Raw genomic sequence first — 57,671 nt, 5'->3', positions numbered from 1 at the left:
TAGAAGAAGTGAAAGTTCACTTTAAAAATATGGTGTTCGACACCATCATCCCTCGAAATGTAAGGCTATCTGAAGCACCGAGTTTCGGGATGCCTGCAATTGCTTTCGATGCTGATGGAAAAGGAGCTGTCGCTTATTTAAATTTGGCCAGTGAAATCGCACAGAAAAATGGCCTTCAAAAAGTAAATTCATAACATGGCTGATCAAAAACCTACCCGGAAAAAATCTGCCCTAGGAAGAGGGCTAGGCGCTTTATTGGAAGACAGCCCTGCCAAGAATAGTACAAAAACAGAAGAAATTCTTCCTGAAGTAGTTAAAACTGGAATCTTCGAAATTAAACTAGAAGAAATCCAGGTTAACCCATATCAACCAAGGACTCATTTTGATAAAGATGCTTTGGCAGAACTTGCTGAATCCATCAAAGTTCAAGGGATCATTCAGCCTATCACCGTCAGAAAACTGGATCAGAATGAATATCAGTTGATATCTGGTGAAAGAAGATTCCAAGCTTCCAAAATTGCAGGGCTGGAGAAAATTCCTGCGTACGTAAGGACTGCTAATGACCAGCAAATGCTGGAAATGGCATTGATTGAGAACATTCAGAGGGAAAACCTGAATGCATTGGAAATTGCCCATTCTTATCAGCGCCTTTTGGCAGAGTGTGATTTGAAGCAAGAACAGCTCGGGGACAGAGTCGGTAAAAACAGAACCACTGTCAACAATTACCTAAGACTCCTCAAATTACCTCCTACAATCCAAGCCGCGATCAGAGATCAACAGATCTCCATGGGGCATGCCAGAGCTTTGATCAACATCGAAGATGTAGAAAAACAGTTGGCTATCTTCAAAAAGGCTGTTGAGGAAGAACTAAGCGTAAGGAAAGTAGAAGCTTTGGTAAAAGCGTTGAATGAGGGTAAACCAGAGAAAAAATCTGAACCAAATCTGGATCCTGTTCGGAAATATGAAATGAACAAAATCCAGCAGAGACTGGCTTCTCATTTTGGAACCAAAGTCAACCTTAAAGCGAACGATAAAAATAAGGGTGAGATTAAAATCCCTTTCACATCAGCTTCAGATCTAAATAGGATTCTTGAAATCCTTGAAATCATTTAATCTTGAAACCAACAAAACAACATTTCTTAGCGAAAAGCAAAGCCCCATGGATTTCCTTGGGACTTTTGTTTTTTGGTTTATTGCTGTTTCAACCGGTTTTAGCTCAAAATGAGGCAGAGGTAAAGACTGAAAAGATTAAAAAGAAGGAAGAAAAGCCTGATTATTCTTCTCTTCCTAAGGATCCGAGGAAAGCAACGCTCCTCTCAGCCATTTTGCCAGGCGCAGGACAAGTTTATAATGGCAAAGCATGGAAAGTACCTATCCTCTACGCAGGATTCATTACAGACATTTATTTCATTGGATTCAACAATAAGCGATACCAAGTTTTCAGAGAAGCTTTATTCGCTTATGACGATGGTGACACGAATGCTTTTCCCAACTTAAATAGAGAAGCTCTGGTGAGGAATGTAGACTATTGGAGGAGTAATAGAGATCTCACTATCCTATTAATGGCAGGGATTTATGCATTAAATATTATTGATGCCAATGTTGATGCACATCTATCTGGTTTTGATATCTCAGAAGACTTAGCTTTGGGCTTTGAACCAAATTTCGGTTCATTTTCTGCCCAAAATCAACAGATGGGACTAACTTTAAAATTAAAATTCAAATAATGAACATATTACTATTGGGCTATGGAAAAATGGGCCATCTGATCGGACAGATCGCTGAATCAAGAGGACATAGCCTTGCAGGAAAAATTAATATCGACAACAGATCAGAGTTGGATCAACTAGACGCATCCCAAATCGATGCTGCGATTGAATTTAGCCAACCTGAAGCTGCTGTTGAAAACATCAAATGGTGCCTTGAAAACGGAATCCCTATTTTATCCGGCACGACTGGCTGGCTAGAAAAAAAGCCTGAACTAGATGTCCTAACTGCAGAAAAAAACGGAGCTTTCTTTTATGCTTCCAATTATAGCATCGGGGTTAATATCTTTTTCAAAGTCAATGAGTTTTTAGCCAAACTCATGAATGAGACAACCGGGTACACTGCAAGCATCGAAGAAATTCACCATACTGCAAAGAAAGATGCACCATCAGGCACCGCTATCACTTTGGCGGAAGGAATTATTGACAATAAAGCTGATTTTAAAGATTGGTATTTGACCGGAGAAATGGACGGAAGCGAACAATCACTTCCAATCACCTCTAAAAGAATTGATCCGGCCCCTGGTACTCATATCATTAGATATCAATCTGAAATAGACGATATTGAAATCTCCCATACAGCCCATAGCAGACAGGGGTTTGCCCTTGGCGCAGTTTTGGTGGCGGAATGGATCCAAGGCAAAAAAGGAGTCCTTTCCATGAATGATTTCCTTTCTTTTTGAACCTTAAACTCATGAGTAAGACAAAACAAAAAAAATCGGCAGCACGGGAGTGGATTGACGCATTGGTATTTGCGGTTGTTGCGGCAAGTTTGATCCGATGGTTGCTTTTAGAGCCCTTTACTATTCCAACTGCCTCCATGGAAAAAACCCTTCTAGTGGGTGATTTCCTTTTCGTAAGTAAAATGCATTACGGAACCAGGATTCCTAAAACTCCACTCCAGGTACCATTGACTCATCAAAAAGTGTGGGGGACAGAAATACCATCTTATTCTGATGCAATACAGCTTCCTTATTATAGACTTCCTGGTTTTTCGGATGTTGAAAGAAACGATGTGGTAGTATTTAATTATCCGGTTGAATTTCAGTATCCAAACGACCTGAAAACGAATTATATCAAAAGGGCTGTTGGTGTACCAGGTGATGTAATTGAAATTAAAGATGGGAATCTCTCAATCTCTGGTCAACCAGCTTTGAAACCTGAGGAAATGCAGTACTCTTATGACGTCTTGACCAACCGTCCTTTAAACCTTGACTTTTTCAAAGACTACGGAATTGGACAGGAGGATTATTTTGCATTCTCTGACGGATCAGGTTATTGGGTTTTTGCGACGGATGAAATCATAGCACGGCTTGAGGCTTCTCCAGTGGTAACCAAAGTTGCCAAGAGAATCATGCCTCCAGGTGGAGAAGATCGAATTTTCCCAGAAGCTTATGCCTCCAAATGGAATAGAGACCAATATGGACCACTAACTGTCCCAGGTGAAGGTTGGACAATCGAAATGACTCCAGATAATGTAGATCGCTACGGCTTTACAATCCTTCATTATGAAGGTCATGATCAAGTAGAAGTAAAAGGTCAAGAGCTTTTTATAGCTGGACAAAAAGTAGACAGTTATACTTTCCAACAAGATTATTATTTCATGATGGGAGACAATAGACATGATTCTTTGGACTCACGCTATTGGGGCTTTGTCCCAGAAGATCACATTGTAGGAAAAGCGTGGTTCTTATGGCTTTCCCTTGACAAGTACGAATCGATGTTTAGCAAAATAAGATGGAGCAGAATTTTCAAAGGAATTAATTAAATAAAACAAAAGGCTGTCAAAATGATGTGCCTTTTGTTTTTACCAGACAATTGGATCTATCCCTTTCGAGCTCAAATACTCATTGGCTTTTGAAAAATGTCTGCAACCTAAAAAACCCCTATGAGCCGAAAGAGGACTTGGATGAGGAGCTTTTAAAATCAAATGCTTATTCGAATCTATCAGATCCGCTTTCTTTTGAGCATATGCACCCCAAAGCAAAAACACAACATCTTCTCTCTCTTGGCTAATACTGCGAATCACAGAATCAGTGAATTCTTCCCAACCTTTTTTCTGATGTGAGCCGGCCTGATGCGCTCTCACTGTCAATGTGGCGTTTAGCAAAAACACACCCTGCTTTGCCCATCTGCTCAAGTCCCCATTTGGAGGCATATCCTTCCCCAGATCTGCTTTAATTTCTTTGAAAATATTCATTAAACTTGGCGGAAAGGGAACTCCAGGTTTTACAGAAAATGACAATCCGTGTGCTTGGCCATCGCCATGATATGGGTCTTGTCCCAAAATCACAACTTTAACCTGATCAACAGGACAGTAATCAAAAGCATTGAAAATATCTTTACCTGGAGGAAAAACTTTTCCTTTGGAATATTCGTCCTTCACAAAGGCTACTAAATTTTGAAAATAAGGCTGGTCGAAAGTTGTACCTAAAATCTCTTTCCAACTTTCTTCAATTTTGACATCCATTTATATTATATTGATATTCAAAGAATTCGTTGTATATTTGCTAACTTTTAAGATGATATCATGGTAACAGCTATCACCAACGGGATAGAAGTAAGCGTAGAAGTAACTTATCAGGCTGAGTTCTCGAGCCCTTTACAGCACCATTACGTTTTTACCTACAAAGTAACCATTCAAAACAAAAGTACTCATACTGTTCAACTTTTAAGAAGAAAATGGGTGATATCCGATGCCGCTGAAACCACTAAAATCGTAGAGGGTGATGGCGTAGTTGGGCAACAGCCAATTTTGGAACCTGGACAATCTCACAGTTATGTTTCTGGTTGCAATTTGAAATCTGGTATGGGTAAAATGAGAGGCTCATATAGCATGCAAAAGCTATTTGATGGCAAAAATATAGAGGTTACCGTCCCAGAATTTCAGATGATTGCCAATATTTTTCATAATTAATCTTGGGTTCAAAATCTCACCCCTTCTTTTCCTATCTAAATCACTGGCTTCTCAAACAAGATCGCCATTCATTACAAAGTCCAAAAGTCTTTCAACTATTTGAGGGTCTAAAGGCATTTTCAGAGGTTAAAAAAGAACAAGATCTTGATATAGAGGATATCCGAATTAATTTCCTTCATGACAATCGTGAAATAGAAATATTGGATTTGGGCGCTGGATCAAAGAAAGTCCCCGGAATGCATCGAAAAATCTCAAGGGTAACCAAGTATTCTACTTCATCTAGAAAATTCAATCAACTGTACCAATACTTCGCTAGTTTAACTCCCACTAACACAATTCTTGAATTAGGAACTTGCATGGGGCTAAATGCTCGATACTTGAGCAAAGTCTGCAAAGGGAAGGTTTATACTTTTGAGGGATCAAAGGAGCTGGCTAAGGTTGCATTTGAGAAGGATTTACCAGAAAACATCACCCCTATAATTGGCCCCATTGAAACTAATCTTCCGGATTTTTTAGAAGAAATTTCGCCAATTGACTTTGCATTGATCGATGCAAACCATACCTATGAGGGGACAGTCAATTATTTTCAAAACCTGGTAAAACACACCCATTCCAAAAGCATAATAGCTGTAGGCGATATACATTGGTCAAAAGGTATGGAAAAAGCTTGGAAGGAAATCAAAGAGCACACCCTAGTAAAGTTGACTTTAGATTTTTATGAATGCGGAATCGTATTCTTTGACTACCCAGCTGAAAAATCACATTTCATCTTAGACTATTAAAGGGCTAACTCAAAGAACAATTCGGTTCCTTTCCTGGCAGGAATTGAATTGATACATGGCTCTAACTTTTTTATAATAAAATGCTCTGAAAAAAGCTTTTTGTATTCTATTATTTCTCCACCAAAAGGAGGGCCTTCCCTTTGGAATTCGATCCCAAATAAAACACCTACCAATCTCCCTTTTGAAGAAAGTAGAGTTTTCATTTTTTTACAATATTCTTCTCTCCTATTTGGAGAAAGAGCACAAAAGAAAGTTTGCTCCAAAACAAGATCATAAGAACCATCATGCTCAAAAAAGTCTTCATGCAAAATATTACCCTCAGGAAAGTCCGGGTAGCTTTCCCTAAACTTTGTTAAAGGGTATTCACTGAAATCTAAAATATGAGTGTTTTTATAGCCCTGAGCGAAAGCATAGGCCGCCTCATAGGCATTTCCCGCACCTGGTATCAAGATTGAAAGATCTTTGTCCCCAATTTGGTCTAAATATTGCACTATCGGAGTTGATGGATAACCAATGTCCCAGCCAGTATAGCCTTGCTCATATCTTCTGGTCCAATATTTTTCATCAAAGTCAAACATCATAAAGCCCTATTGATTAAGAAATGAACTCCAATTTTGAAAAAGATTCCGAACCAAAAAAAGATCAGGGAAAGAATATCATCATTATCGTCCTTGTCCTTTTGGTGATCATCAGTGGTATCAAGCTCTATACTGACTATGTAGACAGGACCAAGAAAACTGAGGAAATTCTTTTACTTTCTACCGAAAACAATGAGCTAAATCAGAGGTTGGATTCTGTTGCCTACCAATTGAACCTAAGAATTCAAGAAATTGAAAAATTGGGCGGAGACATTGAGTCACTTGAGCAAGTAAGAGATCAATTGATCGCTGAAAGAAACTCTGCAAAACAAAGAAGCGCCTCTGAAATCGCAGCTTTGAACCAAAAGATCAACAGCTATTCTGGGTTGATAGAGCAAAAAGACCAAGAAATATTAGAATTGAGGGCGATGAATCAGCAGTTGTATGCAGAAAACCAGGACCTGAAATCAACCCAGGCTCAGATTGAGGAAGAAGTAGCTCAGCTAAATCTTCAAAAAGAAGACCTTCAGGAAAAAGTAAATGTAGCTTCCATGCTTAAAGCTGAGAACATTGAAATATCAGCGATCAATTCTAGAGGAAAAGAAAGAGTAGAAACCACCAAGGATTTCCGTAACAGACAAATTGAACGAATTAAGGTAAGTTTCAACCTTGCTGACAACAAAGTCGCAGAAAAAGGTCCTAGAAACGTATATGTTCAAATCCTTGCTCCAAGCACTCAACCAATATTTGATGTAGCGAAAGGCTCGGGAACATTTATGGTAGATGGCGCAGAGCTATTTTATACTGTAAAGCAGGATATTATTTTTGACAACTCTGGAGAAACCCTGACTTTTTTCTATGAAAAAGGGTCGGACTATGTTTCAGGAGAGCATGAAGTAAGGATCTTTGTAGACAATTACCAAGTGGGTACTCAATCCTTCAGCGTCAAATAACATTAAGAAATCTTATATTTGAAGCCTCTTCTATTTAGGAGAGGCTTTTTTGATTACAGAACAGTTTCAGTATAGCAAACCATTTGGATAACAGAAGTTTTTCCCCTACTTTTGCGGTCTGTTTATTCAAATTCCTTAAACACATTAAAAAAATGTTCCAAAGAAATTACGAGACGGTATTCATTTTAACTCCCGTTTTGTCTGATGTTCAGATGAAGGATACTGTCGACAAGTTTGTAAACTTGTTAAAAGAAGAGGGGGCAGATGTAATCAATGTGGAAAACTGGGGTCTGAAGAAAATGGCATATGCTATTGACAAGAAGACGACAGGTTTCTATGTATTGGTGGAGTTCAAGGCTGATCCTACTATCATCAAGAAGTTTGAATTAGAATTCAGACGTGATGAAAAAGTAATGAGATTCTTGACTACTGTATTGGACAAGCACGCAATTGCTTATGCCGATAGAAGAAGAAAAGGAGAGTTTAACAAAAAAGCTGAAGCTAAGGAGGAGCAAGCCTAATGACACTATTTAATGAGCCAATCAACAGAGGCGAAATCAAGAAAAAATATTGCCGATTCAAGAAGCACGGCATCAAGTACATTGACTACAAGGATCCTAATTTCTTGTTGAAGTTTGTCAATGAGCAAGGTAAAATCCTTCCTAGAAGACTTACTGGAAACTCCGCTAAGTATCAGCGTAAAGTTGCTCAGGCTGTGAAAAAAGCAAGACATTTGGCTTTGTTGCCATTCGTAACAGATGGTTTGAAATAATTCGGCCTTTTCGTCCAATCAAAAAAGATCATTACAAATGGAAATCATATTAAAAACAGACATCAAAGGTCTTGGCTATAAAAATGATTTGGTAGAAGTAAAGCCTGGATACGGCAGAAACTACTTGATCCCTCAAGGCTACGCAGTACTTGCTACTAGCTCTAACAAAAAGATTCTTGCTGAAAACATCAAGCAAGCTGCTCACAAAGCAGAGAAAATCAAAACTGAAGCTGAAAACATCGCAGCTAAACTTGCTACTCTAACTTTGGAAATCAAAGCTAAGATCGGTGAGTCTGGTAAAATCTTCGGTAAAGTAACTACTCTTCAAATCTCTGATGCTCTTGCAGCTGAAGGAGTAGAAATCGACAGAAAGAAAATCTCTATCAACACTCCTGTAGACGGAGCTGGAGAATTCTCTGCAGAAGTAGATCTACACAGAGAAGTAAAAACTGACGTTAAATTCGTAGTTGTAGCTGAATAAGCTATACTCTGAATCTAAATACAAAAGCTCGCCAATTGGCGAGCTTTTTTTTATTAACTAAGGGCTATCACTTTTTCTAAATCCTCAACAAGCTTCTTGGAGACGGATCTTGCACTTTTTTCCCTCGCAGCTTGAAATACAGCTAATGTTTCTTGACCTTTTTGAACCAATCCTTCTGGATTTTGATCGTTTTTAAAACTAAACCAACACCAAGAAAGCTCAGCACCTAAAGAACCTTCGACTTTTAACTTCTCCAGTTTTGTCACCGCTTCAAATACGGTTTTTTCCATTTTTTCCAATTGCATATTAAATAAAGGCTAGTTGTTTTCGTGATTTTCAAACAAAACAAGATATTTATTTTCTAATTATCAATAGATTAGATAAATTTTTAACACAATCGTAATTTTAAAACGATTTCATTAATATTTTTTCATCATTTAAACATGGTAAGGCTTCAATTATGAAATAAAAGCTTAAATAGGTCGGGAATATTTTTCTCTCTGTATTTCAATCGCTTTCATTGTTTCACGAAAAACTTCCCGCTTCAATTTGGAAAAAATAAAAGGTAATTCTACCTTTGTGTCACTTTAACGGAAGCGCAAGAGTTTCCAAGTAAATACTGACCTATGGTGTAACTGGCAACACGTCTGATTTTGGTTCAGAAGAGTCTAGGTTCGAGCCCTAGTAGGTCAACGAAAAGCCCTAATTCGAAAGATTTAGGGCTTTTTCTTTTTAAAGGATATTGAATCCAGCTTTTATAAAAGTTTGGAACTATCTCCTGTTAGCAATGAAAAAATCATTCATGACTTTTTGATCTCCTGGAAAATTGTACACCTCCACGATTTTACCTTTTCTGATCTTCCATAATAAACATGACATGACCTCAAACCTTTCCCCATTGAAATCAGTCCAATTTTGATGGCAATCCACAACAAAGGAATCATTAACTCCAATCACAAGATTAGCTGCGTGGAATTGATAATATTCCATCTCTTTAAAATAGTCCAAAACCTCTTCAACACCTCTCTTCAGTCCACTTAATGGATGTTCCCCTGGTATATTCCAAGTGATTTCAGGATCCAATATATTTTTTAGAGCCTCCATATCCCTCTTATTGTAGGCATTGAAAAAGGAATGGATCAATTCTAGGTTTTTATGTTGCATTTCTATCAGGATTATGTTTATTGAAACACAATCCTAAGAATTTGAAAACCTAAAAAAATTAAGATGGGTCAATAGGCGGCAATTCTTTTCTCTTATTAAGGACTTTACTTAAGTGTTCTTGACTCACCCCTAAAAAACTGGCGATTCTCTTTTGGGATAGCCGTGAAACAAGATCTGGATTGTATTGATAAAACACCCCAACCTTTTCCTCCAAATTGGAAGACATATCTGCAAGTACTCTCTCTTGCATTTTAATGCTATTGTTTTCGCTAAGCCTGGCAATGTATCTCTCGAAAGCAATTGAATTCTCAAGCAAATGCAAAAAATCAGACCTTGAAATCTTTAAAAGACTTGTTGGCTCCAATGAAACCAAAGACTTTTCAGTAAGCAGATCGTTTTTGAAACTTTTAAAATCACCTGCCCACCAGTTTTCATGTGGAAATGACAAGGTGAATTCTTTCCCGGATTCATCCATGTAGGAATGCTGTAGCAAACCTTTTACGACGAAATATTCAAATTTGCATAGGCCTCCTGAAGCTTGAAGAATGACCTTTGAATCTATATTCTCAGTAGTAAAATGAGTAGAAATATAATCAAAGTCAGCCTGGGACAATTTTACAATTGAGCTGATATGAGCTTTTAATCTTTCTTGGCAATATTTTTCTGAGACAAATTCCCTCATGGAATTGAAGGTTAATTCAAAATTCTTAAACGAAATGCATTCATAGCATTTCTCCCCAATTGCTCTGTCAATTTATAATTGGCAATAGCACCAACCCCTGCTCCTATGATTGGAATCAATTGAGCTAGCTTGGCCAAGTCTATATAATCTCTATAATCCAACTGGAAAGTTTTCCAATCAAATTTATCCATACTTTTAGGCAAAGTTTCTTTGTAAACATCCCAATTCTCTAACAAACCGACCAAATCATTTCTTCTTCCTTGATTAGAAAATGAAAGCTGAAACACGTACAACAGAAACAACCTCTCCTGATAGTCTTTGGTATCAAAGCCATATAAGGCCGCTATATCAAAAAGCAATTTCATCTTGATGGTAAGGAATGCCGGGAAATCAGCAAAGCCCATTAAAATCCCTCCTGCTCCAGTCACAGCTCCTTCAACAGACGCCGTGTTCCTATACCATTTAATGCGGCTCCTAACTTTAAGTTCTCGTACTTTCAAGGGCATATCTGAATCTGGCCTAGGAACAATCCATGAAGATCCTGAAATAACAGCTTTCACCATATTCTCAATCGCAGCTGTAACCACCTTATGAACTTTTTCTGGAATCCATTGATTGATTTTTCCTTGAACTCCATGGGTAAGCTTGCTTCCGATAGAAGGAGGCTTTTTCATCTGATAGAGCCAGGAATTGAGTTCCGCATTTATATAGTGTTGGTAATTATCCATTCAATCAAATCTGTTCTCCAATTTACTCGACCTGTATTAGTTTGGTTTCATATAAACAAAAAAATCCTGCCTAAAGGCAGGATTTAATATGTATTTGAGACTTCTGATTATTTGTAAAGTCCGTTAAACAACATTTTGAAAGTGCCATGCGATTGAGCTCTAAAGGTAATCTCAGGACCAAAGGCATATAATTTACCTTTTCCAATTTGAGCTTCAAAAGCAGTCACTCCATACTTCAAATACGATTGGCCCCAAGCCCAACCGCTTCGAAGTGGCTCTTCTTCACCAAACCAAGCTAGTGCTTTCACACCTTTATTAGCTGCATCAGGCCCCAATCTAAACACAGGTGATCTATTGAACATGATATAAGAAGTTTCACCCATTCCGTAATTGATTGGTTGAGAATTATCAACGTTCATTTCTAATACCGAACCTGGGATGTAATACTTTTCACCACTTAAAGAAACTTCCTTCCCATTAGGTCCCATTTCTACCAATGCATCAGAAACAGGAACACCCAGATAGAACGCCAAGTCTGTAGCGGAACCAACGGTGATCACTTCACCACCATTATTGATAAACTCTTCAATTTGTGGAACTGATTTATCAGCTGTAAAGCTTCCCAACATATGACGGTATTGCTCATCGATTTCAGAAGCCTCGGGTTGAGGTCTTGTGAAGCCAGGACTACCATATGAAGGGATACCAGAACTTATGAATAACAAGACATCATATTTATCATTCAAATCCCCGTTGTCAATTTCCTGAGGGAATACCAATGAGTAGTCAAAATGGAATTGCTCAAGCATCCATCTTACCCACCCTGACGGCATAGAACCACCATAGTAATCATACAGACCAATTCTAGCAGGCTTGATTTCTTTTGCACCTTTAGGCATAGAGGCAGCAACTGGATATACACCATACTCCTGGGCCGCTTTTTCTAAGACTTTCTTGCCTGTAGAACCTACATAATAAGAACCTACTGGCAATCCATTCACTTCAGTTGAAGTTCTATAAACTTTTACTTTGGCTTTCAACAAGTCATTGACTGCCATGAAAGCATTATTTCCTCTTGCGTCAATCAAGAAACCTGAACCTTTTACCAAATTTTTGGCAGGTGGAGTTTGGATTTCTCCATAAGGAACGGCATCAAATGGACCATCAAAATCTTCCATGATTCGATCGATTTCTGATCCCATTTGAAAAGCTAAAGTCCAACCAGCAGCATCGTATGGGCGAATCGGAGGACCTCCTGGATACAAAAAATCATTCGGGTGATCTTGCGGCTCGAACATATCAATCACATGTGGTCGGAAGGCCTGGTCAGTTTTAACCACATAAGATCCCGCAGGGTAAGATTTACCATTTACCGAGAAATCAGCATTTGCTTTTTCAACACGAATACCAGATTTGATCAAAGCATTCAAAAATTTGATAGCAGTCGGAAAATCTGGTTGATCAGCAGAAAGGATGTATCCATATGGATCCTTTTTGGACTGATCAGTATAAACAGAATCATAAAACTGAAGCGGAAGACCTGATCTAAATCCAAAAGCCGACATTTCTGGATCATCAGCGTCTCTTTTTTTACGAGAAGCATTGAATTCGTCCTGTACTGCCTGAGCGTATTTAGGATATTTGGTCCAAGTATCATTTTGACCTCTTTCAATTGAATTTCTACCCATCAAATAGAAATTATACAATAGCTCATCTCCATGCCTTACCGCATGGTTCAAAATACCGTAGTTCAATGAAACAGAGTAGTCGATAGATCTTCTGAAAGGCCATGGACCCGGAGTCACTGGATATGGTGTTCCATTGTTTGGAATTAACCTATCTGGAACCAATGGAATAGAGAAAGGTGAAGGATCACCCACAATTTCAGTCAAGATCCCAATTTGATTGTGGTAATAGGGAGTAGTTCTTAGTCCACCGTTCCACCAAGTAGAGAATACGGAACCATCCAACCTGGTATACCCTGGCTTATCCTCCTCGTACAATCTGCTAATCATCGCAGCTCCTACTCCATCTAGACTTGAAATAATCAAGGGATCAAACACATGGTTGAAAGGATCTCGGTAAGGAGGTCCGGCAACTACAGTTCCCGAAGGACCACTTTGGTGGTGGTTATAAATAATTTGCGGAAGCCATTCTACGTACTGCTGAAGGGAGATATTAGTCGCTTCAGACATATTGTTCATATAAAAATCTCTATTGTTATCATGACCAACATACTTTTGGTAAAGCACCGGGATATTCTTATTTCTTTTCTCCACATCCTCATTGCTCATATACCAATTTGACATGATTTCCATTCCATCAGGATTGACATGCACCAAAAGGATGATCACTTCATCCAGAATCTTTAAAGTTTCCTCATCATTTCTTGAAGCAAGGGTATACAATGTCTCAATCAATTGCTGAGCACCTACTACCTCACTCGCATGAAGTCCTCCATCGATCCAGATCACTGGTTTACCTTCTTTAGAAAGTCTTTTTGCCTCCTCTTTAGAGATTTCTGCTCTACCTAGTTTCTGAGAAATTTCTTTATATTTTTCTAACTGAGCCTGGTTTTCAGGAGAGGTGATAACAAGCATCGGTTGCTCTCTTCCAAACTCAGTTTTTCCAATACTGAAATATTGTACGCGATCAGAAGCTTCAGCTACTTTCTTGAAATAGGCTTCAGTTTCTGTAAAATTAGCAAGCATGTAGGGATCGCCAATATCAAAACCAAAATGGGATTTTGGTGTAGGAACTTGCTGAGCTTGAATCGCAGAGACCCAAACAAGCATCAACAGCCCCAAAAGTGTAAATCGTTTTCTCATAAGAGTTTATTTGGTGGTTTTAGTCAATTTCTCTAAAATAAGACATAAAAAAAGAGGCACTCTGAAATAAGTGCCCTTTCGCATATTTTTTACAGGATCGGAGAAAATCAATTCTAAAAGTTTTGAAAAAAATTAAAAGCAACTCCAAAATATTCTTCGGATATCCTTTAACATCACTTCCCTTGCCATCAAAAATTATTACTTTTGTCTCAGTATCCTTATCGATTCTTCCTCCAAACAAAACAATTCTTACATGTCTGAGGTAAAAATATTTGCCGGTTCCAATAGCACCGATTTAGCCGAGAAGATTGCCAAAAATTATGGCAAAAAATTAGGCGACGTCACTCTCTCAAAATTTAGTGATGGAGAAATGTCTCCTAGCTACAATGAATCCATTCGAGGCTGTACAGTTTTCATCATCCAAAGTACAAATCAGCCTAGTGATAATATTTTGGAACTTTGCTTGATGATCGATGCTGCCAAAAGAGCAAGTGCCTACAAAGTTTGTGCTGTCATACCATATTTTGGTTATGCTCGTCAAGACAGAAAAGATAGACCTCGTGTATCTATTGCAGCAAAACTGATTGCCAATATGATCACTTCTGCAGGAGCTGACAGAATTATGACATGTGACTTGCATGCTGGTCAGATTCAAGGATTTTTTGACATACCATTGGATCATTTAAATGGATCAGCTATCTTTGTGCCCTATTTGACCCAGCTGAACCTTCCGGACATGATTTTCGCAGCACCGGATGTAGGAGGGGTAGCACGTGCTAGAGCTTATGCGAAGCACTTTGAAGTAGAAATGGTTGTCTGTGATAAGCACAGAAAAAGAGCCAATGAAATTGCTTCTATGCAATTGATCGGAGATGTTGAAGGAAAAGATGTAATTCTTGTTGATGATTTGGTAGATACTGCAGGTACCTTGTGTAAAGCAGCTCAAATCATCAAAGAGAAAGGAGCTAAATCGGTAAGAGCAATCGTCACTCACGGTGTTCTTTCTGGAAAAGCATATAACAATATTGAAAACTCAGTATTGGAAGAATTGGTAATCACAAACACCATCCCTCTTTCCCAGAAATCCTCCAAAGTAAGAGTATTGTCAGTAGCTGACCTTTTTGCCAAAGCTATTCATGCGGTAACTGGTCATACATCTATCAGTTCTCTATTTATTTAAGAACCAATTTTAAAATACATAACATATGAAAACGCTTGAGATTATAGGGTTTAAAAGAGCAAATCTCGATAGCCAAAGCTTGAATGAGATCAGAGACAATGGTAGTGTACCATGCGTGGTTTACGGACCAGGTATCCCTGAGCAAATTCACTTCTCCAGTCCAGCAATCCTTTTCCGTGATTTGTTGTACACTCCTGAAGTTCACTTGGTAGAGTTAAACATCGAAGGTACTATCGTTAAGGCAGTATTGAAAGATGCTCAATTCCACCCAGTAAGTGAGGCTTTGTTGCACGTTGACTTCATGGCTTACACTGAAGATCGTCCTATCAAATTCGAAATCCCTGTCAAAGTAACTGGAAATTCTCCAGGTATTGCTAAAGGGGGTAAATTGGAATTGAAGACCAGATCTTTGAAAGTGAAAGGACTTGCAAAAGACTTCCCTGATTTCGTAGAAGTAAACATCTCTTCTTTGGAACTTGGAAAATCCTTCAAAGTTGGTGAATTGAAGCCTGAAAACTTCGAAATCCTTACTAGCCCTAATGTTTCTGTAGTTACCATCGGTATCCCAAGAGCATTGAGAGGTAAAAAAGTTGAAGAATAATTCTATCGACATCATTTAAAATCCTGCCCAAAAGGCAGGATTTTTTATTTTGTATCCTAGAGGATTCATTATGAAATATCTAATCATTGGCTTGGGCAATATTGGCCCTGAATACGAATTGACACGTCACAATATCGGTTTTCTCACTGTAGACAGATTAGCAGATAAATTTGGTGCAGAGTGGAAAAGTGACAGGCTTGCATTCAAGACTGAGTTCAAGCATAAAGGGAGAAATATTCATGTAATCAAACCGACCACTTACATGAACCTCAGCGGAAAGGCGGTAAACTACTGGATGAAAGAATTGTCCATCCCAAAAGAAAACATCTTAGTAATAGTGGATGAAGTTGCTATTCCATTTGGGAAACTTCGAATGAGAGCTAAAGGTAGTGCAGCGGGACACAATGGCCTTAAAAATATCGAGGCACTAACTGGTGGACAAAACTACCCTCGATTAAGAATGGGAATCGGAGACGACTTTCCAAAGGGTAGACAAGTAGATTTTGTATTGGGAAAATTCACTGAAGGTGAGTTTGCAGAATTACCAATTATGATGGACAAAGCAATAGATATGATTCTGGGTTTTTGCACAATTGGTATTGCTCAAACCATGACTCAATTCAATGATTGAAACAAATGCTTGGAAATAAGATTTCCAGCATGTTACTTTGCATCACTTCAGGCAACTGATTTATAAAGAAGAGGCGAGAGAATAGGCTCTAAGACCCTCTGGCAACCATTCGGCGAATTACCGAAAAGGTGCCAAATCCTACCCGAATTGGGAACTATAAATTGGCTTTATTTACTCCTAATCCTTTTTTGGTTCTACCTTCCCGGGTCTGATTTTCAGATTGCGCTGATATTTATCACGTTACAAACAAGTAAGGACCATGAGCCAACATTTTGAGACCAACTCTATACGGATAGCAAAATCCAAATCCAATCAAAAGGAGCATTCCGCACCAATTTATCTTACTTCTAGTTTCACCTTTGATTCTGCTGAGGAAGCCAGAGCAACTTTTGCAGATGAAATCGAAGGCAACATCTATTCTCGCTATGCAAACCCAAACTCCACAGATTTAATTGAGAAAATCTGTGCAGCTGAAGGAACTGAGGATGGTATTGCTACGGCTTCAGGAATGGCCGCAATGTTCGCGAGTATCGCATCTCTTCTACAACAAGGAGACCATGTTTTGGCAGCAAGATCCTTATTTGGATCTACTCACCAATTGTTGACTCGAGTGTTCCCTAAATGGGGAATTACTTCCACCTATGGCGATATTTCAGATTTTGAAAACTGGGATAAACTCGTTCAAAGCAACACGAAAATGCTTTTCATCGAAACTCCGTCCAACCCAGGATTGGAAATTATCGATTTGGAATGGGCTGGTAAATTTGCTGCTGCGCACAATTTGATTTTGGTTGTTGACAATTGTTTTGCTTCTCCCTATTTACAGCAACCAGCTAAATGGGGAGCACACATAGTAACGCATTCGGCCACTAAGTACATTGATGGACAAGGAAGAGTTTTGGGAGGGCTGATTCTCGGTAAGAAAGAATTGATTAAAGATGTCCAGTTCTTTACGAGACATACTGGACCTGCCATTTCTCCATTCAACGCATGGATTCTTTCCAAAAGTATGGAAACACTAGGTGTTCGGATGGATAGACATTGCTCCAACGCCTTGACTGTAGCAGAGCATTTCGAAGGGAATTCGGAGATCATCTCTGTGAAATATCCATTTTTGAAAACACACCCACAGCATCATTTAGCTGTAAAACAAATGAGTCAAGGAGGTGGAATTGTCACTTTAGATTTAAAAGGCGGAGTACAAAGAGCACAGAGGTTCATCGATAACCTTCAGATGATTTCTGTAACAGCCAATTTGGGAGATAGTAGAAGTATTGTGACCCATCCAGCCTCAACTACCCATAGCAAGCTTTCTGAAGAAGAGAGAAATCGAGTTGGAATTACAGACGGACTAATTCGTCTTTCTGTAGGATTAGAACATTATGACGACATTATCCAAGATGTCGATCAAGCACTAACCAAATCTAAATAAAAAAAGGCTGTCGAATGACAGCCTTGTTTTCTACCAGGTTGTATGTTTGAGTTTAGGAAAAGCACGTATCACATCAGATAAACTAATTTGACCGACTAACCGGCCATTTTTAAGCACAGGGAATCTTCTAATCTTGTGTTCAAGAAACTTTCCAGCCACATCAAAAAGAGAAAGGTCAGGTGGGATAGTTATCACATCGGTAGACATATGTTCTTTTACTTTTGCCGGAAATTTTGGGGTATTGGTATACTTCCCTTTAATAATTTCCCTGAGACAATCTACTTCGGAAATAATCCCGATCAGAGCCCCTGAAGAATCTACCACTGGACCGCCAGAAATTTTTCGTTTGGTCAATATTTCCATCACTTGATCAATCGTATCATCTGAATGAAAAGTTACCAAATTGGTACTCATGTGGTCCTGAACTAGAATTTGATTAGTTTGAGTCTTTTTGGGTTCGACCATTCTGACTCCCTGAAAGCTTTTTACCATAGTCGAAAAGGGTTTATTGTTAAATTATAATATACTGAAAAAAATGATTTTTAAAAAACAATATTTGAATTAAATTTCTTTAAAAGAAATAAATATTGTTTTTTATATTATTTACAGATTATTATTTTTCAACAAAACCAAGGGAGTCCAATTTTCAGAAGGTTTCTTATATAAATCCTCAAAATCAAATACACCTATAAACACATCAATATCTCCATCGCGATCTATATCCCCTTTACTCAAAATCAAAAAATTTGAATCCCATTTTACTTCTGAGACAAATGGCTTTAAGTTGACATTCCCTTCATTTTTAAAATAAATCAATTGCTCAGATGGTTTTTCTTTTTTATCAGGGAAGAAAGAAATCGTCATCAGATCCTGATCTCCATCCTGATCAAAATCTTCAACTATCACCCCACTTGCTCCATACATAGGATAAAACCATGATTCTTCAAATTCACCATTTTGATTCAAAAAAATCCTAACACCATGATACCCTTTCAACTGTTGAGATAAATCAGCATTGTCACCATTGGCAACAACCAAATCCAAAAGTCCATCTTGATTGAAATCGATTATTTGAAAATCGCTCCCGCCAAAGGCTGGATGGAATCGAATAAGTGGTTTTTCCAGAAAATGCCCTTCTCCATCATTTTCCCATAAAAAAACACCCTCTTGAGCCTGAGTCATCAAACCTACTAGATCTAAATCCCCATCTTGATCTATATCGACAAGTTCAACTTTTCTTGCTCCCGGCAATGCCTTTATCACAAGCTCATCGTAGCCTGATGAACTTGAAAGAAATGCACTCAATTTCCCAATGTGATTACCAAATTGAGAAATGACATAATCTTCAACTCCATCAGAGTTTAAATCTCCATAAGAAACATGAACAGGTCTTATTAATTGATCAAAAACCTCATTGCTTTCCCAAACACCTGACTCAATTTGATACTTTTGAAATGTCCCCAATGAATCATTTGCAGGATCCATCAGTCCCATGGATAACAATTCAAATCCGTCTTTAGTAAATTTAATCTGAACTGGAGCAACAGGGGTAGAAATCGAATCGATGATTGAAAAACCTGATCCTTCATCTAAATGAAAAAGCTTCCGAAATCGATGTCCCAACCATAAATCGCCTTTCTCATCAATCGATACCATCGTAGTCAGATTTGGATAGACAAAATCAAATTCTGGGATTCCCACTTCAAAACCAGGAAGACCCAAAGTTGGAGTCTCTTTAGCAATTTGTGGCAAAGGTTCTTTGGAAGCATTATCTATGTAATATTGCTTTATTTTTGACCAATTCTCTTCCGTGATAAAGGGAGTCTTGGAGTAGATTCCTTCAGGAACATCCATCTCTTCAGGAAGTGTTCTCCCAAAATCCTCTTCCAAATACAATCCCATTCTCATCCTCATATCCGGAAGGACGGAGGATTCCCAGATATCTTTAGTCAAAAGTTCAGGCTCAGGCTTGAGATGGCAGTTTGCACAGTAAAGCTCTGCCAATTGCTTTCCCTCCAACTTCAAATCCATCTGTGAGAGTCGGTATAAAGAAGGAATTGGCTGCTTCCTTTCAGAAATAGGATTGCAGCCAATTGCCATTATTAAGAAAAGGAAAGCAAGCCTTTTCATGAATTAAAAGCCTCTTTAAATTCTAGAACTACTTTTTTATCTATCCCCAAGTGAAAGTTGAAGTCATCTGGATCAGATGAAAATTGAACATCTGGATTTACAAATCGATTTGCAGCTGGAGTCTTGGTCTTGCAGGATGCATGAATTTCTTTGAAATTGGGAAATTTCTGCAAATAAGTGACATGCTCCGCTTTGGACCCACCTCCAGGCATGATTATGATTCGATCTTTTGCTGCATCCAAAAGCTCCTCTATCAGCCCCATTCCTTCAGTAACACTATTTTTAGCACCTGAAGTCAGGATCCTTGCAAATCCTAGTGAAATAATATCTTCCAAGGCTTCTTTTGGATCACGGCAAGCATCAAACGCCCTATGAAATGTACAAGGTTTTCCATTTGCTGTTCTCATTAAAGATTCGCAAGCTTCTTTGTTTACATTCCCATCTTCATCCAAAACACCAAAAACGAATCCATCTGCTCCAAGCCCTCCCAAAACTTCAATATCCCTTTTCATTACCATCCACTCTTTAGAAGAATAGCAAAAATCTCCGCCACGAGGTCGGATCATTACGAAAACAGGAATATCAACTTCGCTCTTTAGGTATTTGAGCATTCCCGCACTGGGAGTCTCTCCTCCTTCAGGAAAATTAGCACAAAGCTCCAACCTATCCACTCCATAAACAGCAGCATCTAAAGCAGACTGAAGATTGAAAACCGGAGATTCTAATAGGAATTCTCTCATCCTTTGAAATAGCTATTGGAGTCGATCATTGCATTTCCATGAAGTCCTCCTTTGGCAAAATTGAAACCTGGATGAACCGCAAAAGCCCCCACTTCACCATCTTTATTAATTGCAAGGAACCCTGCTTGAAGATCTTTGATATTCTTTTCGTTTTTGGCAACCAATCGTCTCACTGTCTCTTCACATGCCTCTTGAGGAGTTCTTCCTTGGCGCATCAATTCAACAATCAAGAAACTGCCACAAATTCTAATGATAGACTCTCCAAGACCAGTAGCCGTCGCAGCTCCAACTTCATCATCAACATAAAGCCCAGCTCCAATAATTGGGCTATCCCCTACTCGACCATGCATTTTATAAGCCAATCCACTGGTCGTACAGCTTCCTGCCAATTTACCATCAGCACCAATCCCAATCATTCCGATTGTATCATGATTCTCAATATTAATTACCGGCTTATACTGACTAGTTTCTTTCCATTTTAAATAAGCGGCTTCAGCTTTCGGACTTAGTTTTTCTTCTTCAATTGGAAAACCTTCGGCAATCGCCAATTGTCTTGCACCTTCACCTACGATCATCACGTGAGGCGTTTTCTCCATCACAACTCTAGCCAGACTAATTGGATGTTTCACTTGTCTTACGAAGGCAACAGAACCACAAGATCCATCCCCTTTCATAATTGAAGCATCCAGCGTAGTAATCCCTTCTCTATCTGGCAATCCTTGAAGACCAACAGATAAATTACTCATGTCCAACTCCGTATCCATTACACCGGCCTCAACCGCATCTAGTATATTATTTGTTTCGGTATATTTCTTCAAAGCCGCCGCATTTGCAGGAAGTCCATGGTTCCAAGTAGACAAAATCAACGGCTTTTCTCCAGCATTTTGTGATTTTGGACCATTTGCAAATGTTTGACCTACTCCAGGAATAAACAGAGCAGAGCTCATCAGCGTTTGCTTGATAAATTTTCTTCTTTGAGACATTAGACTTATTTTAGATTCGAGCGTTCAAATTATCAATTTTGACCCGAATTAAGCCATTTTTCATTCAATTCCTCTAAAAATAACATGAGACCTTATATCCTGAAAGAAGCAAATTGGAAAACCCTCAAAGACCACCGATTTGATTTGGCAGTTCTTCCTTGGGGAGCTACTGAAGCGCATAATTATCACATGCCTTATGGCACAGATGTTTATGAGGCAGATGCAATAGGAGAAGAAGCTGGAAGGAAGGCATGGGAAAAAGGAGCTAACGTTGTAATCCTACCGACTATCCCTTTTGGGGTCAATACCGGGCAATCGGATATCTACTTGGACATGAATTTAAATCCAAGCACCCAATTCGCTATTTTGAAAGATCTACTGGAGGTCTTTCATCGACAAGGATTAAAAAAACTTCTCATTCTGAACAGTCATGGAGGAAATGATTTCAAAACTGCTTTACGGGAATTGGGATTGAAGTACCAAGACATGCTTCTTTTCACCTGTAATTGGTTCCAGGCTTTAGACAAAAAAGAATACTTTGAAGAAGGCGGAGACCATGCTGACGAACTAGAAACATCCCTCATCATGCATCTTCATCCTGAATTGGTATTGCCTCTTGAAGAAGCAGGTGATGGTGAAGAAAAAAAATCAGTGATCGCTGGAGTAAGAGAAAAATGGGCCTGGGCAGAAAGAAAATGGTCTCAGGTAACTGCTGACACTGGAATCGGTAATCCAAAAAAAGCCTCCACAGAAAAGGGGAGGCGATATTTTGAGGATGTTACTGAAAAGGTTTCTGACCTAATTCTGGACATCTGCTCTGTGAATCACGGGGAGTTGTATCGATAATTAATTTAGCAGAGATAAATCGAAGTCCTTTTGCTCACCCTTGTAATCAATTACTTTCAGTGATTTTATTCCAAGTGGCAAAGTAATCTCTTTAGAAGACTGGGATAGGAATCCAGCGCCATGGGTAATTTCTATCCTTTGAGTTTTTCCATTTTCCAGCTCAACCAAAAGTGCAGCAACTTGTTGACCTGGTTCGATTACTTGGTTTTCTTTGGTTTTACCTCTGAACACTTTGAGTTCATCCCTATTTTGAGAGGCCACTATCAAAGGTCCTCCATTTACAGAGGCTATTTTCACTAGGGCTTTTGCATCACCTGGAACTACAAACCCACTTTCAGCTGCTTCCATAGGAGCAAACCCTCCTTTTCCATCTCCAATCAAAACCAATCCAATTAACGCATCCAGTTTTCCAATGAAAATCTCATTTCCATAATCATTCCCAACTAAAAGAATGTCCAAAAACCCATCACCATTAACATCCTCAGTCAATAGTCCATTGACAGGACCCAATTGAGCCAAAGAAGGCAATTCATGAATTTTAAACTTTCCTCCTCCTAGATTCTCAACATATACCGATTTGTCAAAATTACCTTCCAGAATCAAAGCATCCTTTTTCTCATCTTCGGTAAAAAGAGATTCTTCTGTACTCAAAGCATAAGTCTTATACCTTTCAAATTTCTTTCTAAACAAGGTGCTTTGGCCGTATAAGTCCGCCCAGAAATGGCTAGGAAAAGATTGATATTCTCCATCTCTGCCCTTATACCAAGAAAAAGTAACAGGGTCCACACTCCCATTCTTGTCAAAATCTTTCGCATAAATTTTTACAGGATGCTCTTGAGTTGGGTGGTGGTGATTATTTGCCCCCATATTTCCAACTACAAAATCCACATCTCCATCTTGATCAAAATCACCGGAATTGATAGAATTCCACCAACCTAAATATGATTCTAGTCCAGTTTCGATTCGATTTAGTTTCTCTCCATCATTTTTAAATACCGTAATCGGCATTAACTCACCAACAATTACCAGATCCACCAAGCCATCTAAATCCACATCCGACCAAATTGCATCGGTGACCATCCCAACATTTCTTAAATCTGGAGCTACTTGATCTGTCACATCCTCTAAAATCCCATTTCCATTTTTCAACAAAAAGCTCCTTTCTGGATAGGGAAATTGCGCAACAGGAGTTCGACCTCCTACAAATAGATCCAAATAGCCATCTTGATCAAAGTCAGCTGCTCTTACAGCACTTCCGCTAGCCTTCACTAAACTGAAATTTTCATCTAATGTGAAGTTTCCATTCCCATCATTCAAAAACATCCTGTCAGAATATTCAGCTGAATTTTGAGGAAATTCATTGCTTCCTTCGACTAAATACAGATCCAGATCCCCATCATTCTCAATATCAAAAAGTAGAATCCCCATTTCCTCAAAAGCTGGATTTTCGCCAGGGAGTAATATTTTTTTGGCAAAAGAACCATCAGAATTTTGAGTGAATAAAAGAGGTTCAAATCCCGAAGAAGAGCCCACTATCAAATCTTCTGCACCATCTCCATTGACATCACCTACTGCCAATGATGGACCATACTGAGAAAGCTTGTGAGGCAAGATTCTTTGGATATTGAAATCAATTTTATCTTCTTCCTCATGAATATAGACCAAACCAAGATCTTCACTCACTTCCTCAAATAGTGACTCGGCATTTTCTTCATCCAATATTGCAAAGTTCGAAGTCCCTGCATTTGCATCTGAATAGTTGACATCGATTACAGTATTGAGTTCCGGGTTTTTGATCAAGCTACGTTTTCCATCAGGCCAAATAGCCAAAACCGAAGAAATAGAATTATTTGGTCCAACTCCAAAATGCATCACATCATCCAAACTTGACATATAACCTCGGACAATTTGTTGCTCCTGGTAAAGCCTTGTACCATCCTCTAAAATCACAATTACCTTTGTCCCCAAACCAAAAGGATTTCCTTCTTTTCCTTTCAGCTTCAACCTTAAAAACAAACCTTTATTTTCTTTTTTATCCAGATGATTTTCAAAAATAAATGCAGGATCATTGATATTATTAACCACATAATCCAAGTCCCCATCTTGATCCAAGTCAACTAAAGCAGCGCCGTTGGAGAAAGAAGGTTTATCCAATCCCCAAGATTTGCCAGAATCTATAAAGGTCAGATCTCCTTGATTGTGAAAAGCATAATTTGGAATTTTCACAATTGGGATGGAGTCCAATAATTGTCTTACTGTGGCAACTGAGCCCACATCTGCACGGTAATTGGCAAAGTCTTTATCAGTAATGTCTCGTGGAAATCCATTTGTCACTAAAAGATCTCTATTCCCATCATTATCAACATCTCCAAATAAAGGAGCCCAGGACCAATCCGTTTGATAAATACCTGAATACATGCCGATTTCACTGAAAGGAACATTCTTTCCATTATTCATATGGAGCATATTCCTCACATATTGATATTCATACCCCCATTGCTCATTACTCAAATAAACCTGGTAGGAGTTCATACCAATGGTAGTCTTCTTTCGATAATTATCCTCTCCAAGCATATCCAAAGTCATAATATCTGGCTTCAAATCATTATTGAAATCAGCTATATCTGAACCCATTGAAAATTGACTTTGATGTTTTAATCTTTTAGAAATTTCGTTTGAAAAAGTACCATCTTGATTATTGATATATAAAATATCATTGGTGATATAGTCATTGGAAACATGGATATCTGGCCATCCATCATTATTCAAATCAGCAATCAATAAACCAAGCCCAAAACCTTCAATTATAATCCCTACTTCTTTGGTAACATTCGAAAATGTTCCATCTCCATTATTTCTGTAAAACGCATCATTATTTATAGCAGTCCCATCAGTAATTTTCTCTCTATAATTTGAAGGAATCACTTTGCTTTGCTCATTATTCAGAACATACAAATCCAAATCCCCATCTAGATCATAGTCAATAAATGCAGCCCCCATCCCATTTCCAGCATCAGCTATTCCATATTGGGAAGCCATTTCTTTAAAAGAAATTTCACCATTTGATCCTTTTCCTTGATTCACAAAAAGAAGATTATTCCGTTCTCCTGGACCAGTTTTCATGGCTGCTGCGATATAGATATCTTGCCAACCGTCATTATTAATATCTACAACAGTAGATCCTGTACACCAAAATGTAGCTGCTTCGATTCCTGCTCCTTTAGAGATATCCTCAAATTTAAAATCACCTTGGTTTAGATATAATCTATTGGAAACCTGGTTACCTGTAAAAAACAAATCAGGTAATCCGTTCTGGTCAAAATCTGCAACCGATACTCCTCCACCATTGAATATATATTCATCGGTTAAGATGTTGAATGAATCTGTCTCAATGATCTCATTATTAAAAGTAACTCCGGTAGATTCGGGGCTTTTTAATTCGAATAATGTCTCAGTTTTATTACAAGCACTTATATAAAATAGTACTAAAAGAAAGACAAAGATAGATGGGTACTTCATGGGTAGATTGGGTATGATAGACAACCCTGAAAATAGCATTTCTCAAGCTAGCATAGAAATTATTTCAAGCATTTAACGTGCTCAAAACAAAAAAAGGAGACCAATTGGTCTCCTTTTAATTTTAATTGAAATGGTTTAGAAACCTGGATTCTGAATCAAAATATCAGCCCCAGTAATATCTATTTGATCTTGAGGAATTGGTAACAATTTATACTTTTCAGTGAATTTAGCTCCACCAAGAGATGAAGAAAGAAGTACTCCATCTGTAGCAAAATAGTAATCCAATTCTGCTTGAACAGTATTCCATCTTACAAGATCATAGAATCGATGACCTTCCATACCTAATTCAAGCATTCTCTCTAATCTTACTGCTTTTCTAGCCATATCTGGGCTAGCCCAAGCAGATGTATAAGTACCTACTTTGTAATTCGCAGCTTTAGAACCATCTTCTCTCAACAATTGGGAGTTCATAGCTCTTTCTCTTACCATGTTTACTTTGGTTCTGGCACTTTCCAAATCCCCCGCTTCAATATCAGCTTCAGCAGACATCAACAGTACGTCTGAGTATCTGATAATGTAAACATTCAAGCCTGTGTATCCAGGAGTCCAGGAAGAGTTATCTTGGAAAGAACCAACCTCTGTTTGAGTATACACATATTTCTTAGGAGAATATGGACCACCATTTGGTTGATTTCTTATCCAAGAAGCTCCTGGATGGTCTTGCCAATCCAAATAAGGAAGTCCTCTTCTACCAACTGTATGATCTAATCTAGGATCCAAGTTACCAGTATCTGGAGTAAATGGATCAGCAGAACCTAAGCCCATATCACTTTTCACTCTATTAGCAGGATCATTGTAAGAATTGTCAATCAAAGGCAACCCATTAGAATCTGTTCTAAAAGAGTTTACAAATGTGAAAGAAGGTTGGTAGAAACCACAACAAACACCTGGAGCAGCAGAGTTATAAGGGAAATTCAAATCAAACTCTGGGTTCGCGTTGTTCACAGATCCAGTTCCTGCAGCTGATTGATAAGCCCAAACTGTTTCCTTGTTATTGTCATGTTCACCTCTCCACAAATCAGCATAGTCATCTACCAATCCGTATTTCAAACCGTTTGAGGTAACACCATTTGCAACTACATCGTCAAACAAAGTTTTTGCTTGAGAGAACTTACCTTGATATAGGTAAACTTTAGCCAAATATACTTTTGCAGCCCACTGGTTCACCCTACCTACTTGAGACTGTGTACCTGGAAGATTATCAACTGCATATTGGAAATCAGCTTCGATAAAAGGCCACAAATCCTGATTGTTGCTTACTTCTTCTAAGCCAGAACCATAATCTACATTCTCGTCTACATAAGGAGTATCACCATACAATCTTTTCAACTCAAAATAGTAGTGACCTCTTAAGAAGCGAGCTTGTGCTCCGATTCTTACTTTATCAGCATCCGTTACATCTTCTGCTGCATTTTGCATCAATCTTAAAACAGAATTACTTCTCGCAATTCCCTCATAGGCTCCATTCCATTTTGCGCCCATATCACCAGACGCTGAATTGTTTTCAAATCTTTGGATTGGGTTGATAGTAGCAAAATCACCTGGGTCAGTACCCTTATTTGCCTCACCGCCTCTGATACTGCCCCATACCCAGTTGGATGGAGATGCCAGACGGTTGCTTCTACCATTTACCTGAGAATATGCGGCAATCAAAGAGGCTTCCAACCCTGCCAAAGTCTGTAATTGAGACTCTGCCAAAACACCGGTTGGTGGCACATCAAGAAAATCATCACTACAACTTACCGCAACCATTAAAGCAGCTGAGGAAAGAAGTGCTCCAATTTTTATTCTAAATTTTTTCATTTGAATAATCATTTTTTTTTAAAACATCTTGTCTTTTCTCCTTCGCTTTAGAAGCTTAGGTTAACACCGAAAGTATAACCTCTCGTCACAGGATAGTTTCCTACATCGATACCAAAAGTAGTATCTGCAGATCCACCTACTGCAGGATCCAATCCTTCATAACCTGTGATTGTGAACAAGTTATTAGCAGATGCAAACACTCTCAATCTCTCCATTCTCCATCTTTCCAACAAGCTCTGAGGAAGAGTATAACCCAATGTCACGTTTTGCAATCTCAAATAAGATCCATCTTCGACATAATAAGAGTTTGCTTGCTCTGAAGTAGAGAAGTTGGTTGTTCTCTCTACAATAGGAATAGTTGCATTAGGATTATCAGGAGTCCAAGAGTCTTTCAATCTCGTAGAGATAGCTGCTCCTTCAAATGTCTGGAAGAAATCAGTGAACCATCTAGATTGGTTCCAAACTTCATTGCCAATCGAGGTATAGAAATAAGCAGCGATATCAAATCCTTTGTAACCAACTGAGAAATTCACACCACCTGTAAAATCAGGAACTGGACTTCCCAAGAAAGTTCTATCATCAGGAGTGATTTCACCATCTCCATTTACATCTTCAAACTTCAGTCTACCTGGAGCTGCTCCAGATTGGGTAGCATGAGAAGCTACATCTTCAGCACTTTGGAACAATCCAATTTGCTTGTATCCATAGAAAGACGAAAGAGAATAGCCCACTTGGTTTCTGATTGGCTGAATACCTCTATAAGATGGGTTGATTGAAGTAATAATATCCAATCCTGGAGCCAATGCCACAATTTCATTCTTCAATGTGGAAGCAGTAATAGTCAAATCATATGTAAAATCTGAACTTAGGTTACCTTTAGTTGAAACCAAAAGGTCCACACCTCTATTCAACATCTGACCGATATTGATGAAAGGAGGTGCAGCATTACTACCTGCTGTTTGAGGAATTGGCAATTGGAATAACAAATCTTTGGTGTCTTTTCTCCACCAGTCAAAAATCACATCCAAACGACCGTTAAAGAATGTACCGTCAAAGCCGATATTCTTCGTTTCAGCTGTTTCCCATTGTGTATTAGGGTTACCGATACGTGTTCTTCTAAATCCAATAACTGCGGAAGAGTTGCTACCTGAGATATCGTAAGAAGAGTTTCCTACATCACCAGCAAAAGTAGAATATTGGTTAGTGGCAGGAACTGGGTTTGAGTTACCCATCTGACCCCATCCACCACGGATTTTCAAATCATCAATCCAAGTAGCGCTCTGTAAGAATCCTTCAGAAGAAATTCTCCAAGCTGCGGAGAATGCCGGGAACACACCATATCTGGAGTTAGAACCAAATACTGAAGAACCGTCTCTACGAATCACACCACTGAACAAGTACTTGTCATTGAAAGTATAATTCACACGTCCAAAGTAAGAGGAGAAGTTTACACCTCTATATAAGCTAGAATTCACTTGTCTACTACTTACAGGAAGGTTAGTGATTGTAATGAAGTCTGGGTCAGTGGAGAATGGATTGTTACCAGAGGCACTGATATCTCTACCAGATCCATTATTTAACGCTTCCTGACCAGCGATTACATCAAATGCATGCTTTCCAAATGTTCTCTTCCAAGAAACAGTATTAGTAAATACCCATGCAAAGTTGAATCCAGATCCTTCGTTATATCCAAATGCTGAATTGTTTTCCGAGTTTTCATATTGTCTTCTAGAATATCCCCAATAGTAGTAGTTGTTGTATCTACCACCTATAGAAGTTCTAAAAGTCAAATCATCCAAGATGTCAACTTCTGCATAAACATTACCAAAAATATTCGCATTGAAGTTTCTGTTGTCTTTTTGACCTTCTCTGGTTGCCACAGGGTTTCTTGGGTTGTTGAAACCACCAACAGCAGTACCAGCATATCCTCCAAATTCATCATAAACAGGAATGATGGATGGCATTCTAAAGGCAGAAAGGATATCATTCTCGTCCTGAGCAATACCAATACCGCCATTACCACCAGTTTGTCCTAATACCTGACGATAAGTAGCTTGGAAGTTTTCTCCAATTCTAATTTTATTAGTTACATCAAACTCTGAGTTTGCTCTAAGCGTAATTCTTTTGAAGTTATTATTCAATAGAATACCTGCTTGATCCTGATAGCCCATACCTACATAAAAACGACTGGTCTCTGATCCACCATTCAAACCAATTGAATGTCTATGAAGTGGAGCGTTACGTGTAATTGCTTTATACCAGTCTGTTCCTTCTCCACCTGCAGCTCTTATCAACTGTAAAACTGCACCTTTATTAGGATCGACATTGTACCAGCTTCTTTGTTGCTCAATCTCACTAGCGCTTAAAGGAGATGTAACTCCTGAAACATTTTCTAGAGATCCATCAGAGTTTTGCTGAATTACGCTCAAGTAATATGGCATAACAGGGCTACTTCCACTACCAAAATGAGGATGATTGTATTCTGGAGAATTGCCATCCAACCAAGCTTGGTTTTGTTCTGCTAACCATGTGTAATTAGCAAAATCTTGCGGATTCATCATATCCAACCCTTTACCAGGGTCAGTAGAACCATACATACCATTGTAATCTACTCGAAGCTTTTGATTTCCTCTTTTTCCTCTTTTGGTAGTATAGATAATCACACCATTAGATGCTCTAGCACCATAAATGGATGCTGCCGCAGCATCTTTCAATACTGTGGTAGACTCGATATCATCAGGATTCAAGAAATCAGTAGAAGTTACAGGCACACCATCCACTACGTAAAGCGGTTCATTTCCTCCGAAGGAACCAAAACCACGAACACGAATAATTGAGGTGGTACCTGGCTGACCATTTGTAATAACTGTCACACCTGATACACGACCTTGAAGTGTTTGCTCTACGTTACCAGTTGGAATTACTGTCAAATCCTTTGGATCGACCGTAGCAATCGCACCGGTTGTTTCACGACGGCTATCAATTGTATAACCTGTAACAACCAACTCTGTTAGAGTTTGCTCGTCTGGAGCTAGTTTAACATCAATTACACTTCTATTTCCTACGGCTTGCTCCACTTTGGCATAACCTATAAAGGAAAACACCAAAATTGCTTGGTCATTAGGAACATTAAGGGAAAATTTCCCGTCGATGTCTGTTGCTGTACCAGTGGTGGTGCCCTTTACGAGGACCGAAACACCTGGCAAACCAACATCATACTCATCCAGAACAGTACCTGTCACAACTCTTTGTGCCATGGCAGCCGAACTGGCAAATACTAAGAGCAATAGCAATGCACTTAGATTTTTGTAAACATTTTTCATAAACATAGATAGATTGGGTAACAAGAATAATCTTAAAACTTGTCTGTTAATTGATTCCGCAATCGATTGCGGATTCTAGATAACTTTTACTATAGAATGTTGATTGGGTATTAATTATTAGGTTCTATAGCAGTTATACCGTGGTACGAATACCTGCAAAAGGGTTATTCCCTATTAGGTTTGAGTGCATCGGGTGATGCCAATATATGGGTGTGGGAGTAGCTAGGTAGGATAGGTCATTGGCAATATTTTGGGTTTTATTGTACATCTTAATCGCCAATGTTAAATATTCTAAAACAAAATTCAAACTTATCTAGCTAAATATTATTTGGTAATTTTTAGCACTTACAGTAGGGAATTTGCCCTAAATAAGAGCGTTCAATATAAAAATTCAAAAAAGTCCCCGGTTCTATCGACCGTATTTTTAAATATTGGACATTTTTAATACAAAAAATTTAATTTTGTTACTCAAATGTTAAAAAAATGATTTCTCAAATCTGGCTATTTTTATCTCAAAATTTCAAAAAATCTGGGGTCAGATTTTATATCATCAAAGCTTGGGTCAACTAATGCCTTCTCGTACAATACTTCACTTGCATTTACTGCTTTTTCCAACTGAATCAAGGCCACCTCATTTTGTCCACTGTTAATGGCAATTAACGCTAATCCATAATAACCATAACCAAAACCTCGATCCCGCATTACTGACTCTTCAAATGCTAATGAAGCACTTGCATAATCCTTGGAAAGAAATGATGCGAGCCCTTTGTTGAAAAAATCAGATGAATTCGAAAAAGGGTATTCAAATCTTAATGTAGCTAATTTATAATCACCTCTTATTATGTCTAAAGCTCCTCTTAAGCTTTCATTTCTCATCAAAAAATCAGGATCTCTAGTCAAAACTGAAGCGTCTGATAAATATTTATATGCCGTCCAGTATTCACCTTTTAATGCATATATCTGTCCTAAATTATGAAGAATGTAAGCACTCTCTTCTAGTCGGAGAGCTTGGTTGAGCAACCATTCAGCTTCAGCCCACAAATTCTCCTTTAAGTCCCTGTCCAGAGTTCTTTGTGCTTCCTGAATATTGACAACAGCCAGGTTATTATATGGAAGTGGTGACCGGAACATTTCAGTCATCTTCGTATAAATCTCAGTTTTGTCATCCAAGCTGGGAGAAGTCTCTGCAGCACTGGCCCAATCTTGAAAAGTCAACTGAGAATTTGAGGAGTTTCCTTTTAACTCTTTTTCCAAGATTGACATTTTCTCAATCCCTATACCAGAACCTGGCTTTGCCTGGATTTCAATTTTAGCCATTCTCAATTGAGGAAAAAGTTGTCTCGACAGTTGACTAAAGCCAGCAATCTTTTCCATTTGACTTCTTTGTGACAAGTAGTCATCCCCATTCATTAAAATAGTATAATACTCATCCTTTTTGGAAGTAGAAAGACCCGCATAATCCCTGATCAATAATCGAAGGTCAAACCAATCATTCCATCTAGCCCCCACCTCAATGATAGAATCCCTCAAGAACAACTTTCTGGAAATCAATTCATCTTTGACCGTCATTGCCCTATCCATTCCCAATTTGCTGTTTTTCCCCTCAGCATGTTCGGGCGATTGGATCCCTATAATCTTGATTGAAGAAATGGAAGGATTTTCCATCAAAAATTCTCTGATCTCCGAAAGCATAGCTTCATTCCTCGCACTTCCTACATAATTGGATGCTCCTGGATTAAAAAATATTTGAAACTCTTTAGTCTTAGTCAAATCTCTGTTGACGATCCCAGCAGGAATATAAAGCCCTATATTCGGAATTGGTTCATCAGGATTTACTCTTCCAATTTTGGCTAAAAAAGGTGTTGTAATTACCCCTTTTGCTAATTGAACTGATTCAAAGGGCTCTTGTGAAACTTTTTTTCCTTGAAATAATTGGGCCTCCAGAATTGCTCCCTCCATCCAAGGTTCAAATTCAAGAACATAATCCTTAGAAAAAGAATAATCTCCCAAGTTCTTCTGTAGCTCAACATCTCCTAAATCAAGTACCTTATCCGTGGTTTTTAGCAACAATTTCAATTCAGGATTCCGAGGACTCATGACCGATTCTATTGAGATCTTCCCTTCAATCGAGAAGCGAACTGAATCTCTGAAATATTCCAGTTGTTGCGGTTCTAAGTTAATTTCCTTTAAATATCTTGCTTCTTGGGCATAGGAAACAATTGATAAACAACTAAAAATCAACAAAATGAAACTTTTTCTAGCTTTTAAAAACAATAGGGCCGACATTTTGCTTTATAATTCTTGAAATGATTTTTTAACTTTAATTGAAATTAAACCAGCAACTGTCATGCAAAAACTGAAACTGTTTTTCGAAGAAAGAGCCTTCGGCGTATGTTCCAGATTAGGGGAAAAACTCAATTTCCCAATTGACAGCATCCGTTTATTCTTTATTTATTTGTCTTTCATTACATTAGGATCGCCCGTGGTGATTTACGTCGTGCTCGCAATGACGATGAAAGTTCGAAAATACTTTCGCAAAATGAACAATCCTGCACTTTTTGACTAAAGCTTTTCAAAAGACCTTTTCCTCAGGATTATAAAATCCCAATATATCCATAGAGAAGGTCCAATTCTTTTAAATTCCTTTCCTTTATAAGACCTCCTTTGGAGACTTTTTGCCTGCCAGAACTCCTTGTAAGCTCTAAATATGGCGGAGCCATACTTTCCTTGACCCTTGACAAAATATCCTATTGCAGCCAACCATTCAGTTAGGAGTTTAATGAGAAAGATCCACCAGAACCTCCCTGAAGTTTCAGCTTTATAAATCATACTCAGGCTATTCTTAATATTCAAGAAGAGTTTCCTCGGACTATTCCTTGCTAGCGTAGCTCCTCCGAAATGATGGACTTTTGATTGGCCATTATAGCCAATCTTATAGCCCTTTTGCCTGAGCCTTACACAAAGATCTATCTCTTCCATATGAGCAAAAAAATGAGCATCAAAGCCATCCGCTTGATGGAAAAGATCAGCTTTGATAGCCATACATGCACCAGATGCCCAATCTACGAAAGCGAAATCATCATATTGACCATGATCTTCCTCGATTACATTCCAAATTCTACCTCGGCAATAGGGATAATAAAAATCATCCAGAAATCCTCCTCCAGCTCCTGCATAATCAAAAAGTCTTGAGTTTTGAAAAGAGAGAATCTTAGGCTGTACGGCTGCAAGGTTATCATCACTTTCTAAGGTGGAAATTAAAACCTGATCCCAATTTGGCAGCACTTCTACATCGGAATTAAGCAAGATATAATATTGATATTTACCCTTTAGCGATTCCAACCCCCAATTATATCCTCCAGCATATCCAAAATTTTCCTGAAGTTTAATTAGAGGAACTGTGGGAAATTCTTTTTCTAAAAGTGCTATTGATCCATCTTGGCTAGCATTGTCTATCACCCAAACATCCGACTTAGAATGTTCAATAACAGAGGGAAGAAACTGACTTAACATTCCTTCCCCATTATAATTCAAGATGACAACAGCACAGTTTTTCATCCAAACATGCTTCCCAAGTCCATTCCGGGAATATTTGGCAACATTCCTTCAGTCGCTGACTTCATAGCTTCTTTGATTTTCACATCAATCGCTTCCATCGCAATATTTGTTGCCGCTACGATTAAGTCACTTAGCATTTCTTTATCCTGTGGCGTCAACAATGACTCATCTAGATCTATGGTCAATACTTTTCGCTCACCATTCACTGTGACTTTGACCAAACCCGCGCCGGACTCTCCTTCAGCAGTCAAATGAACAAGTTTGGATTGAGCCTCTTTAATTTTTGCCTGAGCCTCTTTAACCTTGCTCATCATGTTCATAAAATCAAACATATATCTGGAATTTTATTTTAATTTCAATTAACTTTTTAGAACATTATTCTGAATATTGAAATCACATCAAATATTCATGCAAGAATGGAAACTTTTACAGACTATTCTCTGTCTATATACTCTCTAAACCTATCAACCATGAAGACCAAAGAATACATTGAAAAAGAACAAATCAATTCTCTGAATTTTTCCAAACAGGAAGTTCTCCAATCATACGATGAGAAAAAATCCAGGTTGGCCGACCTGCATAGATCTCAAACATTAGGGAATTTACTTCATTCCAAAGTCCATATTACCTTTCAATCAGCAAATGAACAAGTTTACGAAGTCTACACCACTGTTTGGGCTGTAGCAAGTGAATTCATAGTCCTGAAAGGAGGAGTGACCATTCCAATCAATTCTATCTTGAAAGTGGAATAAACTATCCCAATTTCTTGATCAGCTCTTCCAAATTAAGACTTTCTTGGTTGCCTGTTTCAAGCTCTTTTAAGGCAATCGTTTTGTCTGCTATTTCTTGATCACCACAGATCCCAACAAATGGCACTCCATTTTTGCTGGCGTAATCCAATTGCTTTTTCATTTTAGCCTGATCCGGGTAGATCTCAGCTACGATTCCATTTGCTCTCAATTGAGACAAAAGGGATAAGGCATATCCGTATCCTTTCTGATCAAAGTGAGTCAACAATAGCTGTGTTCCTTGAATGCTTTCCCTCGGGAAAATATTCAACTCCTCCATCACATCATACAATCGATCTACGCCGAAAGAAAACCCAACTCCAGAAACACCTTGAAGTCCAAAAACTCCAGTCAAGTTATCATATCGACCTCCTCCACTTACTGATCCTATGGAGACATTATTGACTTTAACTTCGAAAATTGCCCCGGTGTAATAGGAAAGTCCTCTGGCCAAAACCATATCCAATTCGACATGATCCAAATCCTCACCCATTTGAGAAAGTATATTTAATGTCTCTTCAAGCTCCCTCACTCCTTCTAAACCAACTTCACTTGAAGCCAAGAAAGATTTGAGGAATCCCAACTTTCCAGATTCACCTTCATTGTATTGAACAAGCGGATTTAATTTTTGTACAGAATCGCTCTGGAATCCTCTCTGCTCAAGTTCTTCCTGAACTTTCTCCCAACCAATTTTATCGAGTTTGTCTATAGCAACACAAAGTGGTCCCTCTTTTCCAGCTTCACCGATCACTTCAGAAATCCCTGTCAGAATCTTTCTATTATTGACTTTAATTGTATAATCCTGAATTCCCAAATGGTTGAAAACTCTACGGATCATCAAGATAATTTCAGCTTCGCAGACTAGACTATCCGTACCTACTACATCTGCATCACACTGGTAAAACTCTCTATATCTCCCCTTCTGCGGTCTATCTGCTCTCCATACTGGCTGAATCTGGAATCTTTTAAATGGAAAAGTCAATTCATTTCGATTCATCACCACAAAGCGAGCAAAAGGAACAGTCAAATCATAGCGAAGACCTTTCTCCGAAACTTTGGTCAAAGTCTCCGCAGATCCATTTTCCAGATCCTCTGCACTTACTTTCTTTAAATAATCCCCACTATTCAAAATTTTGAAAAGGAGCTGATCCCCTTCATCTCCATATTTTCCAGTCAGGGTACTTAAATTCTCCATAGCTGGAGTTTCTATCTGATTGTAGCCAAATAGACGAAAAGTGTTTTTGATAGTATCCAGAATAAAATTCCTTCTAGCCATCTGAATAGGGCCAAAATCTCTCGTTCCTTTAGGCAAACTAGGTTTCTGCATGCTTCTTTTTCTGGTGATTAAAGACCAAATTTATCGAAAAAATACAGAAATACCCTTGATTTTAAGGAGAAGAGATAATTTATTCGCACAGATTAATAGGCAATAAAAAAATGTTTCTTTACCTTTGCACTCCGTTTCGAAACAAAAATCTTTAAACATATACAGTCATGGCAGTTACTACTCTGAAAAGAAAACTAAGAAGAAAAAGACAAAGCCAGAATACACGTGTAATCAGAATCAAGCAGTTGAGCGCTCAACCAGTGATCAAAAACGTGGATGTGGAAGAATTGAAAAAGTCTTTTGACAACAAATAATTTCCTAATTTCTGGAAACAAAAAAGCGACTCTCAAGTCGCTTTTTTTATGCCCTTATTTTCCAATTGCCCTCGCCTTCCCAACTCTACCACCCTGAGATTTTGGATTTTTCCAGATTCAATTTCAAACAACAGCATGGTTCGCATCTGATGGAAGCCATGTTGACCGATTGCCCCTGGATTCATATATAGGCATTTTAAGGCTTGGTCAAATTCTACTTTGCAGATATGAGAATGTCCACAAACAAACACTTGGGTTCCTGATTCTTTTATTTTTTGCTTGACTCCTTTTGCATATCTCGGGGGTTTACCTCCGATATGAGTCATCAACACTTTCACTCCTTCCACCTCAAAATCCAGCCATTCGGGATAAATTGATTGAATTTCAGAATCATCAATATTTCCAAAAACAGCCCGGATATTTTTATCCTTTGGTAATTGATTCATTATTTTCAATGAACCTATATCCCCAGCATGCCATATTTCGTCTACATTTTGGAGATAATTGATCGTTGTGTGATCAATGTAACTGTGAGAATCAGAAATGAGTGCGATTTTGTATGTCATTGAATCCAATTTATAAAATCTAAGATTCAATATCAGACCATCCATTAACTTCAAAAACAAAATCATGAAAAATCTGAAACATTTATTTTGGACACTCCTGCTTATCGCAGGCGTAAGCTTTTCTGTATCAGCCCAAACGGCCACAGACTCTGCAAAAGTGGTATCCGCAGACAAATTTGAAAAACTAATTTCGAAAAATAAGAACACTCTTTTGGACTTGCGAACCCCACAAGAAGTCCAAGAGGGACATCTAGTTGGAGCAACCAATTTAGATTTCCTGGACGAGGATTTTCTTGGAAAAATTGAACAATTAGATAAATCAAAGACTTATTTATTATACTGTCGAACTGGTAATAAGACCAGAAAAGCTGGTGCCGCCATGAAGAAGGCAGGATTCAAAAAAGTAATCATGCTTGACGGAGGCATTACCTCCTGGAAAGCACAAGGCAAACCTATTGAGGAATGAACAAAACCAAATCGATCAACCCCTACACGGGAGAACTTTTAAAAGAATTTGACCTCCTTTCAGAAAAAATACTGGACGAAAAACTCAAATTAAGTGATCAAGCTTATCAAGGTTGGAAATCAGTCTCTTTTTCTGAAAAGGCCAAATTGATGAAAAATGCGGCAAAGGAATTAAAGGAAAACAAAGATTTTTACGCCGAAATTATTTCCCTTGAAATGGGAAAAGTGATTAAGGAATCAATTGCTGAAGTAGAAAAATGTGCGTGGGTGTGTGAGTTCTATGCAGAAAATGCTGAAGCGTTTTTAAAGCCAGATTTAATCGATTTACCAGATGGAAAAAAGGCTAAAGTACTTCACCAACCCATCGGGGCGGTTTTAGCCGTTATGCCTTGGAATTTTCCATTTTGGCAAGTTTTCAGATTTGCTGCACCTACATTAATGGCAGGAAATACCGGTTTGCTTAAACATGCCTCCAACGTTCCACAATGCGCATTAGCAATTGAAGAGGTTTTCATCAAAGCTGGATTTCCAAAAGGAGTTTTTCAGACTCTTTTGATTGATTCAAAAAGCACGACTCAAATCATCAATAAATCTGAGATCAAAGCAGTAACCTTAACAGGTAGTGAGAAAGCTGGAGCATCTGTTGCCTCAGAAGCTGGAAAAAACATCAAAAAATCATTATTGGAATTGGGTGGATCAGACCCATTTATCGTAACCGAAGATGCTGATATTCCAACCGCAGCAAAAACTGCAGCAAAAGCACGAATGATTAATTTTGGTCAAAGTTGTATCGCCGCTAAAAGATTTATCGTGCATGAAAATGTTTTCGAAGAGTTTTTAGAAATCTTTTCAACAGAAATAAAAAGCCTGAAAGAGGGGGATCCCTTATCCATGGAATCTGACTTCGCCTGTATGGCAAGACCTGATTTAGCGGAGGAATTATATACTCAAGTTCAAAAATCTTTAGAAAAGGGAGCCAAGGCAATTTTAGGTGGAGAAAAGCCTAAAAAAGAGTCTGCGAAATTTTCTCCAACAATTTTAATAGATATTCCAAAAGATTCCCCTGCCTATTCAGAGGAGCTTTTTGGGCCTGTAGCCATCGTATTCAAAGTAAAATCAGATACCGAAGCTGTACAGATTGCAAATGATTCTGAATTTGGACTGGGAGGTTCTGTTTGGAGCACAAACCAGGAAAAAGCGGAGAAAATTGCCACTCAGATAGAGACAGGGGCCGTATTTATCAATTCCATGGTAGCCTCCAATCCACATTTACCTTTTGGAGGAATAAAGAAATCAGGATATGGGAGAGAGCTTAGCAGATTAGGGATTCTGGAATTTGTCAATGCAAAAACCGTTTATCTAGGTTAGGAGACGTTTGGATAATGTCGGAAGCTATTTTTGCAATTGCCCGATTCCTTCCTATTTTTACGAGCCAAAATTTTGTCTTTTACTAATGAGAGAAATACAATTTCGTGAAGCCCTCAGAGAGGCCATGTCCGAAGAAATGAGACGTGATGCTAATGTCTTTCTGATGGGTGAAGAAGTAGCCGAATACAACGGTGCCTATAAAGTTTCCCAGGGAATGCTTGATGAGTTTGGACCAGAGCGAGTTTATGACACGCCGATCGCCGAATTGGGATTTGCAGGTTTGGGAGTAGGTGCTGCGATGAGCGGCTTGAGACCTATTATCGAATTCATGACATTCAACTTTTCTTTGGTTGCGATTGATCAGATCATCAATTCTGCTGCGAAAATGTATGCCATGTCAGGTGGGGCTTATTCAGTTCCTATCGTTTTCCGTGGTCCAACAGGTAATGCTGGCCAATTGGGAGCTACTCACTCTTCCAACTTTGAAAACTGGTTTGCAAATACTCCTGGATTGAAAGTAATCGTGCCTTCTAATCCTTATGATGCGAAGGGACTTCTAAAAGCCGCTATCCGTGACCCAGATCCAGTGATCTTCATGGAATCTGAGGTGATGTACTCTGATAAAGGAGAAGTTCCTGAGTCTGAATACATGCTTCCTATCGGGGTAGCAGATATCAAAAGAAAAGGTAAAGACGTGACTTTGATTTCCTTTGGTAAAATGATGAAAGTAGCTCTCCAAGCTGCTGAAGAAATGGCCAAAGAAGGAATTGAATGTGAAGTAATCGACTTGAGAACCGTTAGACCTATCGATTATGCAACTTGTGTTGAATCTGTCAAGAAGACCAATAGAGTTGTTATCGTTGAAGAAGCAAACCCTCTTGCAGCTATCTCTTCTGAATTGACTTATCACTTCCAGAGATATGCATTTGATTACCTAGATTCTCCAGTGATCAGAGTGAATTCAATGGATATTCCTTTGAGCTACGCTCCAACTTATATTGAGGCCACTATTCCAAATGTGGAAAGAACCGTAGCAGCGATCAAAAAAGTGACTTACAGAGGTTAATTTACAAAACCTTCAAACATAAAAAAGCCCGGCCTTAACAAAGCCGGGTTTTTTGTTACCCAATCTATCTATCTGTTTACGCTTAAATAAAGCCAATCTTAATACAGAGACGAATAGAAAAGAGGCCATTGAACTGTATCATAGCCTCTCCCTATAGAATAATTACTTCTTGTTATTGTTATTATTCATCATGCCTCCGCCTTCGTTTCCGCCTTCTCCTCCACCTTCTTTCAAATCATCATTTGAAACGGATCTTCTTCTTCTCTGACGGTCATTCATACTCAACTTACCGATTCTATAGCTGAAGTTGATTTTGAAGTTCATGTTACGCATTGTATTGGTGCTATTTTGGATCATGGTTGGAGTAATGATCTCATTATTCACCTTAAACTCTTTTGTTAGGAAGTTCTCCAATCCAAAGCCAATTGAACCTCTTTTCTCCTTGAACTGCTTATTAAAATTCAATCCATACATCGCAAATCCACCATTGGACCCTTGTAGCTGAACTCTTCTACCTCTTGCAAAAGAGAATAATTGGATTTGCCAATCCTTCGGTAAAGTATAGTTACCAAACATTCTACCAGAGATCACCCATCCATTATTTTTCGTTCCTAGTCCATTGTCCAACATGGCATAGTAAAGGTCAAAGCCACCATTCAAAGAGAATTTGTTATTGATGTTGATATTCATAAATGAATTGGTACCAACAGCCTGTTCTTGACCGATATTCTCATAGGTTGTGAAAATCACATTGTCTTCCAACACAGATCTTACTGCCTGGATAGAACCTGTTGTGTTTCTGTAGAATCCAGTAAAATTCAACATGGAGTTTCCGAGGTAGGTACTGTATCCCAATTCAAAATTGTCAGTCATTTCAGGATCCAGAACCGGATTACCTTGAGACCATTGAGAAGGATTCGATGTATCCAAGTTAGGGTTCAAAAATCTCATAGAAGGTCTCTGAATTCTTCTATTATACGCAGCCTTGATCATGTTACCATTTTTCAATTTGCGACTCGCATTCACACTTGGAACGAAAGTCCCATAAGATGGAATATCTACAGTTTGCTCATCTACGAATTCTGCGCTAATTGTAGTGTACTCATATCGAAGACCAGTTTTCAGAGTATAGTTCTTCAAGAAATTGAAGGTATAAGAACCATAACCAGCAGTCACATTTTGATCGTATGTAAATTCATTACTCAAAGTTGGATCCTGAATTTCAACATAAGGCCCATCTGATCCTTCTGCTTGGAAGTATGCAAAATCAGAATATGATTGTCTTAGAATATTCTTTGCTCCGTATTCCAAGATCTGATTTCCGTCCTTACCCAATGGATTTACAAAATCCAATTGAACAGTGAAATCTTCGTTTCTACTTGGGTTTTCATTCCTCAATTTGGAATCAATGGTCTGAAAATCATCATTGAAGAGACTATTTACAAAGGAGCTGTTTCTATTATCTCTGCTATATAGCGTTAACAAACTGATTTCTTTCCCTTTTTTCTCATAAGTCCTGGTATAGTTCACACTCAAATCCAATGAATTACCGTCACTTTTAGTATCAGTTTCTCTCAGCGCAGAACTTATCATGTCTCCAGCAACAAATCTTTCTGTCAAGAAATTGGTCTGATTACCTTGCATGTTTCTCAATCCAAAGTTGACAGCACCAGTCAAAAAGTTGTACTTGTCGATTTCATAGTCTACACCGAAATTATATCTACCAAACATCATTTTGCTTTCAGTGTCTGCAGATTGCACAACAGTGGTTTGGCTTCCATCAGCTCCTGTTAGTAATTGTTCGTTGTTAAAGCCTCCTAAAATATTATATCCAGCTCTACCGAATCCTCCCAAAGAGAATCCAAATTTTCCGATTCTTGCACTACCATTCAATCCAAGATTTGATCCTCTCAGACCAGCACCTGTATTGATGCTCAAAGTCATCCCTTGAAGGTTGTTCTTCTTCGTCACAATATTGATAACACCTGAAGTTCCTTCTGCATCAAATCTTGCAGATGGAGAAGTAATGACTTCAACTTCCTTGATTTCATCAGCAGGAATCTGCCTCAAGGCATCAGTAATGCTACTTGCGGCGATGGCAGAAGGACGGTTGTCAATCAATACGGTAATACTAGAACTACCTCTCATGGATACGTTTCCATCCATGTCTACAGAAAGCATTGGAACTCTTCTCAATACATCTGTTGCATCTCCACCAGCTGTCGTTCTATCGTTTTCAGCTTTATATATAGTCCTATCTACACGCTCTTCGATCAATTCTCTCTGTCCCTGAACGGTCACTTCTTCCAAAGCCACTCCTTCATCAGACATTTTAAGTTCTCCCAAATTAGTATCACCAGTTTTGGAGGTAATATTGATATTATCTACGACTAAGGTTTCAAACCCCATAAAGGAAACCTGAAGTGAATACTCACCCGGTTCAAATCCAGTAATGAAGAATTTACCATCACCGTCAGCGACAGCACCTGACATGCTTACATCCGAACCTTTCTTGTAAAGAGCGGCTGTGGCATAACCAACAGGTTCTCCCGTTTTAACATCTTTAGCCACCCCGATTATCCTGGCTGGCTGAGATTGTGATTGCTGCGCAAAAGCCGGGGACATTCCCAAAGCAGCAAATAGAATAATTAGATTGAGTAATTTTTTCATGGTCTTGTTTTCAAATATTGGGCTCACACCACATTGATACCCCAAAATTGAAGGCTTTGTTTTGCTTTTTTTGACCAAATAGACAGATATAGGTATCTTATCGACCAAATCCCTAAATGAGCAGATAAAAAGGTATTTCATCTCGACAAATGGCTTTATCCGCTCATATTGTTGTTTCAGCGTGAAAAACAGCAGACTGGCAGATTAGAAATACTGCAAATTGATTCTTTATATTAGTTTGGCAGCAGTTAATTCAATACAATGGCTACTATCACCCCAAATAAGAACATTTCTTTTGTAGTGCACTTGCTAGGATGGTTAATGCTATGCATCCTCCTTGTGTTACTCTCTCCACTTTCCTGGAGAATGGGAGAAGCAGAATTACCAGTTGCCTTTTGGTATAAGCAGATTTTCCTGGTTGGTCTTTTGGTTGCGGCCTTTTATACCAATGTCACCTTCTTTGTTCCAAGGTTTCTATTAAAAGGTAAAAACTACCTTTATCTGGCGATTGTAATTGGAGGGGTCGTTTTATTCTATTTCTCAATAGTCTATTTCGAGCAACTTATCCAATACCCAAGAAGAATGCATGAGTTTTTCAATCCGGATAGACCTTTCAAGCCCGGCCGTAGATGGATCCAAGGTGATGCTTTCCAAGTACTCCTTTATATCGTTTCGGTAGGCTTGAGTACATCTGTAGCTTTGGTTCAGAAATGGCAAAGAGATGAAGCCAACCGCCAAGAGCTAGAAAAACAAAATATCAATACCGAGCTTTCATATCTGAAGGCTCAAATCAATCCGCATTTCTTTTTCAATACTCTGAACAACATCTATTCTTTAACCAACCTGGATATCAAAAAAGCTCAGGAGGCTTTATTGAAACTTTCCAGAATGATGAGATATGTTCTGTATGAAAATCAACATGAGTCAACTCTCTTAAGTAAGGAGGTGGATTTCATTCGAGATTATATTGAGCTGATGAAAATGCGTCTAACAGACAAGGTAAAGCTTGAAATCCATCTTGACGATTCAAAAGACAATCAGGTCATCGCACCAATGTTGATTTTACCATTTTTGGAAAACTGCTTCAAGCATGGTATCAGTTCCCAAAAGGAAAGTCATATCTATATCAAGTTAGAAATCATGGGAGACACAGTTTTCTTTGAAACAAGAAATCAAATTTTCCCAGTCAATTTGGATAGTCCTGAAGCAAGAGAAAGTGGAATCGGACTAGCAAATACACAAAGACGCCTGAGTCTTCTCTATCCTAAAAAACATAAACTTAAATTTGGGAAAGACGAAGGCAAAGAGGAATATTACGTTAATCTGACAATCAATCTCTCATGAAACTCCAATGTATAGCTGTAGATGATGAGCCATTAGCTCTTGACCTTCTTTGCAAATACATTGAGCAGACTGCATTTTTGGAGTTGAAGGGTAAGTTTTCCAGCGCTATTGAGGCCTTGGGATTTATCAACCAAAATCAAGTACAGTTGATTTTTATGGACATTCAGATGCCAGATCTTTCAGGGATGGAATTGGCGCGAGTCCTAGATGGAAAAAAAGACTCCGATAAAACCCGAATCATCTTTGCGACAGCCTATCACCAATTTGCTATTGAAGGGTATAAAGTGGACGCTATAGATTATCTTCTCAAACCTTATTCCTATGAGGAATTTCTGAATGCTGCGACAAAAGCGTTCAATTATTTCGAAAAGCAAAATAGAAATTCGGAATCTGTCAAGGTAAAAGTCGAGGAGGATCCTGAATACATTTTTTTAAAAGTAGAGTACCAATTGGTCAAAGTGCTTTTGGAAGACATCGCCTATGTGGAAGCCTATAAAGATTATGTCAAGGTGCATTTGCTCTCCAAAGCCTCACCTTTGCTTTCATTGACCAGTTTAAAAAGTATGGAAGAGCTCCTTCCTACCAAGAAATTCATGCGAGTCCATAGATCCTATATCGTTGGTCTTGACCACATCGAATCTGTTTCCAAAAACCTGATAACAGTTCATGGAAATCAGATTTCGGTGAGTGACAATTACAAAGACGCTTTCTTGGAATTTATGAGCAGGTGGATGACCTAAGTTAATACCATGTGTTTTATTCAACTCTATTGTAGGTAAGCACCAAACAGTTTTCAAGAGGTCCGCATCCACTGGTCAGGGTTTTATAATTCTCGGTAATTCCAAAAATTATAAAGCTGGGAGGATCAAATTGATAAAGAACCAACTCACTTTTTGGCTGATAATTAGAATCCGCCACCCCTTGAAGATATGCTTCATTTTTGACGATGGTCACCTTATTATTCTCTATGGTATAGGTCCCATTTCCGTAAGCCCTATATCCTAATATTTCATCTCCTCCAACATTCTTGGTCACTTCTTCAAAAGTAAAGGTACCATCATTTTTAAAATCCAGTGTACCCACAAAATCAAATTGCTCAGTCCCCCAACCTAAATTACCCTGGATAATACGTTCATAAACTCCGGCAATCCTCGCCTCAGGACTGGGCTCTTCGTCCGAACAGCTTGAAAAAAGAAAAGGAATTGCTAAAATCAAATAGATGTATTTTTTCATGGTATTATGATTAAAAATCAGGACGTTTTTATTTCTAATTAAGACTTGATGAATTCCTAAATCCATTAATCTACTCTTATAAAATCATCATCTTGGGAAGGTGCACAAAACTCCGAAGGACCACACTGGTACCTTAATCTGGTGTAATTTTCAAGAATTGAATAATTCATCACACCTCTTCCATCTTCATACTCGTATAACTCAGACTTTGCTACCGGGCCTCCATCTTCCGGTCCAATAAAATACTCCTCAAAATTGAGAACTGCCACATCATCTTCTGATATGGTGTATGTGCCACTTCCGTAATAATAAAACCCAATTATTTCATCTCCGCCAGAGTTTTTGACTACCCTTTCAGTATAGAAAGTTCCTTCTCTTTCAAACTGAATCGTCGTTTGCCAATCTGTTTCAGCAAACTCATAATTCTGCTCATAAATCCCTGTAATCCTTGCCTCAGGACTTGGCTCTTCGTCCGAACAGCTTGAAAAAAGAAAGGGGATTGCTAAAATCAGGAGGATGTATTTTTTCATTGTTTTCATTTTGGTAAAAAATTATTGGTTTACCATTCAAAGACGCCTTTTGTTATTTGTGCGATACAGTTGATCATAAATTTAATTTGGAATATCAATCATCACCAAACAGCCCATATCAGGCTGACTTTCAATTTGAAAATCTCCATTGAGCATTTGAACCTTGGTTTCAATTCCCAATAAGCCCATCCCCCATTCTTCTTTTGGTTTTTGAATCCCTTTGCCATTATCCTCAATAGAAATATTAATTGTATCTGAATGCTTGATGATTTGCAACCTTAAATAGTCAGCCTTTGAATGCTTTAAAACATTCTGAATAAGCTCTTGGCAAATTCTATAAACTGCCAACTCCAACTGTGGTTCTAACCGTTCTTCCATTCCCAAAATCTGAAGTTCAGTTTGGATTGAAGTCTGCTGAGAGAGTGGCTCCAGCAAGGCCTGTAGTGCCAGATCCAAACCGAATCTTTTCAAAGAAACAGGTGACATGTGGTGAGCAATCCTTCTGACATCGTCAATAGCTTCATCCAATTTTTGAAGTGATTTTAGACCTTTATCTTTCCATACATCCCCAACAGAAGTCTCAAAAATATGCGTCAAATTCAGCTTCAAAGTAGAGAGTTGAGACCCCAAGCTATCATGTAGCTCACTGGCAATCCTTTCTCTTTCGTACTCTTGAACTTTAATCAGGTCCTTGATATGGGAATCTTTTTGCTTTTCGAGCAAAGTCATCAAAACCTGTTTTTCTTCCATCTTTTTCTGAACCTCTTCATTCAACCTCAAGGTGTTTTCAAAGTTTTTGGCATTATCCAAAATCACCCCCCCTTGCCTTGAAACTATTCTTATCCATCTCAAAACATCCTCTGTATAGGCATTATCATCAAATCGACTTTCCAGATATACCACCATGGTATGGTTTTCAGAAAAACCAACAGGAAAAAACAAAGCTGACTTTATGCCTTTTTTCAGAATAGAATCCAATTCTGGGTAATTCATATGATTTTCCAATTGATTCAAAACCAATGGAGTCTTTGTCCGGTGGACCATTCTAAAAAGCTCAGACAAAACCTTCCATGAATTATCCTGATCTGCTTCCTTAAAATTCAACAAGTTAATATCATGATAGGCCTGCAAATCACCTTCAGGATTTACCCAAAGAATGATTGACTTCGAGGAAGCAGAAATCCTCATCAACAAAACCATCAGAGTTCTGGCAATTTGAATGGAGTGGATTTCCCCTGCTAACTCAAACAAAATGGTTTCAATATCCAAGCTTTCTCTTTTTTGAGATTCCTTGGGGATAATGAAAGCAAACTGCCTGACTAATTGCTCAATCTTTCGATGGGCTCCCCATTGATGATAATGAAACATTGCATGCTGAAGGTGCGTGCTGGCAGACACAACATTCCTCTCCTCAAGATAAAATTTGGCAAAAAGCTCATGGCAAACTGCCTTCAGATAGACATTCTCTTGGGAAGTTTGAATTGCATGGATGTATGCGTTTTCGATTTTTTTGAAATCCTCATCTCTAATTCTCCAGGTTTCTGCCTGAAGAAGCCAGAAAGAAGATGCAAAATTGGCAGGTGACTTTTCTTTCCAGGAAGCGAATTTTTGATATACTGAATCTAACCACTTCCATACTTCAGACTTATCCTTTCCTTGATTGGCCCAATTTTGAGTAATCGCTAAAGCCTTTAACATCAGGTTTGCCGGAACCAAAGGAGAACCTTCTTGAAGCTTCTGATTTTTCTCAGCAATGGAGCTACTATCAATCGCCTGTGAATAATATCCAAACATAAAATAGTACCTTGCCAGTACATAGTTCCTGTAAAATTTCTCCTCCTGTAAGGTTAATCTTGCTGCCAAGCCCCTGGCCTCTTGCTTAGGCAAGGAAAGAAAGGGACTCTCTCCGGAAAAATATTTAATCAGTTCCTTTTGATAATGAGTGATGTAATAGGTCAACTCCATCCCCACATAACTCTCCTTGAAATCAAATCTCAACAAGTCTTCAATGGGTTTTCCACTCAGGAAATGAAGATTAAATAAGTGGGTTTTATTGATATAATATGCTATCAGATCACCTGACTTTCTAGCCACAGCCATCCCCTCTTCCAACAATGGGTAGCTCAAATGATAGCCTTCCTTCCATGGCAAGATATAAAATCCAAAAACACCAAGCACACGGGAACGGTATTGAATATCTCCAATCGAATTATTTAGATTCAAGCCATAAAGCCCAAGGTCAAAACCCTCTTCGATTTGTCCTGAAATGATTTTCATTCTCCCAAAACTCACCAATCCCAAAGATCTCACATTTGGCTGATCTATCTGCTGAGATCTGGAAATAATTTGGAGTGCAGCCCAAGTCATTAACAAATCAGAGGTATGATGGAGAGCCATTCCTCCATTGTATAAAAGCTGCAATATCTTGGATTGGGAGCTAACGGATTTATTCAAAGACTGATTTGACAAAGAAGCCAATGATATCCCTCCTTCCAATTCTTGGATTTCCTTTTCGATCTGCTCCGGATCATTTGGTAATCTAAGACCCAGCTCATTGAGAATTTCGGTCAGAATAAAAACCGATTTTCTGTACCTACCCAAATGATTGTTAACAATAATTTTTAACTCAAATGCCAAAAACCGCAATTGAGAATCCTGATTTTGCTCCAACAATTCATCCAATAAAATCTCAGCTACATCAAATTCACCCAAATAATACTCTACCTTCGCCCTTTCTAACCAAACCTGACCGATCAAGAAGCCGTTTTCAGTCCACTTCTCTCCCTTCAATAAGTCGCGGGCTGTTGTCAAAAAACCTTTGGCTTGAGAATAAGAATGCTCCTCCCTTTGAATTTGTGCTACTTGAATCAACAGGCCAATGATTCTTTGTTTTTCGGGAGGGTTTTGAAGATACCCGGAAATTTGCTGGAAGCGCTGAGCCAGAACTACCAATTCTGCCACATTTTTTTCATTCCAGTTTTCAGACAAAAGTTGTTTTCCTAAAACAAGATGAAGCCGCTGAATCTCCTCTTTATCAAGATTTGAAATTACCACTTCCTTAATTGTAGCTTCAATTCCTATTTTATCATTGTGAAGGGTTAGAAAATCTTCCAAAAACAACTTTTTCAATGCATCTCCCAGTTCAATATGATTAGAAAATATCCTTTTGAGTCTGGTAAGATCCAATTCCCCGAAGCATGCCACCAACGCTAGAATCTCTCTCCTTAAAGGAGAAAAACTCACATAAATCTTACTTAAAAGCTGATCTTTTTTTTCTCCTATCAACTTCTGGGAAATCTGATTAAGATTGCCATTCCACTTCCGATCATTTTTATGGATCAAATCTTCAAAAATCAAAGTCTCCAGCATCAAAATCAATGTGGCTGGCAATCCATCAGATGATTCAATTAGGATCTGGGCCAAATCCTCAGAAACCTCTCCTCCCAACCTATTTTCAATCAGTTCCTTTGCCTGAGGCTCTGTCAGATTATCAAGCTGTATCGTCACAATATGCTTTTGAAACCAGGCCAAAGAGTTCAAAAGCTGGGAAACATTATTTTGACTCGAATTATCTATATCCGCAACCGCTACCAAGATCAAGGTGTGTGAATCAAGGTTTGCCAAAAGGTGCTGAATCAGGTTACTAGATGACCCATCCACCCATTGAAAATCATCCACAAACCATATAATGGGCCTCTTAAAATATGCTCTTAAAAACTCAAAAAACTTCCTGAAAACAATATATAGCTGACTTTCAATTTTGGGCAGGTGAATTTGTTCCTCTGAAGAATCAGAGTCCAGAAGCATAGAAAGTTCGGGCAGATATTCGGATAATAAGGAAAAATCAGATCCCAATAAGGCTCTTACTTCCTGAGAAAAACGAGAGAATTCCAGGCTATCCATCCGCTTGATCTTTCCACTTAAATAAGGGCCCAAAGCACCCTTGAGTGCTGAGTATGGGATGTTTTGAAGCTGGAAAGACTGGCTACTTATCAATAATTCATGTGGATTGGATTTCAGGAATTGCCTCGTCAAAAATGATTTACCAATTCCTTCTTTTCCTGTAATTAAGACACCTACTAATTGAAAATCGGTCTGCAGGGATAGTTGCTGAAAAGCACTTTCCATCTTTCTGAAAAACTGTTTAGTTCTGATCTCTTTGAAAGATGATTTTTGAGGATAAAAAGGGGCAAAATCCATATGCTGGTTCAATCAAGTAAGCTGAAAATGAAAATATCGTTTTCTTAAAGACCGACCTAGAACTTTCCTATTTCAGGAGTATAAAACCTCCCAGTGGAAACCCTTATTCCCAAAAAGAGATTACGCGCAATGGTATTTAACCAAACCGTCCAAAGGCTTAGGTCTGATCTCTTGAATTTGCTCCCCACACATTTCGGCTACTTCCATGAGGATTTCCTGAAAATGAAAAGCTACAGATCCTGCAAAAGAAATTGGATATTGGACTCCCTTTTGTCTAAATGGCAGGATATAGAATTCGAAAAACTTTGAGAAACTTGACTTAATTAGTGACTGAACTTCTTCATTAGATTTCTCCGAATGAATGAAAGGAATCAAAGAAGCTAAAAAGCGATTGGGGTGGGATTGCTTATAAATTCGATCTAAAATAGCCACTCGATCCAATGCAAACTTTTCAAAGAATCTAGCTGTCAATTCAGGGGAAAGTTTTTCTGACAAAAGCTGCTGAACAAAATCTCTTCCCAATACAGCTCCGCTTCCATAATCTCCCAAAATAAATCCTAAAGAAGGTACTGTACCGACGATTTTCTCCCCATCATAGACACAGGAATTGGCACCTGTACCCAGAATGCATGGGATGCCGGGTCTATTTTGAAACAAACTTCTTGCTGCTCCCAAGATATCACCCTGCACCATCGCTGAACTTTCCGCTGGAAAGACCTCATCTAGAACCAAAGCTAATTCACTGGCTTTTTTGGGATGACCACATCCGGCCCCATAAAAGATCACTTGAGAAAGTCCTTCGATTGGGTTCAAAACCTGTTTTTTCAATTCTCTTTTGATTTGCTCTGGAGATTTGAAATAAGGGTTGATTCCTTGAGTTTTAAACTCGAGAATAGTTAATCCAGAAGGTTTGACGATCCTCCAATCAGTTTTGGTAGAGCCACTGTCAGCCAATAAAAGCATAGTTTCTTTCTTTGTCGGGTGGATAAGAGTCCATAAAAGGCACTCTTCACAAAGATGAAAGAATCAAGCTCTCTTCCAATCCCAGAAAACAGTGATTTAGCACAATCACCAGAAGTATTTATAAAAATCTGATCAGTAGATCAATCCTTTTATGTAAGCATTGTTAACCAACTCTGCCGTATTTTTTGCTTTCAGCTTGTAAAGCAGGTTCTTACGATGAGTTTCAACAGTATTTTTACTGATAAAAAGTTGCTCGCCAATCTCAAGTGTCGTCAACCCATTTGCAATACAACCCAAAACCTGCGCCTCTCTTTCAGAGAGTTTTTCATCTACCTGATATCTGGAAGTATTCTTGAAAAAGCTATTCAACAAAAGTTTATTGACCTCATCACTCACATAGGAATCTCCCCGGTTCAAAGTCTTAATAGCTTTCAAAAGGTCACCCTTACCAGTATTCTTCAATAGATATCCATTGGCCCCACTTTTCAGCATGTCCGAAATGTAGTTTCTATCCAGATGCATGGACAATCCCAAAATCTTCAATCTAGAATCTCTTTTGCACAGCTCCTTGGTCGCCTCTACCCCGTCCATCTCCGGCATGTTCACATCCATAATCACGAGATCCACCTCATTTTGCGAACAAAAAGAAACCGCCTCTTTTCCATTATTAGCCTCACCAATTACCCGGATTCCATTGACACCTTGGAGCATGGCTTTCAAGCCATCGATGAAAAGCTGGTGATCATCCGCTATCAAAACATTAATCATCTTTCAACAAATCAAATTAGAAGAAAAAACTAGTGTGAATCAAACTCTGAATAATATTACATATCCTTTTTCAACTCTTATTTAATATTTCCACCAATGGAAAACAGCCACTAATCAACACCTCAAAAACATGCTCTTATTAATATTCAATTACTCTTTAAAAAATTCAAAACATTCCAAACAGCCACTTTACAAACTCTTTGAAAAACATCTAAATCAGCTATTAAACAGGGATTCCTGTTCTTCTATATGCATCCCAGGGATTCCTTAAAAAAAGCTTATTTGTACTTTTTCAATTAAATATCATGAATTGGTGATTTAATAATATCACTGTTTTCAGGGATAGTCCAGCGACATTTTTTGAAAAGATTTGACGGTATCATTCTATCGTCCCTGCTATGTCCAATGTCTTCGTCATGAATTAGCAGTGATTTTAGAGCTATTTATTTCTAACAATTTTAAAACGTCTAACATGAAAAAACTACTACTCGGTGCCTTTGCATCAGTATGTTTTCTCCTGTTTCATTTTCAGGTAAACGCTCAATCACTTCAAGTTACAGGACGGGTGATGAGTGCTGAAGATGGACTTGCACTGCCGGGAGTTAGCATATTGGTAAAAGGAACTACCAAAGGTGTCACCACAAATACAGATGGCACCTTTCAAATTGGAGTTGAGAGCGGGCAAACCCTTGTTTTCAGCTTTATCGGAATGGAATCGGTGGAAAGGGTCATTACTTCAAGTACCAATCTCGACATTGTACTAAGTCCTGATGCTCAATCTTTGGAAGAATTTGTAGTAGTAGGATACGGTACCCAAAAGCGAAGTGATCTGACAGGATCCGTATCTTCAGTAGACACCAAAGTCTTAGAATCAAGACCAATTACTGATGTGGGTAGAGGTTTGCAAGGAACCACTCCCGGTTTGACTATCACCACTCCAAGTGGACAGATTGGCCAAAACCCAACCATCAGATTGAGAGGAACTGTGGGTACTTTGAGTAATTCTGGGGGAGCCCAGCCACTTATTTTGGTGGACAATGTGGAGATCCCAAGCCTTCAATTAGTTAACCCTGAGGACATTGAATCTATTTCGGTATTAAAAGATGCTGCCTCTTCGTCCATCTATGGATCTAGAGGTGCTTGGGGTGTCATCTTGATCACTACCAAAAAAGGTAAAAAAGGAGAAGCTCCAAGAATCAATTATTCCAACAACTTCTCTTTTGCAACTCCTACTACCACGCCGACCATTGCTCCCGGAGCAGAAGGTGCAGAAATGGCATTCAGAGCTTTACAAAGAACAAATCCTTCCACCAATGTATTTGGAGTAGTAGGGATGTATTTCGATGAAACTGGCATCCAAAAAATGAGAGATTGGGAATCGCAATATGGCGGTCAGGATTTGGGTCCAGAAATGGTTTTGGGTAGAGATTTCGAAATCCGTGACGGTAGATTGTTCTTCTACAGAACATGGGATGCAGGAGACATGTTTATGAACAAATGGACTCCTCAACAAAAGCATGATCTTTCAGTATCTGGAGGAACAGACAAAACCACCTATCGCTTAGGCGTTGGCTATTTGGGCCAAAATGGAGTTTTAAAAGTTAATCCAGATGAATTCAACCGATATTCAGCAGATTTAAGCTTGAGCTCTCAAGTGACCGATTGGATGGAAATCCGTGGTGGTGTCTTGTATAGCGACACTAAATTCACCAGACCTTTCTACTTCTCCAGTGAGACATACGATCCGTGGTATTACCTTTTCAGATGGCCTAAAAACTACCCGTATGGAACTTATGAAGGCAATCCTTTCAGAAGTGCGATTACCGAGGTTCAGCAGGCTAAAATGAATGAGGAAACAACAGCGCTAACCAGAATTAACCTGGGTACGACTTTAACTCCTATCAAAGGTCTTTCTATCGTCGCAAACTACACGCATGACTCTCAAAACAATCATGTGCATCAGACAGGTGGATCTGTTTCAGCCTATAACTTCTGGTCTACGGGGGCCAATCTGCAATACGCTCCATACACAAGTGCTTCATACGACCGAGTTAGATACACCTCCGCTTGGAACACCAGAAATGTCGGTAAACTTTTCGGAACCTATGATTGGGCTATAGGTGATCACAACTTCAAAGCCATGGTAGGTGGAGACATCGAATCTTACGAGTATTGGTACCAAAGCTCAGAAAGAAGACAATTGATGGATCAGGACAGAGGGGAACTTGATTTGGCATCTGGAGATCAATTTGTGGATGGCGCAAGAAACCTTTGGTCTACAGCGGGTATGTTCAGTAGAATCAACTACAACTACAAGGGTAAATATTTCCTTGAATTGAATGGTAGATATGATGGTTCATCCAGGCTTTCTCCAACAGAAAGATGGGCTTTCTTCCCATCCATGTCAGCAGGCTACGTGATCTCTGAAGAATCATTCTTTGAGCCTATTACTCCAGTAGTTTCCTTCTTCAAATTAAGAGGTTCTTGGGGTGCTATCGGAAACCAAAATGCTTATATCTCCGACATATATAGAATCATGTCTTCTTATTCTTCAGGATGGCTGATCGGATCAGACAACAAACTGACTTTCGGAACTCCTGGCGCATTGCCTTCTTCTTTAACTTGGGAGACTATCACAACACTAGATTTGGGCTTTGATGCAAGATTCTTCAAAGACAAATTCGGAATCGGCTTTGATTGGTACAAGAGAGTTACTTCTGATATGCACAGTGCAGGCGAAGTACTTCCTGCGAGTTATGGCACTTCTGCCACCAAACAGAACTTTGGTGAATTGGAAACCAAAGGTTGGGAATTGGCTTTGGACTACTCTCATTCATTTGAAAATGGCCTGAATTTGACTACCACCTTCGTCCTTTCGGACTATAAAGAAACGGTTACTGAATTCGCAGATAACCAAAGCATCTATTCAAATCGTCCGGGTCGAGTGATCGGAGACATTTGGGGTTACGAAACAGACAGATTGTTTACCGAAGATGACTTTGTCAAAGACGGAAACGGTGATTTCGTTTTGGACAATGGCAAATATATTTTGAAAGAAGGCATTCCTTCTCAGCAACTGTATGAAAGCGGATGGTTCTACTACGGACCTGGTGATGTGAAATACAAAGACTTAAATGGTGACGGAGAAATCACTTATGGTCAAAACACAGTAGATGATCATGGAGACTTGAAAGTCATCGGTAACTCCACTCCACGCTATCAATATGGATTCCGTTTAAATCTGGACTACAAAGGAATCGATTTGGGAATGTTCATTCAAGGTGTAGGAAAACGTGATTTCTGGGCTAATGGACCGATTTTCATTCCTGGATATAGACCAGGTGAGGCTTGGTTTGAGCACCACTTGGATTACTGGACTCCAGAAAATCCCAATGCATACTACCCAAGACCTACCGATGCTGGAAACTCAAACAACTCCAGAAACTTTCTTCCTCAAACCAGATACCTATTGGATCTTTCTTACATGAGAATGAAGAACATCACTGTGGGTTATTCACTTCCATATAATTGGATTTCCAAGGCAGGAATGCAGAAAGTCAGAGTCTATTTCAGTGGTGAAAACCTATTTGAATTTGACAACCTGAACCTTCCACTTGACCCGGAAGTGGATTACACGGCAGCAGGAAACAATGATTCCAATACGTTTGGAAGAGTTTATCCTTACAGCCGTTCTCTTTCATTCGGATTGCAAGTCACCTTTTAAATCGACTAGATCATGAAATTAAAAATAACAGCATTAGCACTAAGTCTTTTCGCACTGACCAGCTGCGATGACTTTCTAGAAAAACCACCTGTTGACAGGTTGACTGATGAAACCTATTGGGCATCGGAAGAGAATGTCAGAAGCTTTTCTTGGGGCTTTTATACCGCATACTTCGGCGGATACGGATCGAGCTTTTCCTGGGGGAAATTCTTCTCAGGACAAAGCCTAAACGATGACTTTTCACCAAGTAGCCCTCCACAATTCAGAAGAACTGTTCCTACGGCTGCGACAAGCTCCTATTGGACTTTTTCATATGTGAGAAAAGCGAATATCTTTCTCAACAGAGTCCAAACTGTACCTATGAGTGAAGAAGCAATCGCTCACTGGTCCGGTGTAGCGAGATTCTTCAGAGCTTTGGAATATCATGATTTGGTGAAACAATTTGGTGATGTACCTTGGTATGAAGAGGAGTTAAGTGAGACTGACACAGAAACGCTTTACAGACCACGTGATCCCCGTGATTATGTGATGGACCGAGTTTTGGAGGATCTACAATTTGCTGCAGCAAATGTGAGAGAATCCGATGGAAACGATGGACTATCTGTAAACAGAGCGGTGGTATTGGCCTATTTGTCTAGAATTTTTCTTTACGAAGGCACCTGGCAAAAATACCATGAAGGTAACAATGCCAAAGCACAGGAATACCTTCAGGCTGCGAAAGACGCTGCTGGTCAATTGATCCAAACAGGTTCCTATTCACTAGGAAACTACAGAGAAGTTTTCAACTCCCTAAACTTGGCAGGTAATCCTGAGGTGATTCTTTACAGACACTATGAACCAGGAATGATCACCCATGCTTTGAACTCTTACAATAATAAAGAGCCTCAAACGGGTGTTTCCAAAGATGCAGTAGATTCTTACCTATCAATTGATGGATTGCCAATTTCCCTTTCCCCTCTTTATCAAGGTGAAAAAGGAATCGAAAATGTAATGGCCAATCGTGACCCAAGAATCCATGAAACTTTGGTTTCAGACGAACTTAGATTGAATGGTATTGCATCCAATTATAGCACTACCGGCTTTGCCACTCACAAATTCCTGAATGAAGTCATCAAAGATGAGCCAGAAGGAAGTTCCAATTTGAACTACACGGATTCTCCGGTATTGAGATTTGGAGAAGTTTTGATCAACTATGCTGAAGCTGCTGCTGAATTGGCCACTGTTGGTGGGGCTGCTCTTACTCAAGGAGATTTGGACATGTCTGTAAACGTTCTTCGTGACAGACCAGGCGTCATGCTTCCTCACCTACAAGTAATGGGTGACAATGCAGCTGTTGATGGAGTAGTTTATGAAGATCCAACCAGAGACTCTTCTGTACCTTCCATTATTTGGGAGATCAGAAGAGAGCGCAGAATCGAATTGATGATGGAAGGATTCAGATTGGATGATCTGAAAAGATGGAAAAAGCTCGAGTACACTGATACCGAATCGAACATCAACATCAATAGAGGTGCTTGGATTTCCAGAGTGGATTATCCAGAACTACAAAGTAGTGTAGTTCTTTCCGACGGAGAAGAAGGATATATCATTCCGGCTTCTGCTGCTGCCTCTCAAAGACTTTTCGAAGATCCTAGAGTCTATCTTGATCCAGTTCCATTGGATCAGATCACACTCTATCAACAAAACGGGGTAGAGCTCACTCAGAACCCTGGTTGGTAAATTGAGTTAATAGCTGGTTTATATTATTGTCCCTCTTTCCATTGGATTGAGGGACTTTTTTTGTGGAAATCATACTTAATCACAATTGTTTTTTCCAAACAACAAAAAATCAAATTGTTTTCTTGGTAAAACAGTTTTTGAAGGAATACAAAAAACAAAACCCGATCCT

At 38.8% G+C, this 57,671-nt stretch carries 51 protein-coding genes, 1 tRNA gene and 1 riboswitch (1 of these 53 running past the window's edge); of the genes, 27 read left to right on the top strand and 25 right to left on the bottom strand.

Translation table 11 applies throughout. The features are described 5' to 3' along the window. The 5 genes in view from O0V13_RS19205 to lepB are tightly spaced (at most 11 nt apart) and all read left to right on the top strand, a layout consistent with a single transcriptional unit that may run on beyond the window. Nucleotides 1–194 carry the end of a ParA family protein gene (locus O0V13_RS19205; RefSeq protein WP_268036623.1) on the top strand. Its footprint begins 589 nt before the window's first position, so 194 of the gene's 783 nt are visible here — the last part of the coding sequence; its start codon lies beyond the left edge, outside the window; it ends in the stop codon at nt 192–194. Nucleotide 195: 1 nt separating this feature from the next. Further along, complete coding sequence (locus tag O0V13_RS19200) at nt 196–1,113, top strand: ParB/RepB/Spo0J family partition protein (protein WP_268036622.1); 918 nt, start codon at nt 196–198, stop codon at nt 1,111–1,113. 2 nt (nt 1,114–1,115) lie between these two features. After that, entirely contained in the window at nt 1,116–1,727 is a 612-nt protein-coding gene (locus tag O0V13_RS19195; RefSeq protein WP_326492750.1) for a DUF5683 domain-containing protein, read from the top strand. Beyond that, nucleotides 1,727–2,449 (top strand): 4-hydroxy-tetrahydrodipicolinate reductase, encoded by a 723-nt coding sequence (gene dapB, locus O0V13_RS19190; protein WP_268036621.1) that lies wholly within the window; start codon nt 1,727–1,729, stop codon nt 2,447–2,449. The genes O0V13_RS19195 and dapB overlap by 1 nt, the downstream gene beginning before the upstream one ends. 11 nt (nt 2,450–2,460) lie before the next feature. After that, entirely contained in the window at nt 2,461–3,534 is a 1,074-nt protein-coding gene (gene lepB / locus O0V13_RS19185) for a signal peptidase I (protein ID WP_268036620.1), read from the top strand. Nucleotides 3,535–3,573: 39 nt separating this feature from the next. On the opposite strand, the gene ung is transcribed toward lepB, so the two are convergent. Continuing rightward, nucleotides 3,574–4,236, bottom strand: a complete 663-nt coding sequence (ung, locus tag O0V13_RS19180) for a uracil-DNA glycosylase (RefSeq protein ID WP_268036619.1) — start codon at nt 4,234–4,236, stop codon at nt 3,574–3,576. Between the two features lie 60 nt (nt 4,237–4,296). Here ung and apaG point away from each other — a divergent pair, with 60 nt between their 5' ends. Beyond that, nucleotides 4,297–4,683: a Co2+/Mg2+ efflux protein ApaG gene (apaG, locus tag O0V13_RS19175; RefSeq protein WP_268036618.1), complete on the top strand. Its 387-nt coding sequence runs from the start codon at nt 4,297–4,299 to the stop codon at nt 4,681–4,683. A gap of 2 nt (nt 4,684–4,685) precedes the next feature. Continuing rightward, nucleotides 4,686–5,465, top strand: coding sequence for an O-methyltransferase (locus O0V13_RS19170; RefSeq protein WP_268036617.1), 780 nt, complete (start codon nt 4,686–4,688; stop codon nt 5,463–5,465). Here the strand turns inward: O0V13_RS19170 and O0V13_RS19165 are convergent. Then, nucleotides 5,462–6,046: a methyltransferase domain-containing protein gene (locus tag O0V13_RS19165; RefSeq protein ID WP_326492749.1), complete on the bottom strand. Its 585-nt coding sequence runs from the start codon at nt 6,044–6,046 to the stop codon at nt 5,462–5,464. The genes O0V13_RS19170 and O0V13_RS19165 overlap by 4 nt on opposite strands. A 20-nt stretch (nt 6,047–6,066) precedes the next feature. Between O0V13_RS19165 and O0V13_RS19160 the strand changes: the two genes are divergently transcribed. The 4 genes from O0V13_RS19160 (at nt 6,067) to rplI (ending at nt 8,249) form a co-directional block, all read left to right on the top strand. Further along, on the top strand, nt 6,067–6,996 hold the full coding sequence (locus tag O0V13_RS19160) for a hypothetical protein (protein ID WP_268036616.1): 930 nt from the start codon (nt 6,067–6,069) through the stop codon (nt 6,994–6,996). A gap of 152 nt (nt 6,997–7,148) precedes the next feature. Further along, nucleotides 7,149–7,517, top strand: a complete 369-nt coding sequence (gene rpsF / locus O0V13_RS19155; protein ID WP_268036615.1) for a 30S ribosomal protein S6 — start codon at nt 7,149–7,151, stop codon at nt 7,515–7,517. After that, nucleotides 7,517–7,768 (top strand): 30S ribosomal protein S18, encoded by a 252-nt coding sequence (gene rpsR / locus O0V13_RS19150; protein WP_026955569.1) that lies wholly within the window; start codon nt 7,517–7,519, stop codon nt 7,766–7,768. The genes rpsF and rpsR overlap by 1 nt, the downstream gene beginning before the upstream one ends. Before the next feature lie 37 nt (nt 7,769–7,805). Further along, the gene (gene rplI, locus O0V13_RS19145; RefSeq protein ID WP_268036614.1) at nt 7,806–8,249 is read left to right on the top strand and encodes a 50S ribosomal protein L9; all 444 of its coding nucleotides are present in this window, start codon (nt 7,806–7,808) and stop codon (nt 8,247–8,249) included. A 53-nt stretch (nt 8,250–8,302) separates the two neighbouring features. Here rplI and O0V13_RS19140 read toward each other — a convergent pair whose 3' ends face one another. Then, entirely contained in the window at nt 8,303–8,539 is a 237-nt protein-coding gene (locus O0V13_RS19140; protein ID WP_268036613.1) for a hypothetical protein, read from the bottom strand. Nucleotides 8,540–8,869: 330 nt separating this feature from the next. On the opposite strand from O0V13_RS19140, the gene O0V13_RS19135 reads away from it, so the two are divergent. Further along, a tRNA-Gln gene (locus tag O0V13_RS19135) sits at nt 8,870–8,942 on the top strand. Between the two features lie 78 nt (nt 8,943–9,020). On the opposite strand, the gene O0V13_RS19130 is transcribed toward O0V13_RS19135, so the two are convergent. From O0V13_RS19130 to O0V13_RS19115, 4 genes are all read right to left on the bottom strand, one after another. Continuing rightward, a complete protein-coding gene (locus tag O0V13_RS19130) occupies nt 9,021–9,413 on the bottom strand; it encodes a nuclear transport factor 2 family protein (protein WP_268036612.1) in 393 nt (130 codons plus the stop codon). Between the two features lie 58 nt (nt 9,414–9,471). Further along, entirely contained in the window at nt 9,472–10,095 is a 624-nt protein-coding gene (locus O0V13_RS19125; RefSeq protein WP_268036611.1) for a Crp/Fnr family transcriptional regulator, read from the bottom strand. 11 nt (nt 10,096–10,106) lie between these two features. Beyond that, the gene (locus O0V13_RS19120; RefSeq protein ID WP_268036610.1) at nt 10,107–10,823 is read right to left on the bottom strand and encodes an EcsC family protein; all 717 of its coding nucleotides are present in this window, start codon (nt 10,821–10,823) and stop codon (nt 10,107–10,109) included. Between the two features lie 107 nt (nt 10,824–10,930). Next, nucleotides 10,931–13,651, bottom strand: a complete 2,721-nt coding sequence (locus O0V13_RS19115) for a M14 family metallopeptidase (protein ID WP_268036609.1) — start codon at nt 13,649–13,651, stop codon at nt 10,931–10,933. A 253-nt stretch (nt 13,652–13,904) separates the two neighbouring features. Between O0V13_RS19115 and O0V13_RS19110 the strand changes: the two genes are divergently transcribed. The 4 genes from O0V13_RS19110 to O0V13_RS19095 all read left to right on the top strand — a co-directional run bounded on the left by O0V13_RS19110 (nt 13,905) and on the right by O0V13_RS19095 (nt 17,495). Beyond that, nucleotides 13,905–14,831 (top strand): ribose-phosphate pyrophosphokinase, encoded by a 927-nt coding sequence (locus tag O0V13_RS19110; protein WP_268036608.1) that lies wholly within the window; start codon nt 13,905–13,907, stop codon nt 14,829–14,831. Nucleotides 14,832–14,856: 25 nt separating this feature from the next. Then, on the top strand, nt 14,857–15,432 hold the full coding sequence (locus O0V13_RS19105; RefSeq protein ID WP_268036607.1) for a 50S ribosomal protein L25/general stress protein Ctc: 576 nt from the start codon (nt 14,857–14,859) through the stop codon (nt 15,430–15,432). A gap of 70 nt (nt 15,433–15,502) precedes the next feature. After that, nucleotides 15,503–16,063: an aminoacyl-tRNA hydrolase gene (pth, locus tag O0V13_RS19100; RefSeq protein ID WP_268036606.1), complete on the top strand. Its 561-nt coding sequence runs from the start codon at nt 15,503–15,505 to the stop codon at nt 16,061–16,063. A gap of 57 nt (nt 16,064–16,120) precedes the next feature. Beyond that, nucleotides 16,121–16,226, top strand: a riboswitch (SAM riboswitch). A 96-nt stretch (nt 16,227–16,322) separates the two neighbouring features. After that, a complete protein-coding gene (locus O0V13_RS19095; protein WP_268036605.1) occupies nt 16,323–17,495 on the top strand; it encodes a trans-sulfuration enzyme family protein in 1,173 nt (390 codons plus the stop codon). Nucleotides 17,496–17,525: 30 nt separating this feature from the next. Here the strand turns inward: O0V13_RS19095 and O0V13_RS19090 are convergent, their stop codons facing one another. The 4 genes from O0V13_RS19090 to O0V13_RS19075 form a co-directional block, all read right to left on the bottom strand. Beyond that, complete coding sequence (locus tag O0V13_RS19090; protein ID WP_268036604.1) at nt 17,526–17,987, bottom strand: CBS domain-containing protein; 462 nt, start codon at nt 17,985–17,987, stop codon at nt 17,526–17,528. Nucleotides 17,988–18,098: 111 nt separating this feature from the next. Beyond that, nucleotides 18,099–19,625, bottom strand: coding sequence for an FG-GAP repeat domain-containing protein (locus O0V13_RS19085; RefSeq protein WP_268036603.1), 1,527 nt, complete (start codon nt 19,623–19,625; stop codon nt 18,099–18,101). Then, the gene (locus O0V13_RS19080) at nt 19,622–20,365 is read right to left on the bottom strand and encodes a copper homeostasis protein CutC (protein ID WP_268036602.1); all 744 of its coding nucleotides are present in this window, start codon (nt 20,363–20,365) and stop codon (nt 19,622–19,624) included. The genes O0V13_RS19085 and O0V13_RS19080 overlap by 4 nt, the downstream gene beginning before the upstream one ends. Beyond that, the gene (locus O0V13_RS19075; RefSeq protein WP_268036601.1) at nt 20,362–21,348 is read right to left on the bottom strand and encodes an isoaspartyl peptidase/L-asparaginase family protein; all 987 of its coding nucleotides are present in this window, start codon (nt 21,346–21,348) and stop codon (nt 20,362–20,364) included. Before O0V13_RS19075 ends, O0V13_RS19080 begins: the two co-directional genes overlap by 4 nt. An 84-nt stretch (nt 21,349–21,432) precedes the next feature. On the opposite strand from O0V13_RS19075, the gene O0V13_RS19070 reads away from it, so the two are divergent. Then, nucleotides 21,433–22,194 carry a creatininase family protein gene (locus tag O0V13_RS19070; RefSeq protein WP_268036600.1) on the top strand — a complete coding sequence of 254 codons (762 nt, stop codon included), beginning with the start codon at nt 21,433–21,435 and terminating at the stop codon, nt 22,192–22,194. Here O0V13_RS19070 and O0V13_RS19065 read toward each other — a convergent pair whose 3' ends face one another. The 4 genes from O0V13_RS19065 to O0V13_RS19050 form a co-directional block, all read right to left on the bottom strand. Next, nucleotides 22,195–25,713, bottom strand: coding sequence for a VCBS repeat-containing protein (locus O0V13_RS19065; protein ID WP_268036599.1), 3,519 nt, complete (start codon nt 25,711–25,713; stop codon nt 22,195–22,197). A 135-nt stretch (nt 25,714–25,848) separates the two neighbouring features. Then, entirely contained in the window at nt 25,849–27,576 is a 1,728-nt protein-coding gene (locus O0V13_RS19060; protein ID WP_268036598.1) for a RagB/SusD family nutrient uptake outer membrane protein, read from the bottom strand. Between the two features lie 47 nt (nt 27,577–27,623). Further along, the gene (locus tag O0V13_RS19055) at nt 27,624–30,905 is read right to left on the bottom strand and encodes a SusC/RagA family TonB-linked outer membrane protein (RefSeq protein ID WP_268036595.1); all 3,282 of its coding nucleotides are present in this window, start codon (nt 30,903–30,905) and stop codon (nt 27,624–27,626) included. Between the two features lie 501 nt (nt 30,906–31,406). Further along, the gene (locus O0V13_RS19050; protein WP_268036594.1) at nt 31,407–32,996 is read right to left on the bottom strand and encodes a tetratricopeptide repeat protein; all 1,590 of its coding nucleotides are present in this window, start codon (nt 32,994–32,996) and stop codon (nt 31,407–31,409) included. A 250-nt stretch (nt 32,997–33,246) separates the two neighbouring features. Here O0V13_RS19050 and O0V13_RS19045 point away from each other — a divergent pair, with 250 nt between their 5' ends. After that, on the top strand, nt 33,247–33,465 hold the full coding sequence (locus tag O0V13_RS19045; RefSeq protein WP_073573424.1) for a PspC domain-containing protein: 219 nt from the start codon (nt 33,247–33,249) through the stop codon (nt 33,463–33,465). Here the strand turns inward: O0V13_RS19045 and O0V13_RS19040 are convergent. Continuing rightward, nucleotides 33,462–34,457 (bottom strand): glycosyltransferase family 2 protein, encoded by a 996-nt coding sequence (locus O0V13_RS19040; protein WP_268036593.1) that lies wholly within the window; start codon nt 34,455–34,457, stop codon nt 33,462–33,464. The two genes, O0V13_RS19045 and O0V13_RS19040, sit on opposite strands and share 4 nt — an antisense overlap. Then, nucleotides 34,454–34,789, bottom strand: coding sequence for a YbaB/EbfC family nucleoid-associated protein (locus tag O0V13_RS19035; RefSeq protein ID WP_073573422.1), 336 nt, complete (start codon nt 34,787–34,789; stop codon nt 34,454–34,456). The genes O0V13_RS19040 and O0V13_RS19035 overlap by 4 nt, the downstream gene beginning before the upstream one ends. Before the next feature lie 138 nt (nt 34,790–34,927). On the opposite strand from O0V13_RS19035, the gene O0V13_RS19030 reads away from it, so the two are divergent. Beyond that, the gene (locus tag O0V13_RS19030) at nt 34,928–35,209 is read left to right on the top strand and encodes a hypothetical protein (RefSeq protein WP_073573421.1); all 282 of its coding nucleotides are present in this window, start codon (nt 34,928–34,930) and stop codon (nt 35,207–35,209) included. Between the two features lies 1 nt (nt 35,210). Here O0V13_RS19030 and hisS read toward each other — a convergent pair whose 3' ends face one another. Continuing rightward, nucleotides 35,211–36,572 carry a histidine--tRNA ligase gene (hisS, locus tag O0V13_RS19025; RefSeq protein ID WP_268036591.1) on the bottom strand — a complete coding sequence of 454 codons (1,362 nt, stop codon included), beginning with the start codon at nt 36,570–36,572 and terminating at the stop codon, nt 35,211–35,213. 167 nt (nt 36,573–36,739) lie between these two features. Here hisS and O0V13_RS19020 point away from each other — a divergent pair, with 167 nt between their 5' ends. Continuing rightward, a complete protein-coding gene (locus O0V13_RS19020; protein ID WP_166669853.1) occupies nt 36,740–36,886 on the top strand; it encodes a hypothetical protein in 147 nt (48 codons plus the stop codon). A 32-nt stretch (nt 36,887–36,918) separates the two neighbouring features. Here the strand turns inward: O0V13_RS19020 and O0V13_RS19015 are convergent, their stop codons facing one another. Continuing rightward, nucleotides 36,919–37,452, bottom strand: a complete 534-nt coding sequence (locus O0V13_RS19015; RefSeq protein ID WP_268036590.1) for a metallophosphoesterase family protein — start codon at nt 37,450–37,452, stop codon at nt 36,919–36,921. A gap of 64 nt (nt 37,453–37,516) precedes the next feature. Here O0V13_RS19015 and O0V13_RS19010 point away from each other — a divergent pair, with 64 nt between their 5' ends. From O0V13_RS19010 to O0V13_RS19000, 3 genes are all read left to right on the top strand, one after another. Beyond that, nucleotides 37,517–37,918 carry a rhodanese-like domain-containing protein gene (locus tag O0V13_RS19010; RefSeq protein ID WP_268036589.1) on the top strand — a complete coding sequence of 134 codons (402 nt, stop codon included), beginning with the start codon at nt 37,517–37,519 and terminating at the stop codon, nt 37,916–37,918. Next, nucleotides 37,915–39,285 carry an NAD-dependent succinate-semialdehyde dehydrogenase gene (locus tag O0V13_RS19005; protein WP_268036588.1) on the top strand — a complete coding sequence of 457 codons (1,371 nt, stop codon included), beginning with the start codon at nt 37,915–37,917 and terminating at the stop codon, nt 39,283–39,285. The genes O0V13_RS19010 and O0V13_RS19005 overlap by 4 nt, the downstream gene beginning before the upstream one ends. Before the next feature lie 85 nt (nt 39,286–39,370). Further along, nucleotides 39,371–40,351, top strand: coding sequence for a pyruvate dehydrogenase complex E1 component subunit beta (locus O0V13_RS19000; protein WP_268036587.1), 981 nt, complete (start codon nt 39,371–39,373; stop codon nt 40,349–40,351). Nucleotides 40,352–40,513: 162 nt separating this feature from the next. Here the strand turns inward: O0V13_RS19000 and O0V13_RS18995 are convergent, their stop codons facing one another. Continuing rightward, nucleotides 40,514–43,021, bottom strand: coding sequence for a TonB-dependent receptor domain-containing protein (locus O0V13_RS18995; RefSeq protein ID WP_268036585.1), 2,508 nt, complete (start codon nt 43,019–43,021; stop codon nt 40,514–40,516). A gap of 261 nt (nt 43,022–43,282) precedes the next feature. Here O0V13_RS18995 and O0V13_RS18990 point away from each other — a divergent pair, with 261 nt between their 5' ends. Together O0V13_RS18990 and O0V13_RS18985 are read left to right on the top strand one after the other, a co-directional pair. After that, nucleotides 43,283–44,365: a sensor histidine kinase gene (locus O0V13_RS18990; protein ID WP_268036584.1), complete on the top strand. Its 1,083-nt coding sequence runs from the start codon at nt 43,283–43,285 to the stop codon at nt 44,363–44,365. After that, a complete protein-coding gene (locus O0V13_RS18985) occupies nt 44,362–45,105 on the top strand; it encodes a LytR/AlgR family response regulator transcription factor (RefSeq protein WP_268036582.1) in 744 nt (247 codons plus the stop codon). Before O0V13_RS18990 ends, O0V13_RS18985 begins: the two co-directional genes overlap by 4 nt. A gap of 16 nt (nt 45,106–45,121) precedes the next feature. Here O0V13_RS18985 and O0V13_RS18980 read toward each other — a convergent pair whose 3' ends face one another. The 5 genes from O0V13_RS18980 to O0V13_RS18960 form a co-directional block, all read right to left on the bottom strand. After that, nucleotides 45,122–45,598 carry a hypothetical protein gene (locus O0V13_RS18980; RefSeq protein ID WP_268036580.1) on the bottom strand — a complete coding sequence of 159 codons (477 nt, stop codon included), beginning with the start codon at nt 45,596–45,598 and terminating at the stop codon, nt 45,122–45,124. A 65-nt stretch (nt 45,599–45,663) separates the two neighbouring features. Next, nucleotides 45,664–46,128, bottom strand: coding sequence for a hypothetical protein (locus tag O0V13_RS18975; RefSeq protein ID WP_268036579.1), 465 nt, complete (start codon nt 46,126–46,128; stop codon nt 45,664–45,666). An 81-nt stretch (nt 46,129–46,209) separates the two neighbouring features. Continuing rightward, nucleotides 46,210–50,328, bottom strand: coding sequence for an AAA family ATPase (locus O0V13_RS18970; protein WP_268036578.1), 4,119 nt, complete (start codon nt 50,326–50,328; stop codon nt 46,210–46,212). Between the two features lie 120 nt (nt 50,329–50,448). After that, nucleotides 50,449–51,291 (bottom strand): N-acetylglucosamine kinase, encoded by an 843-nt coding sequence (locus tag O0V13_RS18965; RefSeq protein WP_268036577.1) that lies wholly within the window; start codon nt 51,289–51,291, stop codon nt 50,449–50,451. 132 nt (nt 51,292–51,423) lie between these two features. Continuing rightward, on the bottom strand, nt 51,424–52,059 hold the full coding sequence (locus O0V13_RS18960) for a response regulator (protein ID WP_268036576.1): 636 nt from the start codon (nt 52,057–52,059) through the stop codon (nt 51,424–51,426). Between the two features lie 472 nt (nt 52,060–52,531). On the opposite strand from O0V13_RS18960, the gene O0V13_RS18955 reads away from it, so the two are divergent. Together O0V13_RS18955 and O0V13_RS18950 are read left to right on the top strand one after the other, a co-directional pair. After that, complete coding sequence (locus O0V13_RS18955; RefSeq protein WP_268036575.1) at nt 52,532–55,783, top strand: SusC/RagA family TonB-linked outer membrane protein; 3,252 nt, start codon at nt 52,532–52,534, stop codon at nt 55,781–55,783. Between the two features lie 12 nt (nt 55,784–55,795). After that, complete coding sequence (locus O0V13_RS18950) at nt 55,796–57,502, top strand: RagB/SusD family nutrient uptake outer membrane protein (protein ID WP_268036574.1); 1,707 nt, start codon at nt 55,796–55,798, stop codon at nt 57,500–57,502. Nucleotides 57,503–57,671: the final 169 nt, after the last annotated feature.

Origin of the sequence: Algoriphagus sp. PAP.12, assembly GCF_026652115.1 — a bacterium.
Lineage (GTDB): Bacteria > Bacteroidota > Bacteroidia > Cytophagales > Cyclobacteriaceae > Algoriphagus.
This window is presented reverse-complemented; position numbering and strand designations above follow the sequence as displayed.

What these genes read in the sequence shown, in the direction of transcription:
- O0V13_RS18990 (WP_268036584.1), top strand. Translation starts at nt 43,283, where the DNA reads ATGGCTACTATCACCCCAAATAAGAACATTTCTTTTGTAGTGCACTTG.
- O0V13_RS19080 (WP_268036602.1), bottom strand. Translation starts at nt 20,365, where the DNA reads ATGAGAGAATTCCTATTAGAATCTCCGGTTTTCAATCTTCAGTCTGCT.
- O0V13_RS19030 (WP_073573421.1), top strand. Translation starts at nt 34,928, where the DNA reads ATGAAGACCAAAGAATACATTGAAAAAGAACAAATCAATTCTCTGAAT.
- dapB (WP_268036621.1), top strand. Translation starts at nt 1,727, where the DNA reads ATGAACATATTACTATTGGGCTATGGAAAAATGGGCCATCTGATCGGA.
- O0V13_RS18985 (WP_268036582.1), top strand. Translation starts at nt 44,362, where the DNA reads ATGAAACTCCAATGTATAGCTGTAGATGATGAGCCATTAGCTCTTGAC.
- O0V13_RS19090 (WP_268036604.1), bottom strand. Translation starts at nt 17,987, where the DNA reads ATGGTAAAAAGCTTTCAGGGAGTCAGAATGGTCGAACCCAAAAAGACT.
- O0V13_RS19165 (WP_326492749.1), bottom strand. Translation starts at nt 6,046, where the DNA reads ATGATGTTTGACTTTGATGAAAAATATTGGACCAGAAGATATGAGCAA.
- O0V13_RS19140 (WP_268036613.1), bottom strand. Translation starts at nt 8,539, where the DNA reads ATGGAAAAAACCGTATTTGAAGCGGTGACAAAACTGGAGAAGTTAAAA.
- apaG (WP_268036618.1), top strand. Translation starts at nt 4,297, where the DNA reads ATGGTAACAGCTATCACCAACGGGATAGAAGTAAGCGTAGAAGTAACT.
- O0V13_RS18980 (WP_268036580.1), bottom strand. Translation starts at nt 45,598, where the DNA reads ATGAAAAAATACATCTATTTGATTTTAGCAATTCCTTTTCTTTTTTCA.
- O0V13_RS18960 (WP_268036576.1), bottom strand. Translation starts at nt 52,059, where the DNA reads ATGATTAATGTTTTGATAGCGGATGATCACCAGCTTTTCATCGATGGC.
- O0V13_RS19010 (WP_268036589.1), top strand. Translation starts at nt 37,517, where the DNA reads ATGAAAAATCTGAAACATTTATTTTGGACACTCCTGCTTATCGCAGGC.
- rplI (WP_268036614.1), top strand. Translation starts at nt 7,806, where the DNA reads ATGGAAATCATATTAAAAACAGACATCAAAGGTCTTGGCTATAAAAAT.
- O0V13_RS19110 (WP_268036608.1), top strand. Translation starts at nt 13,905, where the DNA reads ATGTCTGAGGTAAAAATATTTGCCGGTTCCAATAGCACCGATTTAGCC.
- O0V13_RS19065 (WP_268036599.1), bottom strand. Translation starts at nt 25,713, where the DNA reads ATGAAGTACCCATCTATCTTTGTCTTTCTTTTAGTACTATTTTATATA.
- O0V13_RS19020 (WP_166669853.1), top strand. Translation starts at nt 36,740, where the DNA reads ATGGCAGTTACTACTCTGAAAAGAAAACTAAGAAGAAAAAGACAAAGC.
- ung (WP_268036619.1), bottom strand. Translation starts at nt 4,236, where the DNA reads ATGGATGTCAAAATTGAAGAAAGTTGGAAAGAGATTTTAGGTACAACT.
- O0V13_RS19000 (WP_268036587.1), top strand. Translation starts at nt 39,371, where the DNA reads ATGAGAGAAATACAATTTCGTGAAGCCCTCAGAGAGGCCATGTCCGAA.
- O0V13_RS19040 (WP_268036593.1), bottom strand. Translation starts at nt 34,457, where the DNA reads ATGAAAAACTGTGCTGTTGTCATCTTGAATTATAATGGGGAAGGAATG.
- O0V13_RS19095 (WP_268036605.1), top strand. Translation starts at nt 16,323, where the DNA reads ATGAGCCAACATTTTGAGACCAACTCTATACGGATAGCAAAATCCAAA.
- O0V13_RS19005 (WP_268036588.1), top strand. Translation starts at nt 37,915, where the DNA reads ATGAACAAAACCAAATCGATCAACCCCTACACGGGAGAACTTTTAAAA.
- O0V13_RS19120 (WP_268036610.1), bottom strand. Translation starts at nt 10,823, where the DNA reads ATGGATAATTACCAACACTATATAAATGCGGAACTCAATTCCTGGCTC.
- O0V13_RS19035 (WP_073573422.1), bottom strand. Translation starts at nt 34,789, where the DNA reads ATGTTTGATTTTATGAACATGATGAGCAAGGTTAAAGAGGCTCAGGCA.
- O0V13_RS19055 (WP_268036595.1), bottom strand. Translation starts at nt 30,905, where the DNA reads ATGTTTATGAAAAATGTTTACAAAAATCTAAGTGCATTGCTATTGCTC.
- O0V13_RS19115 (WP_268036609.1), bottom strand. Translation starts at nt 13,651, where the DNA reads ATGAGAAAACGATTTACACTTTTGGGGCTGTTGATGCTTGTTTGGGTC.
- O0V13_RS19015 (WP_268036590.1), bottom strand. Translation starts at nt 37,452, where the DNA reads ATGACATACAAAATCGCACTCATTTCTGATTCTCACAGTTACATTGAT.
- O0V13_RS19125 (WP_268036611.1), bottom strand. Translation starts at nt 10,095, where the DNA reads ATGAGGGAATTTGTCTCAGAAAAATATTGCCAAGAAAGATTAAAAGCT.
- O0V13_RS19060 (WP_268036598.1), bottom strand. Translation starts at nt 27,576, where the DNA reads ATGAAAAAATTTAGAATAAAAATTGGAGCACTTCTTTCCTCAGCTGCT.
- O0V13_RS19045 (WP_073573424.1), top strand. Translation starts at nt 33,247, where the DNA reads ATGCAAAAACTGAAACTGTTTTTCGAAGAAAGAGCCTTCGGCGTATGT.
- O0V13_RS19200 (WP_268036622.1), top strand. Translation starts at nt 196, where the DNA reads ATGGCTGATCAAAAACCTACCCGGAAAAAATCTGCCCTAGGAAGAGGG.
- O0V13_RS19160 (WP_268036616.1), top strand. Translation starts at nt 6,067, where the DNA reads ATGAACTCCAATTTTGAAAAAGATTCCGAACCAAAAAAAGATCAGGGA.
- O0V13_RS18970 (WP_268036578.1), bottom strand. Translation starts at nt 50,328, where the DNA reads ATGGATTTTGCCCCTTTTTATCCTCAAAAATCATCTTTCAAAGAGATC.
- O0V13_RS19085 (WP_268036603.1), bottom strand. Translation starts at nt 19,625, where the DNA reads ATGAAAAGGCTTGCTTTCCTTTTCTTAATAATGGCAATTGGCTGCAAT.
- O0V13_RS18950 (WP_268036574.1), top strand. Translation starts at nt 55,796, where the DNA reads ATGAAATTAAAAATAACAGCATTAGCACTAAGTCTTTTCGCACTGACC.
- O0V13_RS19070 (WP_268036600.1), top strand. Translation starts at nt 21,433, where the DNA reads ATGAGACCTTATATCCTGAAAGAAGCAAATTGGAAAACCCTCAAAGAC.
- O0V13_RS18965 (WP_268036577.1), bottom strand. Translation starts at nt 51,291, where the DNA reads ATGCTTTTATTGGCTGACAGTGGCTCTACCAAAACTGATTGGAGGATC.
- O0V13_RS19050 (WP_268036594.1), bottom strand. Translation starts at nt 32,996, where the DNA reads ATGAGTCCTCGGAATCCTGAATTGAAATTGTTGCTAAAAACCACGGAT.
- O0V13_RS19130 (WP_268036612.1), bottom strand. Translation starts at nt 9,413, where the DNA reads ATGCAACATAAAAACCTAGAATTGATCCATTCCTTTTTCAATGCCTAC.
- hisS (WP_268036591.1), bottom strand. Translation starts at nt 36,572, where the DNA reads ATGCAGAAACCTAGTTTGCCTAAAGGAACGAGAGATTTTGGCCCTATT.
- O0V13_RS19075 (WP_268036601.1), bottom strand. Translation starts at nt 21,348, where the DNA reads ATGTCTCAAAGAAGAAAATTTATCAAGCAAACGCTGATGAGCTCTGCT.
- O0V13_RS18995 (WP_268036585.1), bottom strand. Translation starts at nt 43,021, where the DNA reads ATGAAAAAATTACTCAATCTAATTATTCTATTTGCTGCTTTGGGAATG.
- O0V13_RS18955 (WP_268036575.1), top strand. Translation starts at nt 52,532, where the DNA reads ATGAAAAAACTACTACTCGGTGCCTTTGCATCAGTATGTTTTCTCCTG.
- O0V13_RS19105 (WP_268036607.1), top strand. Translation starts at nt 14,857, where the DNA reads ATGAAAACGCTTGAGATTATAGGGTTTAAAAGAGCAAATCTCGATAGC.
- rpsF (WP_268036615.1), top strand. Translation starts at nt 7,149, where the DNA reads ATGTTCCAAAGAAATTACGAGACGGTATTCATTTTAACTCCCGTTTTG.
- O0V13_RS18975 (WP_268036579.1), bottom strand. Translation starts at nt 46,128, where the DNA reads ATGAAAAAATACATCCTCCTGATTTTAGCAATCCCCTTTCTTTTTTCA.
- rpsR (WP_026955569.1), top strand. Translation starts at nt 7,517, where the DNA reads ATGACACTATTTAATGAGCCAATCAACAGAGGCGAAATCAAGAAAAAA.
- lepB (WP_268036620.1), top strand. Translation starts at nt 2,461, where the DNA reads ATGAGTAAGACAAAACAAAAAAAATCGGCAGCACGGGAGTGGATTGAC.
- pth (WP_268036606.1), top strand. Translation starts at nt 15,503, where the DNA reads ATGAAATATCTAATCATTGGCTTGGGCAATATTGGCCCTGAATACGAA.